The organism is Nostoc sp. CHAB 5836 (assembly GCF_020829445.1).
GTDB lineage: Bacteria > Cyanobacteriota > Cyanobacteriia > Cyanobacteriales > Nostocaceae > Nostoc.
The window spans coordinates 1-46,052 of the sequence record NZ_JAIVFV010000040.1 but is presented as its reverse complement, the minus strand read 5'-3'; the positions used below and the strand labels follow the sequence as shown (position 1 = coordinate 46,052).

The following is a 46,052-nucleotide window of genomic DNA, read 5'->3' as shown; positions in this document are numbered from 1 at the left end:
TAATTTCTTCATTAAATTTGTTTTTTAAGTTACTAGTAATTACTGGAGTAGATATTTTTTGTAGTGTTACTTTCATACAGCAATAATTCGCTCATAGTGGTTTACCCTGATTGGTGCAAGATATAAGTAATGTCTCATTCCCAATGCCCCATACGCAATGAATAACATTCATCCTGCCCGAATTACCAAGGTTCTTCCAGACTCAATAGCCGCAGAGATTGGCTTTGAAGCCGGGGATGCGATCGTTGCAATCAATGGTACACATCCCCGCGATTTAATTGATTATCAGTTTTTGTGTGCTGATGAAATCTTGGAACTAGAAGTTTTAGACGCTACTGGTAAAACTCATCGCCTGGAAATCGAAAAAGATTACGACCAAGACTTGGGGCTAGAATTTGAAACTGCCCTATTTGATGGCTTAATTCAGTGCAATAACCGTTGCCCATTTTGCTTTATCGACCAACAGCCACCAGGTAAACGCACCAGCTTGTATTTGAAAGACGACGATTACCGTCTAAGCTTTTTGTACGGTTCTTATCTTACCCTGACCAATTTGCCAGAAAGAGAATGGCAGCGCATTGAACAAATGCGCTTATCTCCACTGTATGTTTCTGTTCATGCTACGGAGCCGGAAGTTAGAATTAAACTACTGAAAAATCCGCGTGCAGGACAAATCTTGCAACAACTCAAGTGGTTTCAAGAAAGGCGACTACAAATTCATGCTCAAGTGGTTGTTTGTCCTGGTATAAATGATGGCCAACATCTGGAACAAACTCTCAAAGATTTAGCGTCCTTTTATACTGGTGAAGTGCCTGCGGTAGCATCAGTAGCAGTTGTACCAGTGGGGTTGACACGGTTTCGCCCCCAAGAAGACGAACTTACACCCGTAACTAGGGAAAAAGCGAAAGAAGTGATTTCTCAAGTGCGAATCTTCTCACGGGAACTTCACCAACAATTCGGTTCTAGCGTTGTTTGGTTAGCCGATGAGTGGTTTTTAATTGCAGGTGAGGAATTACCCAGTGAATCTGAATATGAAGAGTATCCCCAAATTGATAACGGTGTTGGTTCCATTCAGTTGTTTATCAAGCAATTTGCAGCCGTTGCGGCAGAATTACTACCGCCAAAAGTATATCCTCAAAGAAAATTAACTTGGGTCGTAGGCAACGCTGTAGAAAACGCATTTCAACCTATTTGGAAACGCTTAAATTTGGTTGAAGGTTTAGAAGTCAATATGCGGGCTTTATGTAGTGATTATTGGGGGCAAACTATCAGTGTAACCGGATTACTAACTGGTCATGATTTGCTTTTAAATTTAGAAGGGCAAGATTTAGGTGATGGAATTTTATTACCAAATGTCATGTTAAAAAATGGTGAATTAGTGTTTTTAGATGATATGAGTGTTGAAGAATTAGCAAAGAGACTAAATACTAAAATTTTTCCAGTCGCAGGAGTGGAAGATTTAATCAAAACCTGTATTTTTAATTCTGTTCAGGTTTAGTTATCAAAAACCAGTTGTTTTTCGGAGGTAATTTATTGTTATGCTAGACAATAAATAAGAAGTAATGCTTAATAACTAATCCACTGAGGAGTCAGTAGTGAAGAATCAGGAAGAATATCATAAAAAGGTAAATTTAAAAATAAGAAAAGCCGGATTCTTCATTTTAAGTTTTAATTTTTTAATTTTAAATATTTTTAGTATTTTGCCAGTAAGGGCGGCGACTGAGGAACCTGTATTGAGCGTAGTCTATGGTCAAGAAAATGCAAATCAATGGACAGGGATCAGCGATCGCTTACAGGCAATAGGAGTGAAATATTGTGTAATTCCTCTAAATGACGTGAGGAGTGCGGCAGATTGGGGCGATCGCCGGGTATTATTTTTGCCAAACGTCGAGACATTAACGCCTACCCAAGCGATCGCCCTAGAAGAATGGATGAGTAAGGGAGGGCGTTTGATTGCTAGTGGGCCTGTAGGTAGTCTGTCAGCACCAGGAGTAAGGCAGTTATTGCGATCGCTCTTGGGAGGTTATTGGGGATTCAGCCTCAGTGACGCACAACAGATTAAACCCGCAAAAACCAATATCCCAGAATGGGCAAATCAAGCTGGACTCTTTGGCAAAGTGCGCGGCGGCGTTGTGATTCCTAACGATATGGGCAGTGAATCTCCTGCTGTTTGGAACTCCAAAGATAATCCTGCTGCAGTAGTAACAACAGAGCGTTCCACCTTTTTGGGCTGGCGCTGGGGAACAGATACAGCCTCAGCCGCCGAGTTAGATAATGCCTGGTTAAAAGCTACTGTTAATTACTATTTGACAGCACCAGCACCATCAAATCGGATGAAAAAAGTACCAGGAGCTTCCCAAAACTGCTCTACAACGATAGCGGCTGCACCCTCCACACAAGTGAGCAGAGGGGCACAGGACGCAGGGGGGCACAGGAGCAGTTCATCCCCCTCATCCCCCTCATCCCCCTCATCCCCTCCCACACCTAGACCCCTTCCAATAGTCAAACCTCCAACCTCCCAGGAGGCTATTGACCAATTAGAACAAGCGGTGCGTCTGGATGTTGCCCCCAACTCCAATGAGCCAATTGACAACAACCAAGCGATCGCCCTCCAGCAAGAGCTAGAAAATTTGATTGGTCGGGTGGAAAGCGCTAATTTAGCGGTCTTAGCCGACGCCGCTAACGCTGGTGAAACGATATCTGAACACAAGCAGTTTTCTAGGCATCTAGGCAATTATGCCTCTTTGTCTGTCAAAGATCAGCAGACGCAATTGGCCTCAACCAAACTAGGGATGCCAGTTATGAGTAAAGAGCGAGCCTTAGCACAAGCAAGGGTAATTGCCAAAAATTTACCCCTCTTGATTGCCCAAAAAAACTACGCTCTGGCTCGTCAGCAGTGGCTAGTCGCTAAAACGACTTTGTGGCAGCAGTTTCCTGTTGATCAAAGACTAGCTCAACCAGAAATTCGGGCAGTTTGGTTAGATCGGGGGACGATTGTTCGTGCTGGTAGCAAGGCGGGACTGGCACAGATTTTTGATCGCCTAGCCCAAGCCGGGATTAATACCATCTTCTTTGAAACTGTTAACGCTGGCTATACAATTTATCCGAGCCAAGTCGCAAAAGAGCAAAACCCATTAATTCGCGGGTGGGATCCACTGGAAGAAGCAGTAAAATTAGCCCATGACCGAGACATGGAATTACACGCTTGGGTTTGGACTTTTGCTGCTGGTAATCAACGTCACAATGAAATTCTCAACGTTAATCCTAATTATCCAGGCCCAGTACTGGCGGCTCATCCCCATTGGGCAAACTACGATAACCTCGGCAACATGATCCCTGTTGGGCAAACCAAGCCATTCTTCGATCCAGCCAACCCGGAAGTGCGGCAATACTTGCTCAAGCTGTATGAGGAAATCGTTACTCGCTATAACGTCGATGGTCTACAGCTAGATTACATTCGCTACCCTTTCCAAGACCCATCAGCAGGTCGAACATACGGCTATGGCAGAGCTGCAAGAGCGCAATTTCAGCAACTTACTGGTATAGATCCAGTGAATATTTCTCCTAGCCAAGCAGACTTGTGGCAAAAGTGGACGACATTTCGCACCCAGCAAGTTGATAGCTTTGTCGCCGAATTATCACAGCAGTTGCGACAAAAGCAACCAAATTTGATTTTGTCGGTTGCAGTATTTCCTTTGCCAGAACTAGAACGGATTCAGAAAATTCAACAAAACTGGGAAACTTGGGCAAGACGCGGGGATGTAGATTTAATTGTTCCCATGACTTATGCTCTGGATACTTCTCGCTTTCAACGACTTGCTCAACCCTGGATTGCCTCTAAACAATTGGGAGCAACCTTATTAGTGCCGGGAATTCGCCTACTTTCTTTGCCAACAATCGGGGCATTCGATCAACTCCAGTTGGTAAGGGATTTGCCAGTTAGTGGTTATGCCCTCTTTGCCGCAGAAAATTTTAACACCGATTTACAAAAACTCTTTAATAGCACCCAAGGTAGGATTCAATCCACAACAAGTGAACCGATTCCTCACCGCCAGCCTTTTCAAACTGCCGCCATTCGTTACACCGCGCTACAACGGGAATGGAAATTTGTTTTCCAAAATGAGCAAATACAAAGGCCAACTCAGACAATATCAGATTTTAACAACCAGGCAGAAGTTTTACGCGGTGCTTTAAATCAGCTTGCCACTTCGCCTTCTCCTAGTAAGTTACTAGTGGCGAGAGCCTCTCTAAGTCGCTTCCAGTCACAATTTAGGGTATTGATGAGCCAAGAACTTAAGTCTAATTCCTATCAAGTCAAAGTTTGGGAAAATCGGCTCGTAACGATAGAAAGGCTATTACGTTACGGCGAACGGCGGGTGCAGTTGCGTCCTTAGTGTTTAGAAAATATCGAGGGAATTGTAAGTAGGTTGGCGCAAATAAAGCTAACTGGCTAAGGCTGTCATTTGTCCTTTGTCATTGGTCATTAGTAAAGGTTTTAAGCTTATTTACGTTTCGCAACATACTTGACTTTTTTCGCACAAACCTACTTAGTTTCCCGGTTAAAGAGGTCTAAAAATGAAAGCCGAACACGAACGCGAACAGTTAATCAACGCAATCAACGTACTGTTACATCAAGCTTATGACAGTACTTTAGAGGAAATTTACGCACTACTAAAAAAAATCGAAGATGAAGAGGACGAAAAAGATTTAAGAGCCTATCACGCTGCTAAAAGTGATGTAGAAAATAATACTCTTATTGCCTGGGAAGACATTAAAAAAGAAATTGCTAATGAAAGAAAAAAGGACGTAGCGTGATCTACGAAGTTAAATTTACCAATGGGGCGAGAAAAATGTTTAGAAAACTATCTCAACAATTGCAAGACCGCATACAAACTAAAATATAGGACTTAGCAATAGAACCAGCAATAAAAAATTAGAGCGATCGCGAGGCTACTACGAAGATTTTCTCACAGGATTTTTGCTAAATCCTTCTATACCAACCACTTGGGGACGACCTGTAGGTTTACTCGTGTTGCCAGATGGCAGTCTAAATAAGTCGGCACGATCAAACCAAGATATGTTGAGTTTTGTAACAACTCTGGAATGATTGCTATATAAGCTCTTTGCTGACTTTACACTTCCTTAGATAGTTTCAAAATTAAGGAATTCAGAGATAGAATCCATGAGCAGGGGTCAAGTTAGAGCAGTTGTCAACAATAGAGATGTTGGTACCATTTCCATTCCCTGGTTTAGTATGTTTACATTAGATTACTTAAAAATAGTGATAATTATCTGGTTGAGAAATTAGTTATGGCTCAGAACGAAAATAATACTCAGTCAAATATCAACGAATTGCCTCCACATTCAGGTACACGGTATTGGGGTGAGGTGGAGGTGATCGAAGAGGGAGAAACCTATAGAATTAGTCGTGTTGAAATCAAGCCAAGGCACAGCATTAAACCACAAATCCATTATCACCGCAATGAACATTGGGTTGTAGTCTCCGGTGTGGCAAAGGTGACATGTGGCGATGCCGAAATATTACTGAATCGAAACGAATCAACTTATGTCCCCGCAGCAACACTACATAAGGTAGAAAATCCTGGACATATTCCGCTAATTATTCTGGAAATTCAAAATGGTGAATATTTGGGTGAGGATGATATTGAGCGTCCTTATGACTTAAATTTGGTCAAACCTGTAGCTGAAGGTCACTAAGGGCTGGTCGGGGGATGAGGGGGATGTGGTTCGACTTCGCTCACCAACCGGGGGATGAGGGGGATGTGGTTCGACTTCGCTCACCAACCGGGGGATGAGGGGGATGTGGTTCGACTTCGCTCACCAACCGGGGGATGAGGGGGATGAGGGGGATAAGCAATGCTCAATCAAAACCACCCTTCTTGTTCTAGAGTTTCAATCAGCTGTAAGCCACGGGGATCACCCACTTTTAACAGTGAGGCTTTGGCGTCTTCTCGGACTCCCAAATCTTGGTCTTCGGCAAAGGCTTGAATTAGAGAGTCGATGGCTGTGGCATAAACTACATTAGAAGGCAATTCGCGGCACAGTTGACCAATTGCCCAAGCACTGTTGCTCCGCACTGCTGCTACGGGATCTTGGACTAAGGCTTCAATTAATGGTGGCATTGCCCCTATAACTGCTTCATAACCCACTTCTGCCATCTGTGCTAAGGCGCTAGCAGCCCACAAACGTACTGCGGAAATGTCGGTTCTTAAGGCATCTGCTAGGGGTGCTAAAGAACGGCGATCGCGACAGTTTCCTAAAGCCCAAACTACACCTTTACGCACATAGCCATTCCAATCACTCTTTAGTTGAGCAATTAATGGACTTACTGCTTCTAAACTGGGATTGCGTCCGATGCCATAGGCTGCACTCACCCGTACTAAGGGACAGTTATCAGCTAACAGACGAATTAGATGGGGGGTAGCACGCGCATCTTCAATATCACAAAAAGCACGCGCTGCTAACATTCTTTGCTGGGGCTGTTGATTTTCCAACAAAGCTAGCATCACTTCTGGATCAGGCTTTGGCACAACTGATTCGGCAGTTAGTGGCTCTATTTTATCTAAGGGGCTTTCTAGCTCCTCCTCAATATCCAGTAGGCTTAGATCGTCTTCGTCATACATAGTTTCATTTCAATCCCGAAAAGGGATTAACACATAATCCCCCACGCCAATAAGTTAAAGCTTTATATATATTAGTTGGGTTCTTATACATTTTCCCTTCTTCCTCGTTGAGTTTTTTCAAACGAGAACCTCTATAACTTAGACGCTACAGTGTGTTAGGGTAGTCCATTAGTTTATTTTTCTGCATTCAAGAATTTTACCATCCATAGGGATTGGGTTTGATAACCTAACTGATTGTAAAGATTTAATGCAGGTTTGTTTGATTGAAATACTTGCAATCCAATCTGGCGATCGCCTCTTTGAATAGCCCAATTTTCCACATATCGCATCAAAGCTGTACCAATACCCCGTCGCCGATGTTCTGCGACAACATAGAGGATAAAGATATGGGCATGACGGTTCCCGTGTACTTGATCTATGGCATTGCCCACCCAAAGGCAGGCGATGGGGCATTGGGCATTGTTATTCTTCCCCTCCTGCCCCCCGTCCTCTTCGACCCACCATAAGGGCGTATCGCTAGAAAAGTATTGCTTAACTGTTTGCTCTAGGTGGGAAAAATCCTCATTAGGAAACAGATCCTGGTAAGTTCGCTGCATGAATTGAAGCAGCAGCGATCGCTCCGAAGCAAAGCCACAGCGAATAATATACCCAGGTATTAACATACTTTGATTTTTTCGCACCAACTTAGTACAATATTTCATAAATTCGTAGCGAATTCTCTTTGCGTTCCTTTGCGCTTCCCTTTGCGTTCCTACCCTGCGGGAAGGCGAGGCGCCTATGCGTTTAAATTTCAACCCTCAATTCGCCACGATTTTATGCTGCATCTGTACTTAGTTAGCTCGCGTTATGTGCTGCTGGTGGTAAATCAGTTGGAGTAGGTTGAGAACTTAGCCCCACCTCTTCAATTGGTGCGGGTGCTGCCATATCGGAGGGTAAAAAGATGCGGGAACTTACTGCCACTAGGGCAAAGAAAAATATTAATACTGCAAGCAGTGGGGCGATGTATTGACGAAAAATAGCCATATTTTAATTGCAAGAAGCAAGGAACTTTTATGAGAACTTGGCTGAAGATTTGTGAAGTATTCTTGATTTATTTTAGCAATTTTCTGTGCATGGGAATTAGAAATGGGGAATTGGGCATCCCTTCTGGTGCGTCCCGCTCTTAAGGGCAGGGCAACTGGGCATTGGGTATAGGTTATTCCTCTTGTCCTCCCCACTCCCCCTACTCCAGGGCTATTTCATTCTCATCTAGCCCGCCTCAGAATGAATTCTGAGTCTAATAGCAAAAGTCGTCTAAAGACGACTGAGAAAAGGTTATAGTCCGTTAAAACGCAATACACTTGGGTTAAGCACTTCCTCCTTGTCTTCTCTCTGTGTTCTCTGCGCCTCTGTGGTTCGTAAAAAAAAGAGTTTCAGCCCTTTTGTGAACCGTATTGCGTTAAAACGGACTTTAGTTATAAGAGAGGAACTAAAGTTCCGGGTGGTTTATGTCTAGAATGAAATAGCCCTGCCCCCTACTCCATCTGGCGATCGCGCTCTAAGTCGTCAAGCACTCTTTCACAATACCAATTCTCCGGCATCCCAGGATAAGTTTCCTTTGCCTGTTCAATTAACCGTTCGGCAGCAGCAGTGTCACCGGATAATTTAGCGATTAGCCTGTTTTTGAGATAGCTATCAGATGAATCTTTGTCTACTTGGGTTGGTATCCCTTCATTTATAGTTGATGGAGTTGATGGTCGGGACTGATCTCTTCGTAACTGCCAAAATAAAACGTAATAAAGTGTACCAAAAATTAAAATTAGGCTGAGTGTTCCGAAAAAAGTTAAGAGGTTAAATGCGACAAATCCTAGAACTAACTGCGAGAGAACATAGCCAAGTAATAAACCAGTGAGTAAGAGGATGAATGTGCCGACAGCAATAACTACTTGATTCCCCATATATCCTCTTCTTCGTCCTCAAGTCCTGGTCTGGATACTGCCACTGGCTGAGGGTTCCAGGGGGCAAATACTGGTAGTAGGAGTAATCCTGGTATAGCGGCGGCGATGGTAATTAAGAAAAATATAGGCCAACCCGTGCTTTGGGCGATGGCGCCTCCAGGGGCTGACAGAATATCGCGGCTGACAGCCATTAAGCTAGATAACAAAGCATATTGGGTTGCGGAAAAGCGCTGGTTACAAAGACTCATCAAAAAGGCAACAAAGGCTGCTGTCCCCAATCCACCACAAAATTGTTCTACGTTGATGGCAAGTACCATAGCTTGGTAGTTTTGACCGATGTATGCTAGAAAAAAGTAAGCTAAATTACTTACTGCTTGTAGAATACCAAAAACCCAAAGTGATCGATTGATGCCAATAGCACTCAAAATTGAACCACCTGCTAAAGCGCCAACAATGGTCGCAATTAACCCCATCCCCACCTGAATTGCCCCAATGTCGGTTTTGGTAAAACCTGTTTGCAGCAAAAAAGGCGTGGTCATATTGCTCAACAAAGCATCACCTAGCTTGTATAGGGTAATGAATGCAAGCATTAGAATAGCTTTAATAATCCCTTGACGCTGAAAAAATTCCCCAAAGGGCAAGATGACAGCATCAGCCAGAGATCCTGGAGGGCTAATTTCCTTGGGTTCTGGTGCGAACAAGGTGGCAAGAATGCCAATTACCATCGTCCCTGCCATAAACAAGTAAACTGATGACCAAGGTAGTTTGTCAGCAAGTATCAAGGCTAAAGCACCTGCTACTAATAGAGCAATTCGATAACCTAAGATAAAAACTGCTGCACCAGCCCCCATTTCTAGTTTTTCCAAAACGTCGGTACGATAGGCATCAACGGCAATATCTTGAGTTGCACTGATCAAGGCAATGACTATGGCGTTGATTGCTAGTAGTTGTAATGCTTGTTTGGGTTGTTGAAAAGCCATGAGTGCGATCGCTACAATCAAAGCAATCTGCGTCAAAATTAACCAACCCCGTCGTCGTCCCAAAACTGGCAAAGCGAACCTGTCCACCAACGGCGCCCACAAAAACTTCAAGGAATAAGGCAAACTAGCCAGGCTAAACCAACCAATAGCGGCTAAATCTACCTTCTCCTCCGTCATCCAAGCCTTTAAGGTATTACCGATTAGCAATAACGGTAAACCTGATGAAAAACCTAAAAATAATAAAGCCGCCATCTTGCGACTACCGAAAACTTCCAGCAGCGATTTAATTTTCCTCATAGTTTCAACTTTTTGCCTCTTTTGAGGAAATATCAATAAAATACAACGAGGAAATCCAAAAGTGTATCATGTAACTAGTACCTATAAGGTTCTGAATTATCGGAGTGGCAGCAGTTCCGATTAACTAATATTTTGCAGCAGGCGACTGGAAGTCGCGGCTACACAAGGCTTTACCCACCTGCGCGGGTTTGAAACCCTTGATTTTCTGTATAGTCCGCGCAGGCGGACTTCCTTTGTATAGCCGCGATTTCTAATCGCTAGGACTAGGTGCAAGATGTGAGTTCATCTTGATCAGGGATTGAAACTTGCCATAGCTGGCGTGTGATTTCCCCCAAATATGACAAACTACCAAGATTTACTTGGGTTAAATACAAATTCAGGATAACCTGATAGTGCAATACCCTTGGGTTAAACCGTAAAAATAAATTTGCGTAGGTTGGGTTGAGGAACGAAACCCAACATTTTCGACTATTTGTTGGGTTTCACTAAAGTTCAACCCAACCTACAATTATCCACAAAGCCAAGTAAAAATAAATTTGCGTAGGTTGGGTTGAGGAACGAAACCCAACATTTTTGAGTATTTGTTGGGTTTCACTAAAGTTCAACCCAACCTACAATTATCCACAAACCCAAGTGTATTGCCTTATAGTGTCAGCGTTTTCTTAACTTTCTTGAATTGGATAAACCTGATGACCCCTGATTTCTACTTTGTGTGCAGCAAGGCATTTTTCCCAACCTTCACGCGTACCAATGTCGCTTTTTTGGTTAAGCAGCCCTAATTCCTGTTCTTGTTGGGTGAGTTTAGCAAATTCTTCGTAGCGTGGGTAGTTACTAGTAACAAATGTTTCCTTTCGATGCAAAATCGGCGGATTTGCCCTAGTTTCATAGTCTCGATGAGTGACAAATAGGGTTTTTAAATCAATACCTATACTGGCTTTTAACGCCGGATGGGGATCAGTGTCGAATTCGGGGTAAGACAGATAGGATATTTGCGGCTTATCAGTGTGATATTTAATCAATGTGGCTTCATCGACACGCCCAATGGTGCGGCTAGCGCAACCTTCACAAATTCGTAGTACGGGGTCAAGTGCAGCAAGTGCGGAAATATGGACGTAAAGGGCGCCACGTGTATGTTTACCAATTTTGCTTTTTTCACACGCAGTTTGAATCACCCCAGATTTACCTAAGCTGAAAAGCTTTTGGTCGGCTACAAGACACGCTTCCTCATAGCTACTAAAAAAGGCTTTGATATCGTGACGCATTTCTGGGGCTAGCTTCTGCCATGCAGGGCGTTGATCAAAGTGGGTGAGGGCGAGATAAACTTGGATATCTAGAGAACGACGATAGGCGATCGCATCCCATTCTGCTTCATCGGTAGCTTGCAAAACTACACCAAAGGCGCGGCGAAAGTTACCAAATTCACTTAGTAATTCCTGTTCATTTGCTAATTCGCCTTTCACAGGTAGTCTACCGCGCTTGGTAAAAAAAGCCATTAATGGTTGTAGCTGTTCTTGATAGTCTTCAAAGCGTTTAGTGGGGATGCGGACTCGCGGTGTAGAAGTCGCAGAAAAGAAGCGGATAGCTTTGTAGCTTTCTTTTTGGGCTTCATCTCGAAAAACAAAGTAGACGCCTAGTGCGATCGGTACTGCATCGACATTTAGGACTTGATCAATATAAGTTTTGAGTTCTTGTTGTTCGTAATATTTCTGAAAAGTGTTGCGACGTGTCACAATGCCATCATTGTAAGCAAGCTGGGTTTTGCTGGGAACGTTAATCAGGATTTGAGCCGCGACAATTAAAACTTTTCTGGTGAGTTCCCAGGCTTGAATCAGGCTTTGACGGCGTTCTTCTGAGTCTTCAATGACGTTGAGGACGTAGCCTAAGTTGACTACATCTGCGGGGGTGCGTGATACATCAGGATAGTAGTAAGGATCCCAGCCTGCACTGGTGTAGCCTAAGTTTTTTACTCGCTGCACATCACCACCATAGCCGCAACCGTAGTCAAAAAAAGTGGTGTCTGGATTCAAGATTGACCCTTCTATAGCCAATCGTACAGGGCGAGATATGTCAGTGCGAGCGATCGCAGCTCGATGACGCTCGATTTCTAGCGCTTCAGGCATAAGAATAATTCGTAATTCGTAATTCGTAATTCGTAATTCGTAATTAAGACACCCAGCAGCTAATATTCTTTCAAGGTTTAATGGTCAGTTCAATTAAATCTTCAATTTTCTTGATATTTGGATCGCCTGCTAAGTAGCCAATACCGCGATGCAAATGTAAGCGGAATTGGGTGGCGAGGGTTTCTTTGTCGGTGGGATAACCGTCATTGTGACAGCGTTGCTTGAGGGCGAGGAGGAGTATATCGGACATTTCGCCGCCAAAGACGCGCCAACTCATTTCGACGTTGCTATCTTGAGGAATTGGGACGGGGGAGGGTGCGGTTGCTTCTGCGAGGGAACGACAAAACGCCCAACGGCATAAGATATTCCATTGGTCGATTTTAGTGCTGCGCTTAAGTTTGGTAAGTTGATCTTTGGCTGTTTGGGAAAGTTTAATTCTTTCGATTGGCGATTCCATAATATTTCTAAAAGTTGAGGTAGTTTTTGCTTATAAACCCAAACAGTAGCGAACCGCAGTTTCAACTTCCAGCATCTTAGAGTCAGAAATCTTGCCAACTGGGTCAGCAGGAAAGCGATTTGGATCTAAAGAACGAATTTGAAAACATAAGAACACTGTTTCTATAAGCAATCCACTGTCACTTGCACAGACTCGTATATTAGTTGGATAATCACGCTTAATATTTGTTCCTTTCGTACCGACAACTACAGTCACGACCAAAGGTGATTGGTTGATAGCGTCTATAGATAAAACTAAAACTGGTCTTGTTCCTGCCTGTTCTCGACCCAGCACTGGATTAAGATTGACAAAATAAATTTGTCCTCTCTCGATGCTCACAGCTTTTCTAAACCATCCATTTCTGTAATACTAAATTCATTATTGATAGAGATAATTTCTGTTTTTATATCTAAATCACTAGCCATTGCAACTAGTTGTTCATTCATATATTTAACATCAGTGAATTTATTTGATATTTGCTTTCTTTCTTGCACTTGTTTTGTGATCCGTTCTAATAGCCATTCTAGTTCTTCTAAGGATAAAACACGTAGGTCATGCTCCATTTTTATTAAATGTGGTGAGTTCATAATTGATCTCCTTTTCAAAAGTCGTTAGATATATTGTGATGTAGGCTTCAAAAAGTTGCGTAGACGCATAGCGGCTTGTCGTTTAGACATCGCTCATTTTTTTAACAATATCTACTACCAAAAATAACCAGATTGTATGGTAGTTTGGCGGGTGGCGGAGTCGTATTTGAGCAGGTATTCACGAGCGATCGCTTCATTCTCTCGCAGTGTTTCTACTTCTTTTTTGCCAATCTCAGTATCCGTAGATAACAAAATTACTTGGTGGCTGGCGGATGGAAAGTAACGTTCAACTAAGTTACTGCGGTGGGATGAGTCGAGTCTACCGAGTGGCGTATCGATGGCTACTGGTAGTCGGTGTCCAGAGACTTTGGCTAAACCCCAGAGAAATGCGATCGCTAGTAGTTGTTTTTCGCCAGCCGAGAGGCGATGTTTCGGCACAGGTTTACCATTTAAATCGTAAAGCAAAAGGCTAAAAGTATTAGTATCAATGGTAATGCGATGCACTAAGTCTGATTTATGGAGAAGATAAAGGAAGCAGTTTTTAACTTCCTCCTCTAATTTATTCAGTTTTCGCAGAGTTAATTTTTCACGAAAAATCTTGAGTGTGTTTTGAACTTTCGCTGCTGAGGTAATAATATGTTCACTATTTTTATGTTTAATATTTTCTACAGTATAATCACTTAATTCCTTTTTTGATTTGGCAATAATAGTTTCTAATTCAGCTAACCGACGGCGAATTGTTTCGTAATTTGCTTTAACTTCAACAACTTGATTTTGTGCCGATTCTAATGTTTGACGCAGCTTTGTATAATCTGCTGGTGCTGCTGCTGTTTGCACCTGTCTTTCTAAAGTATGAATTTCTTCTTCTTTATTTTTGAGAATAGCTAATTTCTCTTTTGCAGAAAGTTGAGAATTTTGTAGGTGATATATGAGATTATCTAGCTGACTTAAAGTTTCATCATCAGCTAATAGCCAAGGTGCTTCTATCTGGATTGTCTTTGCATATAAACTCTCGACATCTTGGATTAAAAATAATTGGATTTTTTCAACTTGTATCGGAGAAATTTCAACTTGATTTAGCCAAGTCAGTAAACGCTGATCTCGCTCAATTAACAAATCTTTAGAAATTTGTACCTGTTGATGGCGAAATTCTTTTTCGCCCTGTGCTTGTGCCTGATTAAGCAAATTAGGAATTAATGCTAAGGGTAAAACATCAGTTGCCAATTCACACATCGACTGACGTACTTGTTCAATTTCCGCAGTTTTTGTATCCTGTTGTAGTTCTAGTTGACTGCGTTCTGCTGCAATCTTCCCACCTTCAGAAATAAATTTATCAAAGGCTTCTTGCTGCTTTTGTTCTAATTCTTCTACCTGATTTTTGAGAGTTTGTAATTTATTTTCTGCTATTTGATAATCTTCTTGCTGTTGGGTTAATCTAGTTTCAATTTCCTCTAGATTTGCTAAATCCTTACTGTTACCAACTTCTTTAAGTTTACGGTTAACTAAGATATCTAAATCAACTGCTAAACGGTCTGCTAACTCTAAACCTAAAAGCCCACGAATTGCATCTACTACAACTGGTGGTGGTGTTTCTTGTTCTGCAAGTTCTTTAACTTGTTCACCATCAAAGAGAAATAAATTAGAAATACCTAATGGTAAGATATTTTCTATATATTCATCCCAGATATTAACTAAAGCATCAGGCCATGTATCACTATCGCCTAAAATACCTAATGTATCTTTACCGTCTTTAGGATTTTTTGTCCAACTACGCACAACACGGTATTTTATTGGCTTATCGTTTTCAATATGTTCAAAGAGTAATTCAATGCGCGTGTCTGCAACTGGATCTGTTTTGTTATTAACACATTGATTAAGAAAATCGTTATAACTTAAATTACCACGGGTAGAACATTGGGCACGAGCGCCATAAAGAGCGAGACGAATGGCATCCATAAGGGTAGTTTTTCCGCCACCATTCATACCACCTAATAGAATAATTGGGTGTGAGTTTTCTTCATCAATTTTTGGGTTAAGATTGATTACCTGTTTCCCACTGTAGGGGCCAAAGTTTTGTAATACGAGTTCAAGGAATATCATTTATCTGATTGTGGGTTTATTTAAGATATTGGGCGAATGGAATTCGCGGCTGCGCAGATGAAGTTTATCAGATACCGGGCGAATGAAATTCGCGGCTACGCAGGTAAAGTTTATCAGATACCGGGCGAATGAAATTCGCGGCTACACAGGCAAAGTCCGCCTTCGCGGACTAAATAAATTCATAGTGGTTATATAGGCAAAGTCCGCCTTTCCTTGTCCTCTCTAGGAGAGGCTGTGCCAACGAAACACTATGTGAACGTGGACTAAATCCGTATATAATTTTTAGGTTATTTGGGAGTTAGTTCCCAGGTGGGAATGATTGATTTTTGGCTATGATGGGTAGCTTGTTTTCTGATGTAATTGGCTATATTATCAATGGCATCATGACTAACTGTAAAAGCTCCATAGCTACCTTGCCATTTAAAAAACTCACCTGGTTTGATTTCGTGGGTGATGAAATGGGAAGAACTTCCTTTAATTTGTTTAATTACGTCCGATATGCTGATAGTTGGTGGAAAACCTATTAAGAGATGTACATGATCTTCAATACCACCAATTGCAATTACGGTACATTTTAACTGTTCACACTCCTGAATAATAGCTGCATAAACTAACTTTTGAATATCAGGCGTAATTAGGGGTAATCTATCCCAGGTTGCCCAAACATAATGCACATACAATTGCGTAAAATTTGCTCTCATTTTCTTCAACCCGCGCAGGCGGGTTTCGTCTGTGTAGCCGCGATTTCCAATCGCCCGGTATTCTATTATTGAATAATTGCGTAAAATTTGCTCTCATTTCTCTTCAACCCGCGCAGGCGGGTTTCGTCTGTGTAGCCGCGATTTCCAATCGCCCGGTATTCGCCCGGTATTCGCCCGGTATTCGCCCGGTATTCGCCCGGTATTCTATTATTCTTCTAAATCGTTCTTTTTAAACTTCATATTTCCCCAAGTTACCTCTTCATCACTTTCACCTTCATCTACCTCATTGACTACTGCAACATCACCCAAAGTCATCTGCTTGACTTTTGCAACATCACCTTGACTAACTGCTTCGCTTAATTCGCGTTTCAAACGAGCATTTTTAATCGCATCTTCTGGAGAACGAGAACTCGTATTAAAACATTTTTCTAGAGTTTCATATATCCCCACGCGACGAGTCTTTTTGCGATACTGGCGTTCTGTGTCTAACAATTTCGCCATAAGTTCCAAGTGCATCGCGTCACCTTCACAGATTTCTTCTAATACTATCCATTCATCACGACCTAGTAGACTATAGTCAGCACCAGGACGGGGGTCTTGAAATTCTTCGCCAGTCACTTCTTGATAAATCCGGGGTAAACTATCATCAAATTCGTGTTTGTCTTCTAGCCAAATGCGGCGAATCTCGCTCATTTCTTCGAGAGTAATTAGGGTGATATCGCGCATATTTTGTGGCGCTGTGCAACGGATTTTTGTTTGCGCTTCTAATAATCGTCTAAGCCAATGTTCTCGCCAATATTTAGTATAGGGGCCAGGTATTGGTTCGACGGAGATTTCCCCGTTTTTATTGCGTTCAAATAGTTGGACATCTCCCCAGATGCGACGAAAATCTCTCTTGTCCCAGTCATCTTGAATATCTAATTCATTACGAATATCTAATAAAGGCTGCATCCATTCTTTTTCTTCATCATTTTGAATCATTGCCTCCATTGATTTATCTTTACTAACTATTGTGCAAACCCAGCAACCAAATCGGGAATCACCACAGCTAGGAGTAGAAGTATCAACAACTAGAGGACATTCATTATCTGCTGTAGCACCTCGATACATAATGAATAAGTCTTTGTTGCTATATCCCCAAGAATTTTGCCACTGATTTAAGTAAATCCAAACTTCATCAGTACGCCAATCTTCAATAGGAAGATAAATCAATGAGTTAGGTCGGTTGGGATTAGTATTTATATGGTCGCGTACCCGCGATTCTCTATGTTTAGCCATAGTAGCAGCACGTTTCGTACTTTCAGCCTTGCGTGTACCTAAGACAAGAATTACTTCACCACTAGACCTAATAACTGCACGGATAAAGCTGTCAGATGGTTGAATTTTAAGGCGTTCAGTACACCATCTAAATCTGTTTCGCGGCGCTGGGTAGCCTTTCCCAATTAAGTTTACCCAAAAGGTATCCTTAATTGCAGGATAAAGCAAATGGGGTTCAATTGGCATTTCTTGCTCTTTAGCAGCAACTTTCATCTGTTCTAAAGAGTTACGTACCCAAACAGAGACCACAGGGTTTTCTACCAGGGTATCAGTTGTAATAACATGGATTGTCTTAGTTCTCTTTTCCTGGGGTAGGGCTGCGATCGCATTCCAGATCAGCTGTAAGGTAGCAGTACTATCTTTACCGCCCGAATAGCCCACCACCCAAGGGATCTCATCTAAACAATACAATTCTTGAATTTCAGTGGTGAGAACTTGGATATAGTCCACTAACTCTGCTACAGTACGTACTTGCTGAACTGTCTTTTCTGGTTGTTGTGCTGTAGTCATTTCTCCTTCTCTCTGGAAACACTGGTGTAATATTCGGGTGAATCGGGCGAATATAATTCGCGGCTATAGGAGACTTTACCCACCGACCTGGGTTGAAAAAAATAATATCCGGGCGAACAGAATTCGCGGCTACACGAGACTTTACCCACCGACCTGGGTTGAATAAAGGTTTTTAAAAACTTTACTATTAATATCCAATTTTTTGGATAATTAGACTACATAAAACTAATCTGTTTTTAAAATTTAACATGAAAGATAGTGCATCTGACGCAACTGCTGACATCGCTAGAGAGTACCTGGAACGGGAAAACAAGGAAAAACAGGTACTAGCTTTACTCTTGGAGAAGTTTTTAGGGAGAAAAGATCAGATTCTCGTTCAAAAAACCGAGATGGGTGGTACTGAGGCTTATGTTAGCTCTGTGACACTGGAATGGTTTGCAGGTCGGGTTCACTTCGCCTCTGGCTTACCTCTGTTTCAAAAAAAGTATAATTCTGAGACTGATAATGTCGAGATTGATGCGGATAGTATTGATGAAATTCAGCAACGTCCCCTTGATTGGTCACGTCAAGCACCGCTAGTTCAATATTTAGCAGCTCGACACAATCACAAGTTTCCGCCAGTGCTGGTAGTAATTAATCAACCGTGGGTGGATAATCCCAAAGCTGCTGAGTGGGATAGTGAAGGACGCGCCACAAAATCTAGTACAGATTTTATCCCCCTAGATAAAGACGCTAAAGTAGGACTGCTAAATATTTCTGAGGATGATGTGACTATTTATGCGTTAGATGGTCAACACCGATTAATGGGTGTACAGGGGTTGATGGAATTAATTAAAACTCGCAAACTCCAGCGCTATAAAAAAGATAAAGGTGTTGATGACAGTTTTATTACAGTCAATGATTTGATGGAAAATTATCAAGTAGACCTTGCTTACTTGCAAAATTTACCCAAGGAAAAAATTGGTATTGAGTTCATCTGTGCGGTAGCGGCTGGGGAAACTCGCACCCAGGCGAGGCGGAGGGTGAGATCGATTTTTGTTCATGTCAACCTGATGGCTGCACCCTTGACTAAAGGTCAGCTAACACAGTTGAATGAAGATGATGGTTTTGCGATCGTTGCTAGAAAAATTGCAGTTACACATCCATTATTAGAACAACGACAAGAGCGCAATCCCCGCGTTAATTGGAATAGTGCAACAGTAGCCTCGAATTCTACAGTTTTGACCACTTTGCAAGCTCTGCAAGATATGTCTGAGCGATATTTGGCTCAAAAGTTCCCTCATTGGAAACCCTTAGAGAAAGGTCTAATTCCCATGCGTCCAGAGGATGAAGAACTTGAGCAGGGAATTGAGGAATTTAAAAAGCTATTTGATTATTTAGCTAGTCTTTCTAGTTATAAGATTTTAGAACATGAGGATACACCAGCTTTACGGCGCTTCAGCTTTGAGAAAGATGGAGGTGAAGGAAATATGCTTTTCCGTCCGGTTGCTCAAGTTGCATTAGCGCAAGCTTTGGGAATTTTGGTTTTTAAAAAAGGTTTTTCACTCGCAGATATTTTTAAGAAACTGCGAAAGTTTGACCAGCAAGGTGGTTTTAGTGGTATGGAATATCCCCAATCTCTTTGGTATGGGGTTTTGTACGACCCAAATAAAAAGCGAGTGCAGGTTGCTGGACGAGATTTGGCGGCGAAGTTATTGGTTTACATTCTGGGTGGAATTCAGGAACAGATGGAACGTGCTGAACTTCGTAAAGCTTTGGCGGATGCTAGGACTGTGGAAAATAAAACTATAAGTTTTGATGGCGAGTTTGTTGAACCCAAGCAAGTGGGACTTCCATCTGTCCTGTAAGGATTTTGAAACCCCCAAATTCCGCAAGTTTGCTACCGATTAATTAAGTCGGTGAAAATAAATCAAACTATGTTACGAAACGTAAACAGGCTTAAAACCCTTACCAAGGACGAATGACTAAGGACAAATGACAGCCATCACCAGTTATCTTTAATTGCGCCGACCTACTTACATAGCCAATCAATGGCGTGACCTAGCAATTAAGGGAGGATACAACCATAATTCGGGTATGGCAATGCCGTGCGATCGCCTAACTCGTGGCACAATCTGTGTACCCCATCTACCGGAAGGAGATGTCATTCTCACCCGTTACCCCATCGTCAACTCAGACAACATCCACCTCTACCAAAATATCCACGACCCAGAATTGAAGAAAACTCGCAACGTAGTTTGGATTCACCTTCCTACTTATGCAAACTCAAAATGTTGAACAAATATTTCAAGATGTTTTAGATGAGCTTTACCAAACACATCTGCCATCCAAGCATCCTTTCTTTTCTCGTCTAGCTGTGTTGCCACCAGAACAACTTCGTTCTCCCGATTTATTAGGAGAAATTTACCTCAGATACCAAGCAGCCTGCCATGCAACTCGTGTCATGGTTTACTTTATACCGCACTTAAATAGTCCTGCGCTCAGAGAGCGGAAGCTCAAAATTATTAGTGACGATGATAGTTGGCAAAATGGTGGTATGCACCATTATCAATTAAGTCAAGCTTTTGCTAATTTGGGAGCAAAATTGACCATCCTAGATGAAGATTTTGGCAGTTTGGATGAATTACAAAAATACCTAGACCCTACTACTGCAAATTTTGTATCTTTAGTTCAGAATATTTATCCGCAGTCTCTAGGCCCCTTCTGTGTGGTTGAAATGTTTGCTTATGATTGGATGCAAGCATTAATGAATGCGCTGGCTCATTGTTTTCCATTTATTAAACAAGAGCCATACTTTACTGAATGTTTTGACCAAGGTGTTGAAGAAAGACACGCCCAAGAAGCAATAAAATTAACCAGTATTATTCTCAACAAGTCACCACAATTATTAACTCCCACAATTGAGGGCGCAAACATGATGGCTATAGCGTTAGATCAATTTTGGTCTGGATTAGATAATTTATTGCAAGACATTCATCCTCATCCGCGCATCTTAAGTAAGTCGGCAACAATAAATCAAACTATATTACGAAACGTAAATACACCTTAAACCCTTATAAATGACTAAGGCTGTCACTTGTCATTAGTAAAGGTTTTAAGCTTATTTATGTTTCGTAACATACTTGATTTTTTCGCACCAACGTACTTACGCTGTTAATAAATTTTGTTCAATAGTTCAATATATGTGGCTTCAACAAAAGCTTGAAAAATTCTTTTATGATGGGGATCATTAACTGAAAGCTCTGGATGCCATTGCACACCAATTGCCCAAGGGTGATGTTCATGTTCCACTGCTTCAATTACCCCATCTTCTGGGGCATGGGCTACAACACGCCAACCATCTGGAACTTTGTGTACTGCTTGGTGATGCCAAGAAACTACCGATATGTGAGTATTCTGAACAAAATTAGCTAGACGGCTTTCTGCATTTATTTTGACTAAATGTTCTGTGGGTAAACGCTTTCCAGGTTCAGGATCTATCCGATGTAATACTGAATTACCATAAACCTCTGGGACGTGAGCAATGAGAGTACCGCCAGAAGCAACGATCAGAATTTGTAAACCCCGGCAGATACCTAACACAGGTAAATGATGTTGCATAGCATATTTAGCTAATTGCAATTCAAAAGCATCGCGATCGCTATCTACAGAATAAATGCTGGGGTGATCTAAACCTTCATACCACACAGGGTTAATGTCTCCACCACCGGAGATGATTAAACCATCCAAAGGCTCTAATAATATCGCCGGGTCAGTTTCGCCTGGTGGTAATAATATGGGAGTACCACCGGCGGCGCGGACTGCATCTATATAAACACTTGGCAAAGAAAACGGTAATGCTTCTTGCCGACCGTAGGTTGTAATGCCAATCAACGCTTTTCGAGACCTTCTACTCATCGTTTTTCTTTGCTCCCAGGGTTTTTAAAGTTTTAATTTGAGCTTCTGTGAGATTCACTGCACCTGTAATATCCATCCCTTCACACAGTCTGGGAGACCTGAGTGTTTTTTTCAACTCTCCTGTTTCTGTATGCCAAAGCATAATCGTGCCATCTTCACTACTACTAGCAAGAGTTTGACCATCAGCACTAAAGACTACAGACCAGATTCTTTCTTGATGTCCGGTCAAAGTTTGGTAGCGTTGAGCGGTTTTGATATCCCAAATTTCAATGATTGGGTTTCCCCCTGCACTTGCGACAAAACGGCCTTTAGGGCTAAAAGCCACAGTCCGCACCCAACCAGTATCTCCTTTCAAGGTTTGGATACACTGACCTGTAGTTACATCCCAGAGCTTAATTGTGTGGTCTTCGCTACTGCTCACAAGGGTATTACCATCTGGACTAAAACGCACAGACCGCACCCATCCATCATGACCAGAGAGAGTTTTAAGGCATTTACCTGTATCTACATCCCACAATTTGATTGTGCAGTCTTCGCTACCACTAGCTAAGATGCTGCTATCTGGACTAAAAGTTACAGACCAGAGCCAGTTTTTATGATTCTCTTGAGTTTGACGATATTCACCTGTACGAATATTCCATATTCTTAATATTTTGTCATCGCCACCACTGGCTAAATAACGACCATCTGGACTAAAAGCCACAGTCAAAATGCGATCAAAATGGTCTACTAAAGTTTTGCGATGTTGACCAGTTTGAGTATCCCATAATCTGATAGTTTGGTCGTCACTACCACTGGCAATCATACTACTGTCAGGACTCAAAGCAACTGCGCGTATTCTATTGGTATGCCCTGCCAAAGATTTACTTTCACCTGTATCTAAGTTCCAGAGTTTAATAGTTTTGTCGTCATTGCCACTAATTAAGATGTTACTACTGGGATGAAAAACTAGAGACCAAGCCCAATCTGTGTAACCTTGAAGAGTTTTAAGACATTCACCTGTATGAGCATCCCAAAGTTTCACAGTTTTGTCATCGCTACTACTGATTAAAGTTTTACCTTCAGGATCAGTAAAGGTCACAGACCAAACTTTTTGTGTATGTTCTGATAAAGTCCGGTAGCGTTTGTTAGCATTAATATCCCACAAAATTACCTTATGGTCTTCACTGGCACTAGCTAAAATGCGAGAATTTGGTTCTGGGCTAAACGCTAGCGATCGCACTCTTTGTGTATGTCCTGCTAAAGTTTGGAGATACTTGCCGCTATGAATATCCCAGAGCCTAATGGTATGGTCATCACTACCACTGGCTAAAATCTTACCATCAGAACTAAAGGCAACTGTACGTACCCGTGCTGTATGTTGTCCTTTCAGAGTTCTTATGTAATTTCCCGTATGTGCATCCCACAAAATTACTGTCCTGTCACTACTACCACTAGCTAAAATTTTGCCATCAGGACTAAAAGCTACTCCACGTACCCAATGAGTATGTTTTTCAAGAATTTTCCAGCATTCAGCAGTATGGATATCCCATAGTCTAACTGTTTTATCTTCACTACTACTAGCTACTGTTTTTCCATCTGGGCTAAATGCTACTGACCAGACTCTTTCTTTATGTCCTTGTAATGGTCTCAAAAATTGACCAGTTGTGGTATTCCATAATCTGACAGTTTTATCATCACTACCACTTACTAAAATTTCTCCATCAGGACTAAAAGCTACTGATCTAATCCAATTTGTATGCCCTTCTAAAGTTAAAATTTGGTGCCCTTCAGCATCTCTGAGGCGAATTTCACTTTTAGTATCACCCAAGGCAATCATCGATTTTTTTGAGTTATACGCCACTGCCAAAACAATCCCAAAGGACTCTGTAAACCGTGTTTTGTTTAAGTCGGCATTAACAAATTTTACATCACGTAAATCTGCACCTCTTAAATATGCCTGCCATACCGTGAAATTGGATAAATCAAGCCCAGATAAATTGTAGTTGTGATAACGTAATAGATTTAAAATATTACCCACAAGATATCCTTTGGGTAAATCCCTAATTTTTTGCTTTTGCTCCTCCAGGAATTTAACTAGTTTTGTATCTAACTCATTAACATTTTTAGCAATTGGTTTAATAATTAATTGCCTCTGGTTATTTCTCACATAGTCTTGGGCGGTAGCTTTGGATAAAGCAAATCTATTAAAAAATTGCATCTGTCCAGAATTTAGCTCTTTACTTACCTGCCGAATCAGAATACCAGTCATATATTCTAATACGACATTTTGCAGGGTAAATTTACCATCAACGGCCTCAATTAATGAGCATCGCTTCAGGTTTTCTAAGGCATTAATCACATCAAAATATATTGGTTTTTCGGTAATATCCTCAAATAACTCTATAGTAGATACTGGCTCTCGATTAATTGCCAACCAGTACATAATTTCTTGTTCTAATTCTGTCAGGTGGGTAAATTGCTGCTCTAATAAACTTTCTATCCCTACAAAAGGTGTCAAGGTAATTTCTTGAGATAAAAATTCCGAAACATTTCCGCTAAATAAATCTTGAATAAAAGTAGAGACTATTTTTAAGGCTAAAGGATTACCACTGTATAATCTTACTAGTTTTTGTATTTCCTGGTCTGTACCAGTAAGTTTTTTAGCCTCCAAGATTTTCATGACTTCTAAATCTTTTAAACCTGGGAGCGGTAAATAACAAATTAGCAAATTTTCACCTTCTTGCATAGCAATTTTTTTCGGTTTGATCCGACTTGTAAATACTAAACAACTTTGGTGATGTAATTCGCCGATCCGCTGAATTAAAATACTATAGTCTTGATATTCATCACGGTATTGTTCTCCATAGGAGCCATCCGCCAGAATTGATTCAAAATTATCTAAAATTAATAAACAACGGGAAGACCTCAAGTGTTCCAGCAGACGTGTGATTTGTTCATGAATATTACCTGTAGTATTAATTTCTTCTTGATTCGACAAAAATTTAATGATCCCATTCAATATTGTCTCTAACTTGGGAGCCTCCCGGAGACTACGCCAGATAATATAATCAAAATCTGACTTTAATTGTGCCGCTAATTTCACGGATAAAGCGGTTTTTCCCAGTCCACCCATTCCCAGCAACCCCACAATCCGGCACCGTTCGTTGACGATCCATTGTCGGAGAGTAGCTAATTCCTCGGTACGTCCGTAAAAAGTGACAGTATCCGGTGCTTCTCCTAAATCTTGTTTAGTGTTCGAGGGGCTTTTCTCAGCCACAGAAACTATCTGATGAGAGGTTCCGTTGATGAGTTCTGGTTTGTATTTAGCAAATAATGTGACTAATTCGGATTTTTTAGTGACATCAAATGCTCTATATAGTCTTTCTAGGTACTTTCTGACTGTCGCTGGCTGAATAAGCAGAACTTGAGCGATCGCTTCGTCTAACTCCCCAGCCAAAACTAAACGCAGCACCTCTTGGCGACGTGGCGTTAGTTTATCGAAGGTTTCATTCAACTGTTGTTGATTCATATCGTTTGGTGGCTTTCCACCTATCATCCGATTTAGTGACTAAGAATAGCTTACAATCTAAAAGCTTTTGTGACACTTGTCACTTGTACGGAAATATTGATTTTTTGAGGTACTCAATTGATTGGGAATGTGGAATATAGTAACGTGCTGATTGCTAAGGAGCCTTAAACCAAAAGGCTTTGAGCAATCTACACTCTGATTGCGTATTTGACTACAGCCATACAAATAAAATTTCTTACTTAACTGCTTGACAGTAATTGGATCGGTATGAGATAGTTCTATACATGAGATAAGTGTCACAGATTACGACACTTATTTGCTGGAAAAACACAATTAAAAACTGCCCACTCAATCATGTAAGCAAATCCCCTGGTAGATTCTTGTTCACAAAGGTGACACCTTTCTTTTTAGCAATTGAACGGTTGACACATTTGTAATTTTTAACTGAGAGTCTAGCACTGGTGTCGCATAAGGTTACGTAACTATGCCCAGAGAAACTAGCGAAGCGAATGAAGTTGACAGAATTGTGACTCGGCTGCTGGTAATTCTTCTTACTTGTTGGCATGAGACTGGATTTGGTCACATAGAAGTCAAAAGCGAACGAATTAAGGGTGGTCAAATTGCGGTGACTATCATGGGTTCTACCCACTATCGATATGTCATCAATAACGAGGATTTACAGAATTGCATCAATAACGAGGATTTACAGAATTGGTTGATGGAGGAGAAGAAATCGAATTACGCTACAAGTGAATACCAAATCTCAACACAATTGAATAAACATCACCAAACAACTGAATAATTAGATATTCTTCTCAAAAATCAGTAAAGTGTAGGTATATAGGACTTACGCAAAAACTCTCTGAAACTCTTGTTCCTTTGCGTCCTTCTCCCAGGGGGAGACGCACTCGCGTTTGCGGTTCGTTTTTTGATGATTTTGCGTAAGTCCTGGTATAGTTGTGACGACTAACCAATAGCAAGACAAAGAAAATACAGTCAAAAATGTGCAACCCCTAGCCATGATAAATGTGATTTTTACAAGGCAGGAAAAGTTTATCAAACTTTTCCTGCCTTATGTTTTAAGGGTTGATTGATAGAAAAAGTTAGCAAATTTTTGGAGAGCAGAAGTATGAAAACTCAACAAGAAAACGAAAACAACTTTTTATTTCGGTTAGCTTCAAGATTTTTAAAATACCTGCTACTGTTTTTATTTGGCTTGGCGATTACCTTTGTTATTTCTAGTATTGTGGGATTAGGCGGTGTGACTCAAATGCTGTTACCTGTGATTGCTGACTTGTTGGCAAAATTGGCTACTATTCTAATATGTTTGTTTGCCGCCGCCATAATTATTGAGTCTTTACTAAAAAAATAAATCGATCGGCATCTCATAGACAGCTAAAGTTGTACAAGCGAGTCTGAAAAATGGCGATCGCACTTTACCAAACAACAGTTTTGTTTGTATTCTTTAGTTGAAAGCAGTAACTCCCGGAATTTCAAGGACAAAATCTGCCCCATATACAGATGCAGGAGTCTGGAATCCTATCTTAACTTCGCCTTTAATTAGCCGTTTGATAACTGCTACAGCCGTTAATGCCGTAAAATCGTATGCTTCCGGCCCTAAGAGCTTTGCAGTTACTTGTTGACCAGTTTCATCCTCAGCAAAACCAATTACTCTAACTTGACCCTTCGCTCGTTCTGCTGCCGTTGGCCCAGTCGGTAGAGTTTTAATTAGACTTGCTAAAGCACTTTGGAATAAAGAGGAGTTGAATAACCATCCCAAATACTGGCTCGACTCCATAAGGAAGCGTACAGGATTAGGAAATACGGTATAAACCTCGATATTGGGAATACCCGTAGTCTGGAACGCAGTGATGATATCAGCACGCCAAGGGTTTGTTACTGCTGTCACCGGCCCATAACCAAAATCAATTTTACGTCTTTTCAATGCTGGTCGAGATGGGATGAGCTTACCTGCTTCTCGAACTACCCCGATATGATGTAAAGTTGGCAGTACAGTATTTGCCGTTCCCTGAGATACACCGCCCACTGTTTCATAGACTAAAATCAGTCGTGTTGCCATCGCTAACTTATCTTTGAGGTAAGCAGCTACACAATCAGTAGGGACAACCCCAAATCCCACACCAGCCAGAAGCATTATCCCTGCACTTTTAGCCTCAGTATCTCGTGTCTGTAGCGCCTGAAATTCAGGTACTTCGCCAGCTATATCTAAATAGTGAGTTTTAGTTTTGAGGCAGGCATCGACAAGTGGCTTTGAGGTTTTACAGAAAGGCCCAGAGCAGTTGATGACAGCAATTATATCGTCAAGAGAGCGAGCGATCGCCTGCGGATCATCTAAGCCAAAAACCCGAAAGTCCAAACTTAATTCATTGGCTACTGCTGCCAGTAAACTTTGATTACGTCCAGCCAAAATTAACTCCAGTCCGTTATTTTTAGCTGATGTAGCAATTAGTTTTCCAGCATAGCCAGTTGCACCGTACAATAACACCTTTGATGTCATTATTATCACCAGCTATGAATTGTTCAAAATCTGCTGCCATAACTTGACATCAGGTGGGTCAACCAAAAATCGTCCTGCTTTTTCCCCCAAACCTTTAATATAAGGCTGCTCTAGGTGTTGAGATAAAATGTCCTGGCTGACCCAATTTTCATGTAATAGAAACAAAGATGGATCTTCAACAGATTGATGTAAGTCGTAATTAATACAACCTTCTTCTTTGATAGTGAGAGCTATTACAGCTTGAAATTCCTGCTTAAATTCGTTCTCCAAACCTGGCTTTACTTTTAGTCGAGCAGTGACAGTTACTTGCTGATTTGACATTATTCCTCTCTTTTGGGAAACTAACTTAAGTATTGATGCTATTAATAATTTGCGAAGGCTTGAGGTAATTGTAAGGTATAGGACGAGTTTGATTTCTGATATCTATCTGCCGTTCTATTTGATGCAAATTCTGTTGGAATTGCACCACAATTTCCTGAGCCAATGGATCAGCAAACTCCTCATCATAAAAACCTAATTTGTCATAATGGAAAGATGTTAAAATCTCAGTCCACATTACCTGATCGGCAGCTTGTTTAAAAGGGGGAAGTATCTTCATGATAGTTTCCAAGTCCACACCCTTAGTTTCTGGAATTGGATGATAAGCAGCATAGGGCATATTGGGTACAAAAGCCATATATTCGTACTGAGAAAAATTCAAAGCAGAATGTAGAGGAGCGCAAGTGAAGACTACTACACTAATGATTTCAATCAGTTGTTCTAGAGTCTCAATCCTGGCTGGCATTCCCTTGACTCTACCACCATCTTGGGCGACTAATTCCCTAGCCCAATTTTGCAATTCATAGTCATCACTGAGATCCTGTGAAGTTTTATAATAGAGTTGCAAGTATTCAGCCACAAACTTGTCGATGGCATTCCAGATTAATATGCCATCATCTCGGAAAGGAAAGTGCGGTAAAATTGCTGGGTCATCTGTTTGACGACTTTTTATTAACCGAGGGAAGGTAAACTTTTCTACACTCCATTCTTCATAAGTCTTCGCCACAAATCCAACAGACTCCGCCAATGAACCTGCCATAAACTCATCAACCGGGCCTCCGGGCTGTAAAAACTGAGTGCGTCCCAAATCGTTATCAAATAGCATGAAACGGAAGTGGGGTTTTAACAGTAAAGCGATGGGATGGTTTTCTGCTAATTGCCGCGCAGTTACAATTGCAAACGGAGCCATAACTGCATGGGTATAGGTAAAATGACTACCCAATTCTTGATGGTTCCCATCAGCAATTTGGACGCAAGTTTTTGCCAAAAACCAATCTAAATGAGGGTCATCTGGTGTATAGATTAGGCTATTTGCGCCGGAGTCATGATTAATCTGGATAGCAACAGGTACTAGAGAACCACCATTATGACTATCATCACTTTGCCAGTAAAATAGAGCTTGCGGCTTGGGAAGGTACTTTTTAACATTATTGTAGACACCACCTTGAATATCAGATAGCAAAGGGTAATCTAAGAAATACAGCTTGCCTTCCTTGAGTGCCTTTTCCAAAGTAAATTCTGAACCTGCAACCTTCTGAAAATGGTAATCAGTTACAGCAAAATTATCAGGTAATACATCAATTTTTTGGATAGCTAATGGGTTTGCTCCAGAAAGTCGTTGTTCAGCAAAACACGAGTCTGTTTTGTAATTCTTTATGACATCGGGTTTTGGTAGTAGTGATAAAAGGTCTTCATATTCTTCCAACTCATCTAGCGGGTCTAAGAAGTTTCTGGCTTTAGCAGCCAACATATTTGGTGCTAGAGTTGCCATACTTGCCAAGCGTTTAGCAGTATATTCTGCTGAAAATATTTCCTTGTGAGGCACTTTATCAATTACTGGCAAAGGAGCTAGATAATCATAATTAAAATTGTACTCTTCTCGATTTTTATCCAGCCAACTTGTTCGATAGTTACTATTTGGATCATTCTGCGGTAAGTATGGTTTCATAATTATCTCCAATTCAAATTTTTATGATTTGCTCGTAAATGATTAACGTCAATTCGATACTTACATGGTTTTCAGATATTCAATCAAGGCTTTTTTTTCCTCACCAGATAAATCAGTTCCATAAATATGCCCCTGATTGGAATTAGCAGCTACGGTTGTATCGTATTTAAAACCTACAGCCTTGGCTTCATCTCCCTCAGTAATAAAGCCAACTTTTTTCGGGTCGTAGACATCATATCCCCGATAGAAAACTTGAGGACGCTTTTCGGGTTTTTCTAACAAATCTTGTAGAGATGGGACTGAACCATTATGTAAATATGGCGATCTTAACCACAAACCATCTAGGGAAACAGATACATACCCATTGGTTTTGCGTAAGTTTTTAAAGTCCCAAGGGTAGCCATCACCAAAATGATTGTAAGTATCTGCTCCTTCCTGCGTCCACATATCTAACCGATGCCGGTCAGTTCCCACTTCTTCCACAGGAATGACAGTACCTGTTCTTTCTCCACCAAAAGCGTGACAAGATGCACAAGTATTAGCAAAAATTTGACTTCCTTTTACAGCCACTTGCTCATCAATAGCAAATGGATATTTGGGAGGTGGTAATTCTTGAATAAAATCTTCTACCCGTTGTAAGTCAGCTACAGGAAGTGATTTCTTGGTAGCACCATCACCAATTGCTCCAGTTTGAACAGTTTCTGTTAATGAAGTTTCTAACCCATCCCAATGTAGAGCAAACCCTTTGTGCATCTTTTGATTCCAAAGAGGCATCATATCAGAGTTGCCAATAGTGTTATCTTTGGGCAACTTTAAAGTATTGAATTTAACTGGATTAAAAGGGTCAATTCGACCAGACCCCCAGTTAGGACGGGAATCTGTCCAACTATAATCTTCTTTTTGTTGCAGCAGCGCTTTCTTAGTTTGAGGAATTAGCAGATAGCGATAAAGTAGGTTTTCTAACCAGGAAAGCCGATAACTATATTTGATTTCATCAAGGATATAATCTGCTGTAAATCTGGGGTCACCAGCAGTTGCACTCAAAAATCGTAAATAGCCTTGTGAATCAAACTTATTCGCAGGGGCTGCGGCCACAATTGTCGGTTTATCTTTCTCTGTTTTTCTATAGGTGGCGGTATGGCAAACAGCGCAAGTTATACCGACGCGAGGGAAGCCAATGGTTTTTTTCGTAAACCCAACTGGCATTTCTTTACCCTCTTCCCATGTTATTCCCAAGGAAGTGTAACCACCTGGGCGTGGTAACTTATCAGGGAATATTCGCGGTAGTACCATCCAAATCCAATAGGGAACACCTTGTGCTTCTTCTGTGCCAATAGAACCATATTTAAAATGTTCTTCAGGCGACTCATAATATGTGGGAACCTCTCGAAGAAGGTTGTACCATCCCACATACCCAACTACACCAACTAAAAGGATCACAACTAAGACAATGCTTGTGATTACCCTACCTATTTTATCTTTGAGTATTGTCATGGCACTCTCTTGCTCCTTTACAGAAGAATCTGTTTGCCCGGATTTCTCACAAAGATTTAAACCACTAGCCCAAAACCCTTATGCCACTTAGACTTGAGATCAAATACCTCGTTCACATACTGTTGTGATTTGTGCAGTGTCTAAAATGCTCACAATCTAAGCAGGGTAAAGCTTTGGTCATAGCGATGCCGAACGTGAGTGCGTCTCCAAGAGTTGGCAGCAAGCGGGAGCAAAACTTGTGAGAAATCCGAGTTTGTAGTGCAGGCAATATACCCACACTATACTAGTGGTTTATCGCATTAGTTATGATGAGTCAACAAGTTCGTAGTAAGGACTTTAGTCCTGGATTTTTAAGCACCCTTTGTGCATACTAAGAACTCATCAAAATTCATCAGACATACTACTAGGGATAAAATTAGGAGAATTGCTTCACTGGAGTTGCAGCAATTGCATTTTGGTCGCGCATTGCTAGTGTCAGAAAAATTACTTCCGCTAATCCAAAAAACAGGTCTACAAAGGCAATGGATAAAAATCCTTTATCTTGACCAAAGAAAAGCACTGCACAAATAAAAAATGTTGATCCAAAAGCTCTTGAAGGAAATATTGATATCCATGCTGTTGCCTGATATCGGTATGGGTCAATTGCTCCAGGGATATAAAATGCACTAATAATAAATAACAGCATTCCCGCAGTACGAACCCAGATAATGGGCATAGGTATATGCATATGAAGTAACGTTAGCATTAGCTCTGGAAAGAAGCAAGAAGGAATGACAAAAAACATATTAGCGATAATACCAAGCCAAGTAACGCGACTAAACCATTTAGCGTAAGTATTCATTTTTTCTCCTTTTAAAGTTTCTTCATGTACTCAACTAGCGCATCTTTATCTTCTGTCGAAAGATCAGTGCCGTATAAGTGGCCACTGTTACTATTTCCAGGTTTTGTTGTATCGAATTTAAAGTATTTTTTCCCGTTTTCTTCACCTAGATCAGATACAAAGCCAACTTTTGTTCTGTTGATCACGTCGTAGCCACGATAAAACTCTTTTGGTCTATTTTCTGGTGTTTCTAGCAAATCCCGTAAGGTGGGGACTGAACCATTGTGCAAATAAGGGCCGCGTAACCAAACACCATCAAGGGGCATGTTGGCATAGCCATTCGTCTTGCGGAAATTCTTAAACCGCCACGGATAGCCTGCATACAGAGTATTTTGGTTAGACATCGTTTCGTAGGTATATGAGTCGAGACGATGAGGGTCTGTACCAATTTCTTGAATTGGTACAACTTTGCCTGTATACGCACCGCCAAAAGCGTGACAGCTAGCGCAATTACTTTCAAAAAGTGGTTTGCCTGTGGCTGCTAAAGTTTCGTTAACTTCGTAGGGATATTTTGGTGGTGGTAGTTCCCAAAGCCAATCGGCAACTCGCTGAATCCGAGGCAAATCAATCGTGGTAGGTGTGACTCCAGCCCCTAAAGCTGCACTCTTATTACGTTCATCAACAGACTTATTATTCCCATCCCAATGCAACTGCAATCCCTCGCGGGGTTTTTGATTCCAAATTGAGGGAAAATCAGAAGTACCAATCAGTTCATCCTTACGTAATTTATCCATTGGGAAATGGAATTGAATTGCTTTATAAGGATTAAAAGTATCTACTCTTCCTGGGCCCCAATCTGGTTGTTTTTCAACAAACTTAAGTCGATATGCCTGATTAATGAGCGCATCTCTAGTTTGGGGAATTGCAATATAGCGATAAAGTAATTGTTCAATGGGATTAAGACCACCACTGATTTCTTCAATTTCTGGCAACATCCGGTTAGCAGTAAAGCGCTCATCCACACCAACTGCTGATAAGAATTTGATATATCCCTGTAAATTAAGTACATTAGCAGGCATTGCTGTAATCACTTGATGTTCGCTATTGGGGGTATCTCGCAGCGTTCCTGTATGACATACAGCACAATTCAACCCAATACGATCAATAAATACTCTCCGTTGCGAAAAACCTACAGGGAAATCTTTGTCAGGTTCTTTGATAAATCCCAAGGATGTATAACCTTTACCAGGTAATTTATCTGGGAATAGTTCTGGTAAAACTTTCCAAATCCAGTAAGGGATGCCATTGATGGGTTCGCTGCCAATGGAACCATATTTAAAGTGGTTTTCAATGTCAGCATAATCCACTGGGGAGTTAAAAAAAACAGGCCAAATAAAAAATGCTGCTACTGCTACAACACTCACAATCACGACCCAAATCCGCCGGAAGAATCCCTTAATTGAGGTTGAAAGTACGGTAGGGTTTGTTTGTTCACTCATGAAACACTCCCCATATTGTCGAGATTATTTGTCAGCGAAATTGTCAATGTGATACCCATCGCTTTTTTATTTAGATGAATTTGCAAACTGAGTCGGATGAAAGACTGACATTACTTCTTCCATCATCTCTTCATAGCTATTAAAGCGATCCTGCTCGTAACAACCTAAAGGATTCTCAGTTACATTCAGTAGGCATTTATTGCAATAAGTACAGGGGTGATCTGCCAGGTCTTTACCTGCTTGAAAAGATTTAACTAAGTCATTATTAGCAATTAAGGTACGAGCCATTGTGACACCATCACAATACTTATCATTAATTGCCTGACGAATATAAGAAGCCTGTTGCAAACCACCAGTACATAATACGGGAATATTAACGTGCTTTTTAATTTCTCTGGCATCCAGCAAGTTTCTGCCTTGGTTTTCTTCCAGTAATTGCTTGATTTTGGGGTCTTTTACGTCATCACCGCTAAATGCCTGAGGAGGTAATTGTTTTTTCACTCGATTCCACAAAAGATTGAAAACGGGATGCAAAAATGAATTGCGAAATAAAATGTAGTTGCGTGTGGTTTCTACGCCACTCGACAACATGGTGTCATAAGTTCTAGTAATGACATCAAAGTTAAAATCACCAATGGGATTAAGTGGGTGAGGAAATAAGCTACCAGCTGATACATGAACGCCATCAGCCCCAGCTTCTTCTGCCCATTTAGAAACTTGGATGGAATCTTCTATGGTATTACCTGGTTTTTCCCAAAAGGTGACGGCGTTGTTATAGTCAACGGCACTAATTTTGAATTGTAGGTGAAAGTCGTTGCCTACTTCTTTGCGAATTGCTCTAATGACATCTAGTAAAAACCGCGCTCGATTCTCTAATGAACCACCATATTCATCTTGACGGTCGTTAATTCCAGAACTGAGAAATTGATTAAAAAGATATCCATTAGCACTATGCAATTCTATTCCATCCAAACCTGCTTCCCGGACACGTCTAGCACCATCGGCAAAGTATTGGATTGTTTCTTTAATTTCTGCCAGTGTCATCGCTTGACACAGAAACCCGTGGAATGGCTCAGTTGTGCTAGTAGAACTTAAGGCTTTTTTTCCTAAGTTTTCTACACCTCCAATATCTTGTTGTCGCCCAGAATGACTTAATTGCAAGATAAATTTACAGTCATATTCATGGACTTTTTCTCCTACTTTTCGCCAAAAAGGAACGGTTTCATCAGAGTGAATCGTGGCGTAATTGGGCATAATTATGCCCCGGATGGCGACTGGGACAAAGGAAGTAATAATAGCCCCTACACCACCACGAGCAAACTTTTCTTCCCAGTTGATTCGGGCTTGGGTACCTGAACCATCATAGTTATCCCACCTGCCGGAAATACTAGAGCGAAATATCCGATTTTTTACTGTGAGATTACGAAATCTTAATGGTTCAAAGATAATATCGTTTTCCATGTGTTTCTCTGCTTTTTGGTTATTTCGGCAATAAGATTAGGCGTCAGAATTCTTCGTAGCACTAATAGCCTCGCCAGAGAACTATTATTTTTAGTGTCTCTGGGAGGGCAATTTTTTATGTGTACAAACCCACGGTGCAGGTTTTCGGATGCGATCGCTAGGTATTAATTTTTTGTTACTTAGTACAGATGCAGCATTAATTCGTGGTGAATTGAGAGTTGAAATTTAAACGCATAGGCGCAACTCTTGGAGACGCACTCGCGTTCGCCTTCCCGCAGGGTAGGGGCGCAAAGGGAAGCGCAAAGGAACGCAAAGAGAATTCGCTACGAATTTATGAAATATTGTACTTAGATTTGCTTACCACGTTTCAGCATGGATATTTATCCTTATTGGTTTTTACAGTTATATAAAGACTTTTGCAGTTTGTAAAGCTACGGTATTTACAGACAAATTCTTAAAAAAAGTGAAAATTTTTGTCTTTTTGTTTCTTTTTTAAGGTTAAAACAACCTGAAAAGAAGCACGTAACAATTTGTTACAAACAATCACCAGGCACGTAGGTAACGGATTAACCATAGCAAATTGGTTATTGAGCACCACTGTAAATTTACAATTTTTTAAAGTTTTGGGTTAAAAATGTATAAAAGTTTATTGATGACATTTTGCAAATTTGTGTAGTAAGTTCATGATAACGAGCCTCAGCAAGGTACATTTTAAATCATCAAAATATCCCAAGACTAAATCTGGAAAATGGGAAATTAGTGATGAAGCATTAGTGTACCTCTGCAAATTTGAGGTGCAGTCCAGAAGGCTTAGGTGTTACAAACAAAGAGTTTTATGAAAAAGACAAGTCTAATTTTTAGGGGCTGTCTGCTCCTTCTGTTCGTGACTATGTTTATAGTCTGCGGCTTTTATGGAACGCCTACAGCTCTAGCTGATGAGTATAGTGAAACACCTGCGTCCATAAGTACTAAGTACTCGGACACTAGTGTAAGCGAATACCCTGATAACTGTGATGGCATCGGTTATCTCCCACTCCCAGAGTACACAAAGGAGAATTTGACAGATGCCGAGAAACGGGGTCGTTGTACCTGGTACTTATGGACTGGCGGTAACGCTAAGTACTATCGTGATTTAGCGAAGCGAACGCATGGCAGTGCTGACCTGCTAAAACTGATTGACTCAAAAGATCATGACGAGCGATTCAAGCTATATGGCGCAATTAACGATCCTGGATGTGAAAAATCTACAGAAAAAGATCAATACGGATTGCAGCTAGATAAATGTAAAGACCCGCTCTCAACTGGTGTTATTGGGTTGCGTAAGTTTCCCAACCCCAACTTCGACCAGGCAAAATGGAACTCTAACGAGTATTTCAAAACCTCACAAGTTGAGCCTCCCTACTTGATTGGTCAGTCCTGTGCTATCTGTCACGTAGCGTTAGATCCTCTTAACCCACCCAAAGACAAGGAACACCCAAAATGGGAAAACCTCGTACCAGCATTGGGTAATCAGTACATCAAAGAAAGCGAATTCTTTGGAAGAAGTATCGCGGACAATAGTTTTGTTAAGCAAGTACTGAAATCTCAGAAACCGGGGACTTCTGATACTTCGCGGATTGCCACTGATCACATCAACAATCCGAATGCGATTAACGCTATTTTTAATTTAGGCGATCGCCCCACATATCCAGAGGTAATGAACAATGGTTCAACCAAAGATGTTAATCATATTCTCAAGGATGGAGCAGACTCCACAGGAGTGGCAAATGCCTCATTACGCGTCTATGTCAACATTGGGATGTGTGGCGATTACTGGACAAGTCTCCATGAGCCTTTATTAGGCAGAACTCCTCAAAGACCTTTTGATATCGCCAAGGCGCGGAAGGATTGCGAAGACTGGAGACAGACAGAAGCACGCATGGCTGATGCCGAATCATTCCTGAAAACCATCAAGCCGATGCACCTTAAAGATGCACCAGGTGGTGAAGAGTTCTTGACTAAAGACGAAGAAGTTCTCAAACGTGGCAAGCTGGTTTTTGCCAGCACCTGTGCTAGTTGCCATTCCAGCAAAAAGCCACCTACTGAGATTGCTGCTGACCCCGAACAGGCTCAAAAATGGTACGAAGAGTCTGTACTTAGTAGTAATTTTTTAGACCATAACTTCTTGTCTGATGACCAACGTTATCCAGTCACACTAATTGGTACGAATGCGGCGCGATCGCTGGGAACAAATGCGACTAAGGGGCATATTTGGGATCAGTTCTCGTCCAAGACCTACAAAGAACTACCATCACCAGGAAATCTGACGCTGTATAACCCCTTCGATGAGAAAAAACCCATCGAATTTAAGATACCGGATGGCGGTTTAGGATATTATCGTACACCTTCGCTAATAAGTATTTGGGCAACAGCACCACTTTTTCACAACAACACACTAGGACTTTACAACGAAGATCCTTCCGTGAAAGGACGTGTAGAAGCCTATACGGATGCGATCGAAAAGCTATTGTGGCCTGAAAAGCGTGAGGGAATTATCAGTAGAACATCTCGAGATACTAAATTAGAGCTTCCTTCAGGAGATCCGAATCCCAGATTTAGGATTCCTGTTCCTAAAGGTACACCTGTGAATTTACTGGCAAGTATCAATATGAGAGAAGCGATTACATCTCTGAATCTGAGTACCCTTTTCCAAGACTTAAAACCAGGTGGTGGAATTAAGAATAAGTTGGCACGTGTGCTTTTAAGAGCTAATAAGTCTCCTGACTTCGTTGAAGATGAGGGGCATTATTTTGGCTCAAATCTGCCAGATGAAGACAAGAAAGCCCTAATTGAGTTCGTGAAAACTTTCTAAGACTAATATGCTGGGGTTGATAATATTTGACCCCAGTAGATCCTCTCATAGCAGAAGAGTAAGACAAAGAGTCTTAGGAACAAATGCGGCAGTTCCCTTGGAAATTTCGCGCTGGCAATAACTCAATACAGTTCAGTTAAGGCTAAAACTCTTTGCCAAAGTCAATTTTTTAACGAACCGCCATCGCGTAGCGTCTCCCCCTGGGAGAAGGACGCCAAGGACGCAAAGAAAGAGAAGAAAGAGAACAAAGAAATGCTTAACTGAACTGTATTGGGCAATAACTGTGATTGTTAAGTAGTGTGGAGAGTGCTTGTTGTTGTGTAGTCAGTGATTTAGTTATAGTTAATTAGGGCTTTTTAATTATTCTAAGCATAAAATAAGTAAGGTTCAAGAGCGTTAGGTTACTAATGGCTAATAACTAATGATTTATAAGACATCTCTGAAAAAATGGAGAAATAGAACTGCTACGTTTATACAAGGGTTTTAGATAGCACGTATTTAATTTCTGGAAATGTCTATTTGTTTTCAATTTGTTAAGAGAGGATAAATTATGCAGAGTAATCGCAAGCAAACGGCTCTTATTACTGGTGCATCTGGCGGCATCGGTTATGAATTCGCTAAGTTATTTGCTCAGGATGGTTACAATCTTGTGTTGGTAGCTAGAAGCGTAGAAAAGCTGAATAAAATCGCCGATGAATTTAAAAATAAATTTGGCATTGATATCAAAGTTATTTCCAAGGATTTATCTAATCCATCAGCCCCAGAAGAAATTTTGACTGAGCTAGAACAAGCATCTATCAATGTTGATGTGCTGATTAATAATGCAGGGTTTGCTACCTACGGATTATTTAACGAAATAGACCTGAATGCTGAACTGCAATTGCTACAGGTTAATGTTTTATGTCTCACACATTTAACCAAGTTATTCCTCAAGGGTATGGTTAAGCGGGGGTCTGGGAAAATATTAAACGTGGCTTCGACTGCTGCTTTTCAACCAGGGCCTCTGATGGCAGTATACTACGCTAGTAAAGCCTATGTTTTATCGTTCACAGAAGCGATCGCTAATGAATTAGAAGGTACAGGTGTCTCAGTAACAGCGCTTTGTCCAGGGCCTACAGAATCTGGTTTTCAACAAAGAGCCGCAATGGAAGACTCAAAGCTGGTAAGCGGTCAAAAAATTATGACTGCGGAAACAGTAGCCGAAATTGGCTATCGCGGTCTATTGGAAAACAAAACCGTTGTTGTTCCTGGAATTAAAAATAAGCTACTCGCTGAATCTGTAAGATTTACCCCCAGAAAGCTAGTGACTAAACTAGTCAGAAATATGCAGGAAACCAAATAAGTTGTAGTGGTCTGTCAAAGCAATTTTGACGGATAGTAAGTAGAGCGACGCAAATAAAGCTAACTGGCTAGGGCTGTCATTTGTCCTTTGTCCTTTGTCATTCATAAGGGTTTAAAGTGTATTTACGTTTCTTAATATAGTTTGATTTATTTTTGCCGACTTACTTAGAAGTGTATATTTACTAACCCATGAGCTATGCCAGCAAAGCGATATATTGTCTCCCTAACGAACGACGAACGCCAAACTCTAGAACAACTAACCTGGGGAAGCGTGATAATTTTGGATGAGAAAATTTCCTAATTCGGCTACTGTTGGATGGTGAAAAAGTGTACTGAGAGGTATATTAATGTGAAATTTATGATTGATTTTTGAGATTAATTGTAGTGCTAAAAATGAGTGTCCGCCTAATGCAAAAAAGTTGTCATAAATGCTGATTTGCTGAAGTTGAAATAATTCCGTCCAAGTTGCGATTAATAGTTCTTCTACTTGGTTACGAGGCGGGGTAAAAGTTTGTGTTAATTCTGGTTGCGTACCTTCAGGAATAGGTAGCACCTGACGATCCACTTTACCATTTGCTGTGAGGGGGAAAGATGCTAACAACACAAAAGTAGAGGGGATCATGTATGCTGGTAATTTGGTTTGGAGAAAAGAACGTATTTCTTGAGTGGAAATGTTTGGCTCTGGTTGTGGAACAATGTAAGTGATTAGTTGTTGTGTTTTTGAGATTGTTGTAACTACAACTTCTTTAACGGTAGGATGCTGTTTTAATGTTGCTTCAATTTCACCAAGTTCAATGCGATAACCATTGATTTTAACTTGAAAATCTTCTCTTCCTAAAAATTCAATATTCCCGTCGGGTAAATAACGTCCCAAGTCACCTGTTTTATATAATTTTTCTTTGGTAACTGGGTGAATAATGAAACCAGCGTTTGTCTTTTCTTCGTCTTGCCAATAACCTTTTGCTAATCCCATTCCGCCAATATATAATTCTCCTGTCACCCAAACCGGACATTTCTTTAAAGATGTATTTAACACATAAATATATTGATTTTTAAGTGGTTTTCCATAGGGAATACTTTTCCAGTTGGGGTCAACTTGGGTAATTGGATAATAAATTGACCAGATGGAGGCTTCTGTTGCTCCTCCTAAACTAATGATTTCGGCTTGTGGAGATAATGCTTGGATCTGAGTGGGTAAATGCAGGGGTATCCAATCACCACTCAATAAAACTAACCTAAGAATATTAAATATAACTTGAGTATTATTTAAGTTATACTCAATTAACATCTGCATGAAAGCCGGAACTGAGTTCCAAATTGTGACTTGGTGTTTGGTAATTAATTCACTCCAATGAGATGGATCTTTAGTGTTTGCAGCATCAGGAATGACTATTGTTCCTCCTGCTGCTAAGATGCCGAAGATGTCGTAAACTGAGAGGTCAAAACTGAGAGCAGAAATAGCTAAAATGCGATCGCCTGAATTGATCCGAAAGCGTTCGTTAATATCTAAAATCGTGTTGACTGCACTTTCATGAGTAATCATCACACCTTTGGGTGTTCCTGTAGAACCAGAGGTGTAGATGATATAGGCTAAGTCTGTGGGTTTTGGGATTTGCTGGTATGGCTGGTGAGATGGTGCAGTTGGTAATGAATCTATACACAAAGTTGGGATGTTCTCTGGATATTCCAGACTATGAACAAGGCAACTTTCAGTCAGTATGAGCTTGACTTGTGCTTGTTGTAAACAATACCATATACGTTCCTTTGGTAATCCTGGATCGATGGGGACATAGATACCACCAGCAGCAAGGATAGCTAAAGCGGCGACAACCTGTTTCCAACCTTTTTCCATAATGATGGCGATCGCCACCTGAGAACGATCGCCTAGTTGTCGTGCTAATTCAGTGACGCGATCGCTTAACTCTTGATAGGTGAGAATGCGATCGCTGCTAATGACGGCTTGTTGTTGTGGACGTTGAGATACTTGTTCAAAAAACAAAGTGTGGAGTAAAGCTGTTTGCGGGATTGGTGTATGAGGATGATGAATTTGGATTGGTGGTAGTAATTCTATGGGTACTGTCCACAATTCATCTTCTTGGGCTAAACGCTCCAGCAAATTGCAGTAAACTGTAAACATTTCATCCAACATCCCCATAGGGAAGAGTGCTTCTACTGCATCCCAGTTAAAAATTAAGCTTCTATTGTGTTCTGCAACTTGATGTTCTAAGGAAACTTGCGGGGTTTGGCTAATACCATACACCACCTCTCCCAAAAAGTTGTATTCTAAATCTTTCTGAGCAAAAGTACCCAAACCTAAAACACTACTAAATACTATAGGCATAGCTGCGGTCAATTCTGTTTGCTTTTGATTGAGCAATTTCCGCAATACTTCTACTCCACTAATATAAGTATAATCTAAATCTTGGAGTAATTGTTGTTGTATTTTTAGAGCTAGATTTGTAAATGTATTTGGAGATGAATTGTCTATTGCTAAGAGATTTGTATTGGTAAAATCTCCAATAATTTGATTTATTTGAGGATGGAGGGGTAGACGTTCAAGTACAGTTAAATTCAGAGTAAAGTGAGGATTTTTACTCCACAAAGTTAAAATTTCTGCAAAAGCGGTTAGCAAGATGAGAGAAGGAGTTAAACCAGCTTTTTGACCTCGCTGTTTTAATTTTTGCCATATATGGGGTTCCAGTTTTCCAGCATAGCGTTTGAATGTATACTCTTTTAATTCACTAGGAAAACAAGCTAGGGGTAATTCCGGTGCTGGTGGTAGAGTATCTAAACGATTGAACCAATAGGTTTGCGATCGCTTGACTAATTCTGAGTCTTGGAGAGAATTTTTGGTAATCACATAATCTCGAAATGATAATTCTAATGGTGGTAATGATAATTCGGGATTTTGATAAAGTTGATTCCATTCGTGAAATAGAATCCGAATACTTGCAGCATCTATCAGCAACAAATCCATGCTAAGATGCAGCCTAATTTGTTGTTGATTTAAATAAGTGGCTCGAATATCAAACCAAGGCCATTGGTGTGAAGGTAAGTTTTGCTGAGATAATTTTTCACGGATTGCTGTTAACTCAGCTTCGATTTTTTGGGTTTCTAATTCTCGTAAATCTAAGATGGTAATTTGATAATCGGGAACTTTCTCTAAGATTTGTTGCTCTCCTGTGGGTAATACTATCGCCCGTAGCATATCATGACGTTGAATAAGTTTTTGCCAAGCTGCTGCAAGGCGTGATATTTGTAAATCATTAGTTTCAAATTCTATGTAAACATGGTTGCTGACATGGCTTAATTCAAATAATTGATTGCGTCCTAACCAATGTGCTTGTTGGATGTCGGTGAGTGGAAATGGTTGGTGAAGTTGCTGAAGATTTGGTTTGATGATTGGTAGGGAGGTTGTTTTGATGTTGTTGAGATTTAGGAGTTTAATAATTTCTGGTTTATGTTCTTTGAGGGAATCGCGTAGTTCTGGTGTTAATGTTCCTTTTGGTGCTTCGATGTTTAATAGGTCATTTTCTAACCAGAGTTTGATTCCTCGTTTTTCGAGTTCGATTAAAAGTTGGTTTTTGTTCATAAGTTAGTTATCATTCTGATATTTTGCTGAAAAGTTGTTCAATTGATGATTGATGATTTATCTCATTTATTTGTAGGGATGCGCCAATTTTTTAATTGTTATTTATTTCTCAATACGGTTCAGTCAAGTCTGTCAAAGTCAATTTTTTTAACGAACCGCAGAGACACAGAGAACACAGAGAAAAGAGAGAAATGCTTAACTGAACTGTATTGCTTTATTATCAGATTTGGATTGTTTCTTTGTCGTCGTCTTGTTCTGTGGCTAAGGGTTTTTGTGTGATTTTGGCTATGATTAATTGTTCGTCAATGGCTAATGCTAGTTGTTGAATATTTGTGGTTTCCACTAATAATTGGCGCATGGGAATGTTGACTTGAAGTTGAGTTTGTAAGTGATTCTTCAACTGTACGAGTTTGAGCGAATCTATTCCTAATTCAAAGAAATTATTCTGTATTCCCACAGCTTCAATTTGCAGTATTTGTTGGACAAACTCGGCTATTTTTTTTTCGGTTTCAGTTTGCGGAAGTACTAAAATTGCTGATTTGGATGTTGCAAGATTGGGAGTTGGTAAAGCTTTTCGATCTATTTTTCCGTTGTGGGTTAGGGGTAAGGTATCAATGAAAATATATTCAGCAGGTATCATGTATTGTGGAAGTTTATGCTGTATATATTCTCGCAACTGGGTAAAATTCGAGTTGGCAGCTTGAGGATTTTTAACTAATGACCATTGCTGAGAATCACTTGGGTCTATTTTCCCACCAACAAAGCTATAAAGGAGAATTTGATTTGCTTCTAGTTTAAATAAATCCTGAATTTGGGGAAATTCTAAATAACCAAGGGGACAAAGACCAATTTCTTGGGTTGGTGCGCTGTTCATGAGTAATTGTCCGATGTGTCCTGCTTCTAAAAGACAGAAGTCTCTAGCGAGTTCTCCATACATCGGTGCGATCGCACTTAGTTTCCCAATCAAATATATCGCAAAAGCGGATTGTTCAAAAAGTGGTTGATTCTCAAGGTAAACGCTGCTGTCTATTTCGTTGGTGCTGTGGAGTAAGATTAAATTGTGGTCGCTGGGATGATAATAATATATTCCGGCGGGAAGGGTTTCGATGCGGTTGGGTTTGATGAATAAGTAAGTTTGTACGGGATAAAGACTTCCAGCAGAAGGATAGCGATATTTGGGGAGGGGATAATCACCCACTTGCATTTGCTGGAGACAGTTGACAAAGTTGCTAAATTGTTGTATTGATATCTGTTGGTGTAGAAATTGTCTGTAACTTTGGCGTTCTAGATGAAGTGTTTGCTCAAGTTCAGATTTGGGTAAGTGAATAGTAGTTTGCGATGATTCTGATTTGCGGATTCCTGGTTGCTGGAGTTTAAATTCGATGCGTTCTCCAGCATCGCTTAATACTCCTGCTTGTTGAGATGGTTGGTAAGCTTCTCCTAGATTGGGAGTTGGTTTGATGTGGCGATCGCGTAGCGGCTGCTTCGCAGCATCGCTGACAATATAAGCAACTAATTGTTGTGTTTGTTCCACTGTGGTGACTACTGCTTGTTTGACAGTGGGATGCTGTTTTAATATGGCTTCAATTTCACCAAGTTCAATGCGATAACCGTTGATTTTGACTTGAAAATCTTCTCTTCCTAAAAACTCTATATTCCCGTCTGGTAAATAACGTCCCAAGTCACCTGTTTTATATAATTTTTCTTTGGTAACTGGATGAGTAATGAAGCTAGCGTTTGTCTTTTCTGCGTCTTTCCAGTAACCTTTTGCTAAACCGATACCGCCAATATATAGTTGTCCCGTCACCCAAACAGGAGTTTGCTGCAAATTATGATTTAATACATATACTTGTTGATTATCGAGTGGTTTGCCGTAGGGAATACTTTTCCAGTTAGGATCGACTTGGGTAATTGGATAGTAAATTGACCAAATAGAAGCTTCTGTTGCTCCTCCCAAACTCACAACTTGGATATTTGACCACAATGTTTGGATTTGATTTGGTAAATTTAGAGGTAGCCAATCCCCACTCAACAAAGCTAAACGCAGAGATGAAGGTTGTTGTGCTTGGTTGGTAAGATATTCTACCAACATTTGCATCAAAGCTGGAACTGAGTTCCACAGGGTAATTTGCTGAGATACTATTAACTCTAACCAGTGTGCGGGATCTTTGGTTTTATCTGCTGAGGGAATAACTATTGTTCCTCCCGCCGCTAACATACCGAAGATGTCGTAAACTGAGAGATCGAAATTTAATGCTGATAAAGCTAAGATGCGATCGCCTGATTTAATTGCAAAGCGTCGATTGATATCCAAAATGGTATTCACCGCACCCCGATGAGCGATCGCTACCCCTTTGGGTGAACCTGTCGAACCGGAAGTGTAGATGATATAAGCTAAATCATCGGGAGTTTGGACTAGTTTTATATCTTCTCCATCTCCTCTGAGTTGATCCACACATACTTGTTGAACACCTGATGGTAAAGATAGGTGAAGATGAGGTTGAGTGACAATTAATTGAACTTGTCCTTGGGTGAGTAAATACCATTGTCGTTCTGCTGGTAATTCGGGATCAATGGGGAGATAAGCCGCACCAGAGATTAAAATTCCTAGTACAGCGACAATTTGCTCCCAACCTTTTTCCATGACAACGGCGATCGCATTGTTGCTGGTTGCTCCCAATTCTCGCAGTTGAGATGCCAATTGCACAGCGTGTTGGTATAATTCCTGATAAGTTAGGGTACGCTCTGGGGTGATGACTGCTGGAGAATGAGCTTGAATTTGCACTTGCTTGATAAACAAACTGTGCAAAGTTTCCTCAGAAATGGGTGCGGTGGGATAATTTGCAATTGTAGGTTGTTGTAATTCTCCCTGAATCTTGCTCCAAACAGCATCTGAGGTAATTAGTCGCTGAAGCAAATCGCAGTAAGCAGCAAACATCTCATCCAGCAAACCTGCGGGAAAAAGTTCTTCCACCGCATCCCAGTTAAATATTAAAGTTCCATTTTGCTCTCTGAGTTGATTATCTAACCAAACTTGCGGGGTTTGAGTGATACTGTAAACAATCTCCCCTAACTGACTTAATATTGATGTATCCTGACCAAGTGATTCTAAACCCAGCGTACTAGTAAATACCACCGGCATAAATTGGTAACTTTGGCGTTGACGGCTAAGTTCTCGCTGTACCTGCAAACCACTCATATAACCGTGATCTAAATCTTGCCACAGTTGTTGCTGTAATTGTTGAGCGTGGTTGCTAAAGCTTTGAGAAACTGAGCGATCGACTTCCAAAAGTGTCAAAGAGGTAAAGTCTCCGACAATTTCATTGACTTGGGGATGTAAAGGTAAACGCTTAAATAGTGTGAGATTAATCGTAAACTTCGGATTTTTGCTC

34 protein-coding genes are annotated in these 46,052 nt (G+C 40.8%); 11 read left to right on the top strand and 23 right to left on the bottom strand.

Annotated features, from left to right (window positions below; genetic code table 11):
- Positions 1-157: 157 nt before the first annotated feature.
- The 4 genes from LC605_RS10835 (at position 158) to LC605_RS10820 (ending at position 5,718) form a co-directional block, all read left to right on the top strand.
- Entirely contained in the window at positions 158-1,498 is a 1,341-nt protein-coding gene (locus tag LC605_RS10835) for a TIGR03279 family radical SAM protein (RefSeq protein ID WP_229547556.1), read from the top strand.
- Between the two features lie 97 nt (positions 1,499-1,595).
- Positions 1,596-4,394: a family 10 glycosylhydrolase gene (locus LC605_RS10830; protein WP_229547555.1), complete on the top strand. Its 2,799-nt coding sequence runs from the start codon at positions 1,596-1,598 to the stop codon at positions 4,392-4,394.
- Between the two features lie 181 nt (positions 4,395-4,575).
- Positions 4,576-4,815, top strand: coding sequence for a hypothetical protein (locus LC605_RS10825; protein WP_229547554.1), 240 nt, complete (start codon positions 4,576-4,578; stop codon positions 4,813-4,815).
- A gap of 495 nt (positions 4,816-5,310) precedes the next feature.
- Positions 5,311-5,718, top strand: coding sequence for a phosphomannose isomerase type II C-terminal cupin domain (locus LC605_RS10820; RefSeq protein ID WP_229547553.1), 408 nt, complete (start codon positions 5,311-5,313; stop codon positions 5,716-5,718).
- Between the two features lie 167 nt (positions 5,719-5,885).
- On the opposite strand, the gene LC605_RS10815 is transcribed toward LC605_RS10820, so the two are convergent.
- The 12 genes from LC605_RS10815 to dndC all read right to left on the bottom strand — a co-directional run bounded on the left by LC605_RS10815 (position 5,886) and on the right by dndC (position 17,689).
- Positions 5,886-6,644 carry a HEAT repeat domain-containing protein gene (locus LC605_RS10815; protein WP_229547552.1) on the bottom strand — a complete coding sequence of 253 codons (759 nt, stop codon included), beginning with the start codon at positions 6,642-6,644 and terminating at the stop codon, positions 5,886-5,888.
- 173 nt (positions 6,645-6,817) lie between these two features.
- On the bottom strand, positions 6,818-7,306 hold the full coding sequence (locus tag LC605_RS10810; protein WP_229547551.1) for an N-acetyltransferase: 489 nt from the start codon (positions 7,304-7,306) through the stop codon (positions 6,818-6,820).
- 172 nt (positions 7,307-7,478) lie between these two features.
- Positions 7,479-7,667, bottom strand: coding sequence for a hypothetical protein (locus tag LC605_RS10805; protein WP_229547550.1), 189 nt, complete (start codon positions 7,665-7,667; stop codon positions 7,479-7,481).
- Between the two features lie 491 nt (positions 7,668-8,158).
- Positions 8,159-8,581, bottom strand: coding sequence for an ABC transporter permease (locus LC605_RS10800; RefSeq protein WP_229547549.1), 423 nt, complete (start codon positions 8,579-8,581; stop codon positions 8,159-8,161).
- Entirely contained in the window at positions 8,566-9,858 is a 1,293-nt protein-coding gene (locus LC605_RS10795) for an AmpG family muropeptide MFS transporter (RefSeq protein ID WP_229547548.1), read from the bottom strand. Before LC605_RS10795 ends, LC605_RS10800 begins: the two co-directional genes overlap by 16 nt.
- Before the next feature lie 662 nt (positions 9,859-10,520).
- Positions 10,521-11,978: a DNA phosphorothioation-associated putative methyltransferase gene (locus LC605_RS10790; RefSeq protein WP_229547547.1), complete on the bottom strand. Its 1,458-nt coding sequence runs from the start codon at positions 11,976-11,978 to the stop codon at positions 10,521-10,523.
- A gap of 70 nt (positions 11,979-12,048) precedes the next feature.
- Complete coding sequence (gene dndE / locus LC605_RS10785) at positions 12,049-12,435, bottom strand: DNA sulfur modification protein DndE (protein WP_229547546.1); 387 nt, start codon at positions 12,433-12,435, stop codon at positions 12,049-12,051.
- 30 nt (positions 12,436-12,465) lie between these two features.
- Positions 12,466-12,813 (bottom strand): type II toxin-antitoxin system PemK/MazF family toxin, encoded by a 348-nt coding sequence (locus tag LC605_RS10780; protein ID WP_229547545.1) that lies wholly within the window; start codon positions 12,811-12,813, stop codon positions 12,466-12,468.
- Positions 12,810-13,061, bottom strand: a complete 252-nt coding sequence (locus tag LC605_RS10775) for a hypothetical protein (RefSeq protein ID WP_229547544.1) — start codon at positions 13,059-13,061, stop codon at positions 12,810-12,812. The genes LC605_RS10780 and LC605_RS10775 overlap by 4 nt, the downstream gene beginning before the upstream one ends.
- Positions 13,062-13,175: 114 nt before the next feature.
- Entirely contained in the window at positions 13,176-15,161 is a 1,986-nt protein-coding gene (gene dndD / locus LC605_RS10770) for a DNA sulfur modification protein DndD (RefSeq protein ID WP_229547543.1), read from the bottom strand.
- Positions 15,162-15,448: 287 nt separating this feature from the next.
- On the bottom strand, positions 15,449-15,862 hold the full coding sequence (tnpA, locus tag LC605_RS10765; protein WP_229547542.1) for an IS200/IS605 family transposase: 414 nt from the start codon (positions 15,860-15,862) through the stop codon (positions 15,449-15,451).
- Between the two features lie 207 nt (positions 15,863-16,069).
- Positions 16,070-17,689 carry a DNA phosphorothioation system sulfurtransferase DndC gene (gene dndC / locus LC605_RS10760; protein WP_229547541.1) on the bottom strand — a complete coding sequence of 540 codons (1,620 nt, stop codon included), beginning with the start codon at positions 17,687-17,689 and terminating at the stop codon, positions 16,070-16,072.
- Positions 17,690-17,937: 248 nt separating this feature from the next.
- On the opposite strand from dndC, the gene LC605_RS10755 reads away from it, so the two are divergent.
- From LC605_RS10755 to LC605_RS10745, 3 genes are all read left to right on the top strand, one after another.
- The gene (locus tag LC605_RS10755) at positions 17,938-19,536 is read left to right on the top strand and encodes a DGQHR domain-containing protein (protein ID WP_229547540.1); all 1,599 of its coding nucleotides are present in this window, start codon (positions 17,938-17,940) and stop codon (positions 19,534-19,536) included.
- A 154-nt stretch (positions 19,537-19,690) separates the two neighbouring features.
- A complete protein-coding gene (locus LC605_RS10750; protein ID WP_229547539.1) occupies positions 19,691-19,966 on the top strand; it encodes a hypothetical protein in 276 nt (91 codons plus the stop codon).
- Entirely contained in the window at positions 19,947-20,738 is a 792-nt protein-coding gene (locus tag LC605_RS10745; RefSeq protein WP_229547538.1) for a hypothetical protein, read from the top strand. The genes LC605_RS10750 and LC605_RS10745 overlap by 20 nt, the downstream gene beginning before the upstream one ends.
- Before the next feature lie 104 nt (positions 20,739-20,842).
- Here the strand turns inward: LC605_RS10745 and LC605_RS10740 are convergent, their stop codons facing one another.
- Together LC605_RS10740 and LC605_RS10735 are read right to left on the bottom strand one after the other, a co-directional pair.
- Positions 20,843-21,586, bottom strand: a complete 744-nt coding sequence (locus LC605_RS10740; RefSeq protein WP_229547537.1) for a gamma-glutamyl-gamma-aminobutyrate hydrolase family protein — start codon at positions 21,584-21,586, stop codon at positions 20,843-20,845.
- Positions 21,579-25,097 carry an NB-ARC domain-containing protein gene (locus LC605_RS10735; RefSeq protein WP_229547536.1) on the bottom strand — a complete coding sequence of 1,173 codons (3,519 nt, stop codon included), beginning with the start codon at positions 25,095-25,097 and terminating at the stop codon, positions 21,579-21,581. Before LC605_RS10735 ends, LC605_RS10740 begins: the two co-directional genes overlap by 8 nt.
- 484 nt (positions 25,098-25,581) lie before the next feature.
- On the opposite strand from LC605_RS10735, the gene LC605_RS10730 reads away from it, so the two are divergent.
- On the top strand, positions 25,582-25,899 hold the full coding sequence (locus LC605_RS10730) for a hypothetical protein (protein ID WP_229547535.1): 318 nt from the start codon (positions 25,582-25,584) through the stop codon (positions 25,897-25,899).
- 327 nt (positions 25,900-26,226) lie between these two features.
- Positions 26,227-26,469 carry a hypothetical protein gene (locus LC605_RS10725; RefSeq protein ID WP_229547534.1) on the top strand — a complete coding sequence of 81 codons (243 nt, stop codon included), beginning with the start codon at positions 26,227-26,229 and terminating at the stop codon, positions 26,467-26,469.
- Positions 26,470-26,562: 93 nt separating this feature from the next.
- Here LC605_RS10725 and LC605_RS10720 read toward each other — a convergent pair whose 3' ends face one another.
- The 7 genes from LC605_RS10720 to LC605_RS10690 form a co-directional block, all read right to left on the bottom strand.
- Positions 26,563-27,615, bottom strand: a complete 1,053-nt coding sequence (locus LC605_RS10720) for a trans-acting enoyl reductase family protein (protein ID WP_229547533.1) — start codon at positions 27,613-27,615, stop codon at positions 26,563-26,565.
- 12 nt (positions 27,616-27,627) lie between these two features.
- Positions 27,628-27,936 (bottom strand): putative quinol monooxygenase, encoded by a 309-nt coding sequence (locus LC605_RS10715; protein ID WP_229547532.1) that lies wholly within the window; start codon positions 27,934-27,936, stop codon positions 27,628-27,630.
- A gap of 25 nt (positions 27,937-27,961) precedes the next feature.
- Complete coding sequence (locus tag LC605_RS10710; protein WP_229547531.1) at positions 27,962-29,602, bottom strand: lipoxygenase family protein; 1,641 nt, start codon at positions 29,600-29,602, stop codon at positions 27,962-27,964.
- A gap of 60 nt (positions 29,603-29,662) precedes the next feature.
- On the bottom strand, positions 29,663-31,096 hold the full coding sequence (locus LC605_RS10705) for a cytochrome c (RefSeq protein WP_229547530.1): 1,434 nt from the start codon (positions 31,094-31,096) through the stop codon (positions 29,663-29,665).
- Between the two features lie 415 nt (positions 31,097-31,511).
- Positions 31,512-31,937 carry a hypothetical protein gene (locus LC605_RS10700; protein ID WP_229547529.1) on the bottom strand — a complete coding sequence of 142 codons (426 nt, stop codon included), beginning with the start codon at positions 31,935-31,937 and terminating at the stop codon, positions 31,512-31,514.
- Between the two features lie 11 nt (positions 31,938-31,948).
- On the bottom strand, positions 31,949-33,415 hold the full coding sequence (locus tag LC605_RS10695) for a cytochrome c (protein ID WP_229547528.1): 1,467 nt from the start codon (positions 33,413-33,415) through the stop codon (positions 31,949-31,951).
- Positions 33,416-33,481: 66 nt separating this feature from the next.
- Complete coding sequence (locus LC605_RS10690) at positions 33,482-34,876, bottom strand: NADH:flavin oxidoreductase (protein WP_229547527.1); 1,395 nt, start codon at positions 34,874-34,876, stop codon at positions 33,482-33,484.
- An 889-nt stretch (positions 34,877-35,765) separates the two neighbouring features.
- Between LC605_RS10690 and LC605_RS10685 the strand changes: the two genes are divergently transcribed.
- Positions 35,766-37,727, top strand: a complete 1,962-nt coding sequence (locus LC605_RS10685) for a hypothetical protein (RefSeq protein WP_229547526.1) — start codon at positions 35,766-35,768, stop codon at positions 37,725-37,727.
- Between the two features lie 550 nt (positions 37,728-38,277).
- Positions 38,278-39,069, top strand: coding sequence for an SDR family oxidoreductase (locus tag LC605_RS10680; protein WP_229547525.1), 792 nt, complete (start codon positions 38,278-38,280; stop codon positions 39,067-39,069).
- Positions 39,070-39,324: 255 nt separating this feature from the next.
- On the opposite strand, the gene LC605_RS10675 is transcribed toward LC605_RS10680, so the two are convergent.
- Both LC605_RS10675 and LC605_RS10670 read right to left on the bottom strand, forming a co-directional pair.
- On the bottom strand, positions 39,325-42,660 hold the full coding sequence (locus LC605_RS10675; RefSeq protein WP_229547524.1) for a non-ribosomal peptide synthetase: 3,336 nt from the start codon (positions 42,658-42,660) through the stop codon (positions 39,325-39,327).
- Positions 42,661-42,880: 220 nt separating this feature from the next.
- On the bottom strand, positions 42,881-46,052 hold a 3,172-nt coding region (locus LC605_RS10670), incomplete at its 5' end, for an amino acid adenylation domain-containing protein (RefSeq protein ID WP_229547523.1).

Excerpts from the sequence above, each read along its gene's own strand:
- LC605_RS10755 (WP_229547540.1), top strand. The coding sequence starts at position 17,938 with ATGAAAGATAGTGCATCTGACGCAACTGCTGACATCGCTAGAGAGTAC.
- LC605_RS10795 (WP_229547548.1), bottom strand. The coding sequence starts at position 9,858 with ATGAGGAAAATTAAATCGCTGCTGGAAGTTTTCGGTAGTCGCAAGATG.
- dndD (WP_229547543.1), bottom strand. The coding sequence starts at position 15,161 with ATGATATTCCTTGAACTCGTATTACAAAACTTTGGCCCCTACAGTGGG.
- LC605_RS10745 (WP_229547538.1), top strand. The coding sequence starts at position 19,947 with ATGCAAACTCAAAATGTTGAACAAATATTTCAAGATGTTTTAGATGAG.
- dndC (WP_229547541.1), bottom strand. The coding sequence starts at position 17,689 with ATGACTACAGCACAACAACCAGAAAAGACAGTTCAGCAAGTACGTACT.
- LC605_RS10685 (WP_229547526.1), top strand. The coding sequence starts at position 35,766 with ATGTTTATAGTCTGCGGCTTTTATGGAACGCCTACAGCTCTAGCTGAT.
- LC605_RS10825 (WP_229547554.1), top strand. The coding sequence starts at position 4,576 with ATGAAAGCCGAACACGAACGCGAACAGTTAATCAACGCAATCAACGTA.
- LC605_RS10740 (WP_229547537.1), bottom strand. The coding sequence starts at position 21,586 with ATGAGTAGAAGGTCTCGAAAAGCGTTGATTGGCATTACAACCTACGGT.
- LC605_RS10705 (WP_229547530.1), bottom strand. The coding sequence starts at position 31,096 with ATGACAATACTCAAAGATAAAATAGGTAGGGTAATCACAAGCATTGTC.
- LC605_RS10680 (WP_229547525.1), top strand. The coding sequence starts at position 38,278 with ATGCAGAGTAATCGCAAGCAAACGGCTCTTATTACTGGTGCATCTGGC.
- LC605_RS10790 (WP_229547547.1), bottom strand. The coding sequence starts at position 11,978 with ATGCCTGAAGCGCTAGAAATCGAGCGTCATCGAGCTGCGATCGCTCGC.
- LC605_RS10675 (WP_229547524.1), bottom strand. The coding sequence starts at position 42,660 with ATGAACAAAAACCAACTTTTAATCGAACTCGAAAAACGAGGAATCAAA.
- LC605_RS10720 (WP_229547533.1), bottom strand. The coding sequence starts at position 27,615 with ATGACATCAAAGGTGTTATTGTACGGTGCAACTGGCTATGCTGGAAAA.
- LC605_RS10800 (WP_229547549.1), bottom strand. The coding sequence starts at position 8,581 with ATGGGGAATCAAGTAGTTATTGCTGTCGGCACATTCATCCTCTTACTC.
- LC605_RS10700 (WP_229547529.1), bottom strand. The coding sequence starts at position 31,937 with ATGAATACTTACGCTAAATGGTTTAGTCGCGTTACTTGGCTTGGTATT.
- LC605_RS10835 (WP_229547556.1), top strand. The coding sequence starts at position 158 with ATGAATAACATTCATCCTGCCCGAATTACCAAGGTTCTTCCAGACTCA.
- LC605_RS10815 (WP_229547552.1), bottom strand. The coding sequence starts at position 6,644 with ATGTATGACGAAGACGATCTAAGCCTACTGGATATTGAGGAGGAGCTA.
- LC605_RS10710 (WP_229547531.1), bottom strand. The coding sequence starts at position 29,602 with ATGAAACCATACTTACCGCAGAATGATCCAAATAGTAACTATCGAACA.
- LC605_RS10735 (WP_229547536.1), bottom strand. The coding sequence starts at position 25,097 with ATGAATCAACAACAGTTGAATGAAACCTTCGATAAACTAACGCCACGT.
- LC605_RS10715 (WP_229547532.1), bottom strand. The coding sequence starts at position 27,936 with ATGTCAAATCAGCAAGTAACTGTCACTGCTCGACTAAAAGTAAAGCCA.
- LC605_RS10690 (WP_229547527.1), bottom strand. The coding sequence starts at position 34,876 with ATGGAAAACGATATTATCTTTGAACCATTAAGATTTCGTAATCTCACA.
- LC605_RS10805 (WP_229547550.1), bottom strand. The coding sequence starts at position 7,667 with ATGGCTATTTTTCGTCAATACATCGCCCCACTGCTTGCAGTATTAATA.
- LC605_RS10730 (WP_229547535.1), top strand. The coding sequence starts at position 25,582 with ATGCCCAGAGAAACTAGCGAAGCGAATGAAGTTGACAGAATTGTGACT.
- LC605_RS10820 (WP_229547553.1), top strand. The coding sequence starts at position 5,311 with ATGGCTCAGAACGAAAATAATACTCAGTCAAATATCAACGAATTGCCT.
- LC605_RS10810 (WP_229547551.1), bottom strand. The coding sequence starts at position 7,306 with ATGTTAATACCTGGGTATATTATTCGCTGTGGCTTTGCTTCGGAGCGA.
- dndE (WP_229547546.1), bottom strand. The coding sequence starts at position 12,435 with ATGGAATCGCCAATCGAAAGAATTAAACTTTCCCAAACAGCCAAAGAT.
- LC605_RS10725 (WP_229547534.1), top strand. The coding sequence starts at position 26,227 with ATGAAAACTCAACAAGAAAACGAAAACAACTTTTTATTTCGGTTAGCT.
- LC605_RS10695 (WP_229547528.1), bottom strand. The coding sequence starts at position 33,415 with ATGAGTGAACAAACAAACCCTACCGTACTTTCAACCTCAATTAAGGGA.
- LC605_RS10775 (WP_229547544.1), bottom strand. The coding sequence starts at position 13,061 with ATGAACTCACCACATTTAATAAAAATGGAGCATGACCTACGTGTTTTA.
- tnpA (WP_229547542.1), bottom strand. The coding sequence starts at position 15,862 with ATGAGAGCAAATTTTACGCAATTGTATGTGCATTATGTTTGGGCAACC.